General features: G+C 63.9%; 52 protein-coding genes and 1 other RNA gene (1 of these 53 running past the window's edge). 10 read left to right on the top strand and 43 right to left on the bottom strand.

What is annotated here, in order from left to right:
* The 6 genes from purH to V6657_RS02210 all read left to right on the top strand — a co-directional run.
* On the top strand, nt 1–957 hold the 3' portion of the coding sequence (purH, locus tag V6657_RS02235) for a bifunctional phosphoribosylaminoimidazolecarboxamide formyltransferase/IMP cyclohydrolase (RefSeq protein WP_048934021.1). The gene continues 618 nt to the left of window position 1, outside the view; 957 of the gene's 1,575 nt are visible here — the last part of the coding sequence; its start codon lies off the left edge, out of view; its stop codon occupies nt 955–957.
* 88 nt (nt 958–1,045) lie between these two features.
* On the top strand, nt 1,046–1,591 hold the full coding sequence (gene ruvC / locus V6657_RS02230) for a crossover junction endodeoxyribonuclease RuvC (protein ID WP_048934020.1): 546 nt from the start codon (nt 1,046–1,048) through the stop codon (nt 1,589–1,591).
* A 79-nt stretch (nt 1,592–1,670) separates the two neighbouring features.
* Entirely contained in the window at nt 1,671–2,819 is a 1,149-nt protein-coding gene (locus tag V6657_RS02225; RefSeq protein ID WP_048934019.1) for a glycerophosphodiester phosphodiesterase, read from the top strand.
* Between the two features lie 54 nt (nt 2,820–2,873).
* Nucleotides 2,874–3,455, top strand: coding sequence for a Holliday junction branch migration protein RuvA (ruvA, locus tag V6657_RS02220; protein WP_048934018.1), 582 nt, complete (start codon nt 2,874–2,876; stop codon nt 3,453–3,455).
* A 64-nt stretch (nt 3,456–3,519) separates the two neighbouring features.
* Complete coding sequence (gene ruvB, locus V6657_RS02215) at nt 3,520–4,581, top strand: Holliday junction branch migration DNA helicase RuvB (RefSeq protein WP_048934017.1); 1,062 nt, start codon at nt 3,520–3,522, stop codon at nt 4,579–4,581.
* A 20-nt stretch (nt 4,582–4,601) separates the two neighbouring features.
* A complete protein-coding gene (locus tag V6657_RS02210; protein WP_048934016.1) occupies nt 4,602–5,312 on the top strand; it encodes a queuosine precursor transporter in 711 nt (236 codons plus the stop codon).
* Nucleotides 5,313–5,318: 6 nt separating this feature from the next.
* Here V6657_RS02210 and V6657_RS02205 read toward each other — a convergent pair whose 3' ends face one another.
* Genes V6657_RS02205 through tyrS form a run of 3 tightly spaced genes read right to left on the bottom strand, consistent with a single transcriptional unit; the run spans nt 5,319 to nt 7,693 of the window.
* Nucleotides 5,319–5,999 (bottom strand): histidine phosphatase family protein, encoded by a 681-nt coding sequence (locus V6657_RS02205; RefSeq protein ID WP_048934015.1) that lies wholly within the window; start codon nt 5,997–5,999, stop codon nt 5,319–5,321.
* A gap of 18 nt (nt 6,000–6,017) precedes the next feature.
* A complete protein-coding gene (gene dtd / locus V6657_RS02200; protein ID WP_048934014.1) occupies nt 6,018–6,518 on the bottom strand; it encodes a D-aminoacyl-tRNA deacylase in 501 nt (166 codons plus the stop codon).
* Nucleotides 6,515–7,693 carry a tyrosine--tRNA ligase gene (tyrS, locus tag V6657_RS02195; RefSeq protein ID WP_338755142.1) on the bottom strand — a complete coding sequence of 393 codons (1,179 nt, stop codon included), beginning with the start codon at nt 7,691–7,693 and terminating at the stop codon, nt 6,515–6,517. Before tyrS ends, dtd begins: the two co-directional genes overlap by 4 nt.
* 310 nt (nt 7,694–8,003) lie before the next feature.
* Here tyrS and V6657_RS02190 point away from each other — a divergent pair, with 310 nt between their 5' ends.
* Nucleotides 8,004–9,164, top strand: coding sequence for an anhydro-N-acetylmuramic acid kinase (locus tag V6657_RS02190; RefSeq protein ID WP_048934012.1), 1,161 nt, complete (start codon nt 8,004–8,006; stop codon nt 9,162–9,164).
* A 69-nt stretch (nt 9,165–9,233) separates the two neighbouring features.
* Here the strand turns inward: V6657_RS02190 and erpA are convergent, their stop codons facing one another.
* The 5 genes from erpA to rplM form a co-directional block, all read right to left on the bottom strand.
* The gene (gene erpA / locus V6657_RS02185; RefSeq protein WP_021196519.1) at nt 9,234–9,608 is read right to left on the bottom strand and encodes an iron-sulfur cluster insertion protein ErpA; all 375 of its coding nucleotides are present in this window, start codon (nt 9,606–9,608) and stop codon (nt 9,234–9,236) included.
* Nucleotides 9,609–9,747: 139 nt separating this feature from the next.
* The gene (locus tag V6657_RS02180; RefSeq protein WP_021196518.1) at nt 9,748–10,152 is read right to left on the bottom strand and encodes a polymer-forming cytoskeletal protein; all 405 of its coding nucleotides are present in this window, start codon (nt 10,150–10,152) and stop codon (nt 9,748–9,750) included.
* A 41-nt stretch (nt 10,153–10,193) separates the two neighbouring features.
* The gene (locus tag V6657_RS02175) at nt 10,194–10,964 is read right to left on the bottom strand and encodes a DUF6776 family protein (protein ID WP_048934011.1); all 771 of its coding nucleotides are present in this window, start codon (nt 10,962–10,964) and stop codon (nt 10,194–10,196) included.
* Nucleotides 10,965–11,194: 230 nt separating this feature from the next.
* Nucleotides 11,195–11,587 (bottom strand): 30S ribosomal protein S9, encoded by a 393-nt coding sequence (gene rpsI / locus V6657_RS02170; RefSeq protein ID WP_021196516.1) that lies wholly within the window; start codon nt 11,585–11,587, stop codon nt 11,195–11,197.
* Nucleotides 11,588–11,599: 12 nt separating this feature from the next.
* Nucleotides 11,600–12,028 carry a 50S ribosomal protein L13 gene (rplM, locus tag V6657_RS02165; protein ID WP_009239122.1) on the bottom strand — a complete coding sequence of 143 codons (429 nt, stop codon included), beginning with the start codon at nt 12,026–12,028 and terminating at the stop codon, nt 11,600–11,602.
* Between the two features lie 618 nt (nt 12,029–12,646).
* Between rplM and V6657_RS02160 the strand changes: the two genes are divergently transcribed.
* The gene (locus tag V6657_RS02160; protein ID WP_048934010.1) at nt 12,647–13,072 is read left to right on the top strand and encodes an OsmC family protein; all 426 of its coding nucleotides are present in this window, start codon (nt 12,647–12,649) and stop codon (nt 13,070–13,072) included.
* 26 nt (nt 13,073–13,098) lie between these two features.
* Here the strand turns inward: V6657_RS02160 and rnpB are convergent.
* The 4 genes from rnpB to V6657_RS02140 form a co-directional block, all read right to left on the bottom strand.
* Nucleotides 13,099–13,441, bottom strand: an RNA gene (gene rnpB, locus V6657_RS02155) — RNase P RNA component class A.
* Nucleotides 13,442–13,460: 19 nt separating this feature from the next.
* A complete protein-coding gene (locus tag V6657_RS02150) occupies nt 13,461–14,270 on the bottom strand; it encodes a DUF3025 domain-containing protein (protein WP_171017955.1) in 810 nt (269 codons plus the stop codon).
* Between the two features lie 10 nt (nt 14,271–14,280).
* Nucleotides 14,281–15,315: a dihydroorotase gene (gene pyrC / locus V6657_RS02145; protein ID WP_048934009.1), complete on the bottom strand. Its 1,035-nt coding sequence runs from the start codon at nt 15,313–15,315 to the stop codon at nt 14,281–14,283.
* Nucleotides 15,316–15,383: 68 nt separating this feature from the next.
* Entirely contained in the window at nt 15,384–16,475 is a 1,092-nt protein-coding gene (locus V6657_RS02140; RefSeq protein ID WP_048934008.1) for a tartrate dehydrogenase, read from the bottom strand.
* Nucleotides 16,476–16,658: 183 nt separating this feature from the next.
* On the opposite strand from V6657_RS02140, the gene V6657_RS02135 reads away from it, so the two are divergent.
* Nucleotides 16,659–17,489, top strand: coding sequence for a class II glutamine amidotransferase (locus V6657_RS02135; RefSeq protein WP_048934007.1), 831 nt, complete (start codon nt 16,659–16,661; stop codon nt 17,487–17,489).
* Between the two features lie 67 nt (nt 17,490–17,556).
* Here the strand turns inward: V6657_RS02135 and V6657_RS02130 are convergent, their stop codons facing one another.
* From V6657_RS02130 to V6657_RS02100, 7 genes are all read right to left on the bottom strand, one after another.
* The gene (locus V6657_RS02130) at nt 17,557–18,291 is read right to left on the bottom strand and encodes an amino acid ABC transporter ATP-binding protein (protein WP_048934006.1); all 735 of its coding nucleotides are present in this window, start codon (nt 18,289–18,291) and stop codon (nt 17,557–17,559) included.
* Nucleotides 18,288–18,971, bottom strand: coding sequence for a glutamate/aspartate ABC transporter permease GltK (gltK, locus tag V6657_RS02125; protein WP_048934005.1), 684 nt, complete (start codon nt 18,969–18,971; stop codon nt 18,288–18,290). Before gltK ends, V6657_RS02130 begins: the two co-directional genes overlap by 4 nt.
* A gap of 18 nt (nt 18,972–18,989) precedes the next feature.
* Nucleotides 18,990–19,718, bottom strand: a complete 729-nt coding sequence (locus V6657_RS02120) for an amino acid ABC transporter permease (protein ID WP_021196508.1) — start codon at nt 19,716–19,718, stop codon at nt 18,990–18,992.
* 99 nt (nt 19,719–19,817) lie between these two features.
* Nucleotides 19,818–20,726, bottom strand: a complete 909-nt coding sequence (locus V6657_RS02115; protein WP_048934004.1) for a glutamate/aspartate ABC transporter substrate-binding protein — start codon at nt 20,724–20,726, stop codon at nt 19,818–19,820.
* 519 nt (nt 20,727–21,245) lie between these two features.
* Nucleotides 21,246–22,547, bottom strand: coding sequence for a Glu/Leu/Phe/Val dehydrogenase (locus V6657_RS02110; protein ID WP_048934003.1), 1,302 nt, complete (start codon nt 22,545–22,547; stop codon nt 21,246–21,248).
* Nucleotides 22,548–22,712: 165 nt separating this feature from the next.
* Nucleotides 22,713–23,657 (bottom strand): LysR substrate-binding domain-containing protein, encoded by a 945-nt coding sequence (locus V6657_RS02105; RefSeq protein WP_048934002.1) that lies wholly within the window; start codon nt 23,655–23,657, stop codon nt 22,713–22,715.
* Nucleotides 23,658–23,681: 24 nt separating this feature from the next.
* Nucleotides 23,682–25,520, bottom strand: coding sequence for an ABC transporter ATP-binding protein/permease (locus V6657_RS02100; RefSeq protein WP_048934001.1), 1,839 nt, complete (start codon nt 25,518–25,520; stop codon nt 23,682–23,684).
* 99 nt (nt 25,521–25,619) lie between these two features.
* Here V6657_RS02100 and V6657_RS02095 point away from each other — a divergent pair, with 99 nt between their 5' ends.
* Nucleotides 25,620–26,039 carry an acyl-CoA thioesterase gene (locus tag V6657_RS02095; RefSeq protein ID WP_171017954.1) on the top strand — a complete coding sequence of 140 codons (420 nt, stop codon included), beginning with the start codon at nt 25,620–25,622 and terminating at the stop codon, nt 26,037–26,039.
* A 64-nt stretch (nt 26,040–26,103) separates the two neighbouring features.
* Here the strand turns inward: V6657_RS02095 and V6657_RS02090 are convergent, their stop codons facing one another.
* The 24 genes from V6657_RS02090 to V6657_RS01975 form a co-directional block, all read right to left on the bottom strand.
* Nucleotides 26,104–26,868, bottom strand: coding sequence for an enoyl-CoA hydratase (locus V6657_RS02090; protein WP_048933999.1), 765 nt, complete (start codon nt 26,866–26,868; stop codon nt 26,104–26,106).
* 31 nt (nt 26,869–26,899) lie between these two features.
* Nucleotides 26,900–27,865: a DegV family protein gene (locus V6657_RS02085; RefSeq protein WP_048933998.1), complete on the bottom strand. Its 966-nt coding sequence runs from the start codon at nt 27,863–27,865 to the stop codon at nt 26,900–26,902.
* A 212-nt stretch (nt 27,866–28,077) separates the two neighbouring features.
* Nucleotides 28,078–29,277 (bottom strand): acetyl-CoA C-acyltransferase, encoded by a 1,200-nt coding sequence (locus V6657_RS02080; protein WP_048933997.1) that lies wholly within the window; start codon nt 29,275–29,277, stop codon nt 28,078–28,080.
* A 31-nt stretch (nt 29,278–29,308) separates the two neighbouring features.
* Entirely contained in the window at nt 29,309–31,786 is a 2,478-nt protein-coding gene (locus V6657_RS02075; RefSeq protein ID WP_048933996.1) for a 3-hydroxyacyl-CoA dehydrogenase/enoyl-CoA hydratase family protein, read from the bottom strand.
* A gap of 83 nt (nt 31,787–31,869) precedes the next feature.
* Complete coding sequence (locus V6657_RS02070) at nt 31,870–33,657, bottom strand: acyl-CoA dehydrogenase C-terminal domain-containing protein (RefSeq protein ID WP_048933995.1); 1,788 nt, start codon at nt 33,655–33,657, stop codon at nt 31,870–31,872.
* A 51-nt stretch (nt 33,658–33,708) separates the two neighbouring features.
* Nucleotides 33,709–34,299 (bottom strand): TetR/AcrR family transcriptional regulator, encoded by a 591-nt coding sequence (locus tag V6657_RS02065; protein WP_021196492.1) that lies wholly within the window; start codon nt 34,297–34,299, stop codon nt 33,709–33,711.
* 416 nt (nt 34,300–34,715) lie between these two features.
* On the bottom strand, nt 34,716–36,380 hold the full coding sequence (locus V6657_RS02060) for a CoA-transferase (protein WP_048933994.1): 1,665 nt from the start codon (nt 36,378–36,380) through the stop codon (nt 34,716–34,718).
* 54 nt (nt 36,381–36,434) lie between these two features.
* Nucleotides 36,435–37,715, bottom strand: coding sequence for a cardiolipin synthase ClsB (clsB, locus tag V6657_RS02055; protein ID WP_048933993.1), 1,281 nt, complete (start codon nt 37,713–37,715; stop codon nt 36,435–36,437).
* Complete coding sequence (locus V6657_RS02050; protein ID WP_048933992.1) at nt 37,712–38,458, bottom strand: endonuclease/exonuclease/phosphatase family protein; 747 nt, start codon at nt 38,456–38,458, stop codon at nt 37,712–37,714. Before V6657_RS02050 ends, clsB begins: the two co-directional genes overlap by 4 nt.
* A 1-nt stretch (nt 38,459) precedes the next feature.
* Nucleotides 38,460–38,945, bottom strand: coding sequence for a dihydroneopterin triphosphate diphosphatase (nudB, locus tag V6657_RS02045; RefSeq protein WP_048933991.1), 486 nt, complete (start codon nt 38,943–38,945; stop codon nt 38,460–38,462).
* A 79-nt stretch (nt 38,946–39,024) separates the two neighbouring features.
* A complete protein-coding gene (locus tag V6657_RS02040) occupies nt 39,025–39,891 on the bottom strand; it encodes a hypothetical protein (protein ID WP_048933990.1) in 867 nt (288 codons plus the stop codon).
* 150 nt (nt 39,892–40,041) lie between these two features.
* Nucleotides 40,042–41,868: an aspartate--tRNA ligase gene (gene aspS / locus V6657_RS02035; protein WP_048934175.1), complete on the bottom strand. Its 1,827-nt coding sequence runs from the start codon at nt 41,866–41,868 to the stop codon at nt 40,042–40,044.
* Between the two features lie 103 nt (nt 41,869–41,971).
* Nucleotides 41,972–42,709, bottom strand: coding sequence for a DUF502 domain-containing protein (locus V6657_RS02030; RefSeq protein WP_048933989.1), 738 nt, complete (start codon nt 42,707–42,709; stop codon nt 41,972–41,974).
* Nucleotides 42,710–42,740: 31 nt separating this feature from the next.
* Nucleotides 42,741–43,085 (bottom strand): FmdB family zinc ribbon protein, encoded by a 345-nt coding sequence (locus V6657_RS02025; RefSeq protein ID WP_048934174.1) that lies wholly within the window; start codon nt 43,083–43,085, stop codon nt 42,741–42,743.
* Between the two features lie 280 nt (nt 43,086–43,365).
* Nucleotides 43,366–44,805, bottom strand: a complete 1,440-nt coding sequence (locus V6657_RS02020; RefSeq protein ID WP_048933988.1) for a sodium:solute symporter family protein — start codon at nt 44,803–44,805, stop codon at nt 43,366–43,368.
* Nucleotides 44,806–45,026: 221 nt separating this feature from the next.
* On the bottom strand, nt 45,027–45,656 hold the full coding sequence (locus V6657_RS02015; RefSeq protein WP_048933987.1) for an SAM-dependent methyltransferase: 630 nt from the start codon (nt 45,654–45,656) through the stop codon (nt 45,027–45,029).
* A gap of 23 nt (nt 45,657–45,679) precedes the next feature.
* On the bottom strand, nt 45,680–47,257 hold the full coding sequence (ubiB, locus tag V6657_RS02010) for a ubiquinone biosynthesis regulatory protein kinase UbiB (RefSeq protein WP_048933986.1): 1,578 nt from the start codon (nt 47,255–47,257) through the stop codon (nt 45,680–45,682).
* Complete coding sequence (locus V6657_RS02005; protein WP_048933985.1) at nt 47,254–47,910, bottom strand: SCP2 domain-containing protein; 657 nt, start codon at nt 47,908–47,910, stop codon at nt 47,254–47,256. Before V6657_RS02005 ends, ubiB begins: the two co-directional genes overlap by 4 nt.
* Before the next feature lie 135 nt (nt 47,911–48,045).
* On the bottom strand, nt 48,046–49,092 hold the full coding sequence (locus tag V6657_RS02000; protein WP_248694713.1) for a TIM44-like domain-containing protein: 1,047 nt from the start codon (nt 49,090–49,092) through the stop codon (nt 48,046–48,048).
* 130 nt (nt 49,093–49,222) lie between these two features.
* Nucleotides 49,223–49,954 carry a bifunctional demethylmenaquinone methyltransferase/2-methoxy-6-polyprenyl-1,4-benzoquinol methylase UbiE gene (gene ubiE, locus V6657_RS01995; RefSeq protein ID WP_039599093.1) on the bottom strand — a complete coding sequence of 244 codons (732 nt, stop codon included), beginning with the start codon at nt 49,952–49,954 and terminating at the stop codon, nt 49,223–49,225.
* Between the two features lie 51 nt (nt 49,955–50,005).
* A complete protein-coding gene (locus V6657_RS01990; RefSeq protein WP_048933983.1) occupies nt 50,006–50,422 on the bottom strand; it encodes a DUF971 domain-containing protein in 417 nt (138 codons plus the stop codon).
* 24 nt (nt 50,423–50,446) lie between these two features.
* A complete protein-coding gene (locus V6657_RS01985; protein ID WP_048933982.1) occupies nt 50,447–52,291 on the bottom strand; it encodes an ABC transporter ATP-binding protein/permease in 1,845 nt (614 codons plus the stop codon).
* Between the two features lie 103 nt (nt 52,292–52,394).
* On the bottom strand, nt 52,395–52,841 hold the full coding sequence (locus tag V6657_RS01980; protein WP_137884646.1) for an HIT family protein: 447 nt from the start codon (nt 52,839–52,841) through the stop codon (nt 52,395–52,397).
* A gap of 2 nt (nt 52,842–52,843) precedes the next feature.
* Nucleotides 52,844–56,866 (bottom strand): FAD/FMN-binding oxidoreductase, encoded by a 4,023-nt coding sequence (locus V6657_RS01975; RefSeq protein WP_048933980.1) that lies wholly within the window; start codon nt 56,864–56,866, stop codon nt 52,844–52,846.
* Nucleotides 56,867–56,904 lie beyond the last annotated feature (38 nt).

Here is a 56,904-nt window from a genome sequence, read left to right as displayed (position 1 = left end):
CCGCAGACGCTGAACCTGGCCTTCGACAAGGTGCAGGAAATGCGCTACGGCGAGAACCCGCACCAGTCTGCCGCCTTCTACCGTGACCTGAAGGCCGTGAACGGCGCACTCGCCAACTACACGCAGCTGCAGGGCAAGGAGCTGTCGTACAACAACATCGCCGACGCCGATGCCGCGTGGGAATGCGTGAAGTCGTTCGACCCGGCCAAGGGCGCCGCATGCGTCATCATCAAGCACGCCAACCCGTGCGGCGTGGCCATCGGCGGCACCGCACAGGAAGCGTATGAGAAGGCTTTCAAGACCGATTCGACCTCGGCCTTCGGCGGCATCATCGCCTTCAACGTGCCGCTGGATGAAGCGGCCGCGCAGATCGTCGCCAAGCAGTTCGTGGAAGTGCTGATCGCCCCGGGCTTTACGGAAGGCGCGCGTGCCGTGTTCGCGGCCAAGCAGAATGTGCGCGTGCTGGAAATCCCGCTCGGCAACGGCGTGAACGCGTACGACTTCAAGCGCGTTGGCGGCGGCCTGCTGGTGCAGAGCCCGGACGCCAAGAACGTGCAGCCGAGCGAGCTGCGCGTGGTCACCAAGCGCCACCCGACCCCGAAGGAAATGGACGACCTGATGTTCGCCTGGCGCGTCGCCAAGTTCGTCAAGTCGAACGCCATCGTGTTCTGCGGCGGCGGCATGACGCTGGGCGTGGGCGCCGGCCAGATGAGCCGTGTGGACTCGGCCCGTATCGCCAGCATCAAGGCGCAGAACGCTGGTCTGACGCTGGCCGGTTCGGCCGTGGCGTCGGATGCGTTCTTCCCGTTCCGCGATGGCCTGGACGTGGTGGTCGATGCCGGCGCCTCGTGCGTGATCCAGCCGGGCGGCTCGGTGCGCGACGATGAAGTGATCGCCGCCGCCGATGAGCGCAACGTGGCGATGATCTTCACGGGCACGCGTCACTTCCGCCACTAAGCAACACGGTCTTCGACCGATCAAACGGGGCAAGGCGTAAACTGGCGCCTTGCCCCGTTTTTCTTTGGCACCTCACCTCGCTTCCTTCATGCGCATCCTCGGCATCGACCCCGGCCTTCGCACAACCGGTTTCGGCGTGCTCGAACGGCACGGCCACAAGCTCGTCTACGTGGCCTCGGGCACGATCAAGAGCAACGGCAATGCCGATCTGCCCAGCCGGCTGAAAACGCTGTACGACGGCGTGTCGGAACTGGTGAGCACGTACCGGCCCGACTGCGCGTCCATCGAAAAAGTCTTCGTCAACGTCAACCCGCAATCGACACTGCTGCTGGGCCAGGCCCGCGGCGCGGTGATCTGCGGGCTGATGAGCGGCCACCTGCCGGTGTTCGAATACACCGCGCTGCAACTGAAGCAGGCCGTGGTCGGCTACGGCCGTGCCAACAAGGACCAGGTGCAGGAGATGGTCGTGCGCCTGCTCAATCTCGAAGGCAAACCCGGCTCCGATGCCTCCGACGCACTCGGCGTGGCGATCTGCCACGCACACGGCGGCGAGACGCTGGCCGCCATGGCCGGGCTGGCGCCACAGCTTGCGCAAAAGGGCCTGCGCGTGCGGCGCGGCCGTCTGGTCGGCTGACAGGATTCTCAAAGCCTGCAGGTAGCTCCCTCACGGCACGGCGACTACCATGCGGGGAGTCCGTTTCCGGGAGCCCCCGATGTCGCGCCGCCTTGCCCTGCTGAGCCCGCTTGCCCTGACTGCAGTTGTCGCACTGTCCGCCTGCCGGATGGAATACAACCACGGCGGCACCAACGGCAGTGGCGGTGGTGGCACCACACCCATCACCACCATCCAGGTGATCGGCCACCGGGGCGCCTCGGCATTGCGGCCCGAGCACACGCTGGCGTCGTATCAAAAGGCCATCGACGATGGCGCCGACGTCATCGAACCGGATCTCGTTTCCACCAAGGACGGCGTGCTGGTGGCGCGGCATGAGAACGAGATCTCCGGCACCACCAACGTGGCCGACGTCGCCGCGTTTGCCGGCCGCAAGACCACCAAGACGATAGACGGCCAGAGCATTACCGGCTGGTTCACGGAAGACTTCACCCTCGTTGAGCTCAAGACGCTGCGCGCCCGCGAGCGCATCCCGAGCATCCGTCCCAACAACGTCGTCTACAACGACCAGTTCCAGATCCCCACGCTCGACGAGATCGTGGCGCTGGCGCGGGACCAATCCGCCAGGCTCGGCCGCAATATCGCCATCTATCCGGAAACCAAGCACCCGACGTACTTCCAGTCGATCGGCCTGCCGCTCGAAGACAAACTGATCGACGGCCTGCGCCGCGATGCCTTCACGGCCAGCCGCACCACGGTCTACATCCAGTCGTTTGAAGTCGCCAACCTCAAGACCATCCGCAACAAGATCGGCAGCAGCCAACCGAACTGGAAGCTCGTGCAATTGATGGGCACGTCCAGCCGGCAGCCGTTTGACTTCGTGGTCGCCAAGGACAGTCGCACCTTCGGCGACATGATGACCAGCCGCGGCATGCGCGACATCGCCGCCTATGCCAACGGCGTCGGCCCGGACAAGAGCAGCATCATGGGGCTGGATGCCAACGGCAAGCTGACCGACCCGACCGACCTGGTCCGCAACGCGCATAACGCTGGTTTGGTCGTTCACCCCTACACCTTCCGGCCAGAGAACACCTTCCTGCCGCCCTCCCTGCGCAGTGGTGCGGACAACACGCGCAACGTCAACGGCTCGATCCAGGAAATCCAGGCCTTTCTGCGCGCAGGCATCGACGGTTTCTTCACTGACGATCCGGCCATCGGGCGACAGGCCGTGTCGACGTTCAAGCGCTGAGGCATTTTCGCGGCCCGGCATCAGCTACACTGCGTCCCGTTTTGGAGGAATCACATGATCGGACGCATCGCCGGGACGCTGGTCGAAAAGAACCCGCCGCACCTGCTGGTCGATTGCCACGGCGTCGGCTATGAGATCGACGTGCCGATGAGCACGTTCTACAACCTGCCCGCCACCGGCGCGCCGATCGTGCTGCTCATCCAGCAGATCGTGCGCGAGGATGCGCACCTGCTCTACGGTTTCGGCACCGCAGCTGAACGCGAAACCTTCCGTCAGCTCATCAAGATTTCGGGCATCGGCGCGCGGATTGCGCTGGCGGTGCTGTCGGGCATGTCGGTGGCGGAACTTGCGCAGGCAGTCACGCTGCAGGAAGCCGGGCGGCTGACGCGCATTCCCGGTATCGGCAAAAAGACCGCCGAGCGCCTGCTGCTCGAACTCAAGGGCAAGCTCGGCGCCGACCTGGGTGCGGTTCCTGGTGGTCCGGCCGTGTCGGACGACGCCGTCGACGTGCTCAACGCCCTGCTCGCGCTGGGCTATTCCGACAAGGAAGCCGCGCTCGCCATCAAACAGGTGCCGGCCGGCACGGGCGTGTCGGACGGCATCAAGCTGGCGCTCAAGGCGCTCTCAAAAGGCTGAAGCCCAGGCGGTGGCGAGGCGGTAAAATGGCCCGTTCGCGGCCATCCTGGGCCGTCTGCCCCTCATGATCGAAACCGACAAGCTCGCCGCCAAGGCCGTCTCCGCTGAGCGCATCATCTCAGCGTCCCCCGCCTCCCCCAACGAGGAGGCCTTCGAGCGCGCGCTGCGCCCCAAGCTGCTCGACGAATACGTCGGCCAGGAAAAGGTGCGCGGCCAGCTCGACATCTTCATGACGGCGGCCAAGAACCGCAGCGAAGCGCTCGACCACGTGCTGCTGTTCGGCCCGCCGGGCCTGGGCAAGACGACGCTGGCGCACATCATCGCGCGCGAGATGGGGGTCAACCTGCGCCAGACCTCCGGCCCCGTGCTGGAGCGCCCGGGCGACCTGGCCGCGCTGCTCACCAACCTCGAAGCCAACGACGTCCTCTTCATCGACGAGATCCACCGGCTCTCGCCCGTGGTGGAGGAAATCCTGTATCCGGCGCTGGAGGACTACCAGATCGACATCATGATCGGCGAGGGCCCGGCGGCGCGCTCGGTCAAGCTCGATCTGCAGCCGTTCACACTGGTGGGCGCCACCACGCGCGCCGGCATGCTGACCAACCCGCTGCGCGACCGCTTCGGCATCGTCGCGCGGCTGGAGTTCTACACGCCCGCCGAGCTGGCGAAGATCGTCACGCGCTCGGCTGGCCTGCTCAACGCCAAGATCGCCGAAGACGGCGCACTGGAGATCGCCAAGCGCTCGCGCGGCACACCGCGTATCGCCAACCGCCTGCTGCGCCGCGTGCGCGATTACGCCGAGGTCAAGGCCGATGGCGTCATCACGCGCAAAGTGGCTGACGCCGCGCTGGCGATGCTCGATGTCGATGCGGTCGGCTTCGACCTGATGGACCGCAAGCTGCTCGAAGCGATCCTGCATAAGTTCAACGGCGGGCCGGTCGGTATCGACAACCTGGCCGCCGCCATCGGCGAAGAGCGCGACACGATTGAAGACGTGCTCGAGCCGTACCTGATCCAGCAGGGCTACCTGCAGCGCACGCCGCGCGGGCGCGTGGCCACGGCCTCGGCGTATCAGCACTTTGGCCTAGGCGCCCCCAAGGGCGACCTCTGGGACGGCAACAACTAACGGTCTGCATAACGCCTGCCATGACTACCCCGAGTCCTCAGCGCACCTTCCGCTACTACGACTTCGTCATGGCCGCCTTCGTGACGGTGCTGCTGTGCTCGAACCTGATCGGTGCGGCCAAGGCGGCGCAGGTCACGTTGCCGATCATCGGGCCAGTCACGTTTGGCGCGGGCGTACTGTTCTTCCCCATCTCGTACATCTTCGGCGACATCCTCACCGAGGTGTACGGCTATGGGCGCGATCGGCGCGTGGTGTGGGCGGGCTTTGGCGCGCTGATCTTCGCGTCATTCATGTCGCTGGTGGTGCTGGCGCTGCCGGTGGCGCCGTTCATGGCCGGCTACCAGAACAGCCTGAACGACGTATTCGGCAACACGCCGCGCATCGTCGCCGGGTCGCTAATTGCGTTCTGGTGTGGCAGCTTCGCCAACAGCTACACGCTGGCGAAGATGAAGATCGCTACGGAAGGGAAATGGCTGTGGACGCGCATCGTCGGGTCCACGGTGGTGGGCGAGGCAGTGGATTCGTCGCTGTTCTACGTGATCGCCTTCTATGGCATCTGGCCGCACGAACAGGTGCTGCGCGTGGCCATCGCGCAATACATCCTCAAGACCGGTTGGGAGATCGTCGCCACGCCGCTCACCTACCGCGTCGTCGCCTTCCTCAAGCGCGCCGAGAACGAGGATTACTACGACCGCGATACCGACTTCACGCCGTTCCGGCTGCGGGTGTAACGCGTTTTAGGGAACGCGGCGGTCCACTTCGTCGAGCACCAGCAGATCCAGGTGCGCGACATCCCCCCACTGCAGCACGGTCAGTTGATGACCATCGGACGAGAGCCGGTTGATGCTCGCGTTGCGCAGTTCATGCTGGCGCGGCTCGGTGAGCGTCATGGCGTTGGCGTGGCGGTACAGACAATCGAGCACGCCGCCGTGGCTGACCAGCGCGATGCGCTCGCCGGGGTGGCGGCGGATCAGGCGCAGGGCGGTTTCCACCGCACGCTCGTGGAACCCGGTGAGCGTCTCGCCGCCAGGAGGCGCAAAGTCGGGCACGCGTTCTTGCCAGGCAGCAAACTCGGCGGGATGCTTTTCGGCAACCTCGGCGTAAGTCAGGCCTTCGAACTGGCCGTAGTGGCGCTCGCGCAGACCCGCATCGTCGCGCACGGTGGCGCCTACCCGATCTGCCAGCGCCTGCGCCGTTTGCTTGGCACGCGACAGATCGCTTGCGTACACCGCATCAAACCGCTCACCCGCAAGCGCCTTGCCCAGCTGCGCGGCCTGCTCCAGCCCTTGCACGTTCAGTGGCACGTCGAGTTGGCCTTGCAGGCGGCGCTCACGGTTCCAGTCGGTCTCGCCATGGCGGACGAGCACGATGTGGGTAATCTGCGGCATCAGCAGGGGGATGGCGGCGGCGCGTGGCATCACGGGTTCCTGAGCGAGTCAGACAGATTTGGCCGGTTCCGGCGCAGCAGCGCGCACAACCTGCGGCGCCACCTGCAACCAGAACGTGACCGGGCCATCGTTGACGAGCGACACCTTCATGTCGGCGCCAAACTCGCCGGTCGCGACGATGGGGTGCTGCGCCCGGGCGCGCGCCACGAAATGCTCATACAAGCGGCGGCCGTCTTCCGGTGCCGCCGCTGGCGTGAAGCTCGGACGCGTACCGGACTTGGTATCGGCCGCCAGCGTGAACTGCGACACCACTAGCAAGCCGCCTGCCTGACCGTTGCCGTCGATGTTGCGGACGGGCAGGTTCATCTTGCCCTGCGCGTCCGAAAACACGCGGTAGTTCAGCAGCTTCTCCAGCAGGCGGTCGGCTTCGGCGGGGGTATCACCGCGTTCAGCACACACGAGTGCGAGCAGGCCCGGGCCGATCTCGCCGACCACGCGGCCGTCTACGCGCACGGCCGCTTCTGACACGCGCTGGATCAGTCCAATCACGAGAGCACCACGCGTGCGAAGCGGCGCTTGCCGACTTGCATGACAAACGTGCCGGCTTCGATCTTCAAGCCCTTGTCGCTGATGACGGTGCCGTCGATCTTCACGCCACCTTGTTCGATGTTGCGGTTGGCATCCGACGTGGACGGGCACAGACCGGCCTGCTTAAGCAGTTGCGCGATACCCAGCGGCGCGCCCGACAGCTCGATCTGCGGAATGTCGTCCGGCACACCACCGCGTGCGCGGTGGTTGAAGTCTTCCAATGCGCGCTCGGCATCGGCTTGGCTGTGGAAGCGTGCAACGATCTCCTGCGCGAGCAGCACCTTGCAATCGCGCGGGTTGCGGCCCAGCGCGATCTCCTGCTTCATCAGGTCGATCTCTGCCAGCGGGCGGAACGACAGCAGCGTGAAGTACGTCCACATCAGGTCGTCGGAGATGCTCATCAGCTTGCCGAACATGTCGCTCGGCGCCTCGCTGATGCCGACGTAGTTGCCCTTGGACTTGGACATCTTCTCCACGCCGTCCAGGCCCACCAGCAGCGGCATCGTCAAGATGCACTGGGGCTCCTGGCCGTATTCCTTCTGCAGTTCGCGGCCGACCAGCAGGTTGAACTTCTGGTCGGTGCCGCCCAGCTCCAGGTCCGACTTGAGCGCGACCGAGTCGTAGCCCTGCATCAGCGGGTAGAGGAATTCATGCACCGAGATCGGCACGCCGGCCTTGAAGCGCTTGGTGAAATCATCGCGCTCCATCATGCGGGCGACGGTGTAGCGCGAGGCCAGCTGGATCATGCCGCGCGCGCCCAGCGGGTCGCTCCACTCGCTGTTGTAGCGGATCTCGGTCTTGCTCGGGTCCAGCACCATGCTGGCCTGGCGGTAGTAGGTCTGCGCGTTGGCTTCGATCTGCTCGCGCGTGAGCGGCGGGCGTGTGGCGTTGCGGCCGGACGGATCCCCAATCGTCGAGGTGAAATCGCCGATCAGGAAGATCACCTGATGCCCCAGGTCCTGCAGTTGGCGCATCTTGTTGAGCACCACCGTATGGCCGATGTGGATGTCGGGCGCGGTCGGGTCCAGGCCCAGCTTGATGCGCAGCGGCACACCGGTCGCGGCGCTCTTGGCCAGCTTCTGCTCCCATTCGGCAGCGACCAGCAGTTCGTCGCAGCCGCGCAGCGACACTTCCATCGCGTGCGCCACTTCCGGGGTGATCGGATACTTCGGCGTGGCCGTTGCGGCGCGTTCAGAGGCGGCGGAAGTGGGTGCAGTAGAAGCGTCAGAAACGGTCATGGCAGAAAGAGAGGTCACCGCGCCGACCGAGAAAGTCAGCAGCGCGGACGAGAAACAACAATCGGGAAACCAGTGCGTGCGCGATGACCGACATCCGTGCAAGACGTTCCGGCCGCGCAATCCCGCGATTTTACCGTGATGCGCCTTCCTGCCCAATGGACGCCATTCGACCTCCCTCCTGCGCCCCCTGCGTAGCGGCCCCGCTGGTATGCTCACGCGCATGACGACCGCCCCCCATTCCCACAGCGAGCTCTACATCGGCCTGATGTCCGGCACCAGCCTGGACGGCGTCGATGGTGTGCTGGTTGATTTCTCCGGTGCCCATCCGGTACTGGTGGCCGATGCTTACGCGCCCTTCCCTCCGGAACTGCGCCACGCCTTTCTCAACCTACAGCAAGCCGGCCACGACGAGATCCATCGCGAAGCCCTGGCCGCCAACGCACTCGCCAGCCTGTATGCCGAATGCGTCGAGCAACTGCTGAAGAAGAGCGGCTGCATCCGCCGTGAAATCCGCGCCATCGGCGCGCACGGCCAGACCATTCGCCATCAGCCAGGTGCCCACGATGGCCTCGGCTACACGCGCCAGACACAGCACGCAGCCGTGCTGGCCGAGCACACCGGCATCGATGTCATCGCCGATTTCCGCAGCCGTGATGTGGCGGCCGGTGGCCAGGGTGCACCGTTGGTGCCCGCCGTTCACCGCGCACTGTTTGGCCTGCAAGACGGATGGCGCGTGGTCTGCAACATTGGTGGCATCGCCAACCTGACGGTGCTGCCGCCGCAAGCATCAGATGCGCGCGACACCGTGCTTGGCTTCGATTGCGGCCCCGGCAACGCCCTGCTTGATCACTGGGTCCACACGCACCACGGGCATACCTTTGACCGTGACGGCGCCTGGGCGCGCACCGGCCATGTCGATGAAGCCCTGCTCGCCCGACTGCGCGCCGAGCCTTTCTTCGACTTGCCGCCGCCCAAGAGCACCGGCCGCGATCTGTTCAACCCCACTTGGCTGAAACACCGCGCCGGCGATGCACTGGACCGCCTGCGCCCCCAGGTCGTGCAAGCGACCCTGCTCGCCCTCACCACCGACACCATCGCCGATGCAGTTCGCCGCTATGCGCCCCAGGCAACCTCCCTGGTGGTGTGTGGTGGTGGCGCGCGCAACGGCGCCTTGATGGAGCGGCTTGGCGCGCAGCTGCCCGGCGTCGAGATTGCGCCGAGCGATCAGTTCGGCGTTCCGGCCAACCAGGTCGAGGCGCTGGCCTTCGCCTGGCTGGCCCGCCAGTGCGTGCGCCGCGAGCCGGGCAACCTGCACCATGCGACCGGCGCTTCGGGGCCGCGCGTGCTTGGCACGATCTACCCCGCCTGAAGCTACGCAATTCCTGCGGGCAACAAAAAAGCGCACCGGGGTGCGCTTTTTCTTTACAGCGATGCCGCGTCAGACCGAGAACGACGAGCCGCAACCGCAAGTGGTCGAGGCATTCGGGTTCTTGATGACGAATTGCGCACCGTTGATGTCTTCCTTGTAGTCGATCTCGGCGCCCACCAGGTACTGGTAGCTCATCGAGTCGATCAACAGCGTCACGCCATTCTTGACCATGGCGGTGTCGTCTTCGTTGGTGTCTTCGTCAAAGGTGAAGCCGTACTGGAAGCCCGAGCACCCGCCGCCTTGCACGAATACGCGCAGCTTCAGCTCCGGGTTGCCTTCTTCTTCGATCAGTTGCTTGACCTTGTCCGCAGCGCTGTCGGTAAAGACCAGCGGAGCCGGAACCTCATTCACATCGGGCGTGGCTGCCTGCGCGACTGCGTTCATGAAAATCTCCTGTGGGATGCGTCTCAAACTTGCCTGTATTTTAAGCGCAAGCTGCAAATCGTGCCGAAGCCCCGGGTTTCAAGAGGATATTTGTGCGGTGCGCCAGCAACGGCAGGACAGCCAATACCCCACCAAGTGATCAGTCCTGATTGGACGCGAGCTTGAGATTGGGCAGGAGCTTCACATCGCCGGGCGCCGAGTGCGCCAGCGTGCCCATAACGACGGCACCCTGATGCATTTCCAGCGCCGCGTATTGCACGTTGCCCTCGATGCGTGCCTTGGGCTGCAGCTCCAGCAGCTCCGCCACATGCACCGGACCGACCACCGTGCCGTTCAAGATCAGGTGACCGACGTGCACCTCGCCCTCGATGCGTGCGGTGTCCGTGATGACCAGCATGCTGGGCTTGTCCGGATCACCGTAGACATTGCCCTTGATCTGGCCATCGATCCGCAGGCCGCCCGAAAAGCGCAGATCCCCCTCCAGCTTGGTGTGGGCGCCCAGCAGCGTTTCGATTGCCAGCCCCTTTTTCTTGCCAAACAGCATCGTCGACTCCTCTTTGTACGGATCCGACAGGCCCCCGCCCGTCAGATGGAAAAACTCTGGCTCGCCTTGATCTTGCCGTTCTGCAACACCTTCACCATCACCGACTTCACCGTAGTGCCGGGCGGGACGTCCACCCAACCTTCCAGGCGCTGATAGTGCGTGAGCTTGACGCGCGTGGCCGCTGTGGACACAGGTGCCGAAGCCGCCGTAGCGGCCGCCGCGCCAGGGAAATCGATCGTAGCAGGTTTGCCCGCCTGCACCACGTTCAGCGTGAGTGCCAGTTGCCCCTCGAACTCGGAGACCGGTGCGAACGCCTTGCCGCCGCCCTGCATCAACAGAACGCGAAAGTGCATGCGCGTCGGCTGCGCTTCGTCCGGGGCGATCCGGAAGCTGCGCACGTAGATGCCAGCCGAGTTGGTGGGTGCGGGCAGCAGGCTATCGAAGAAGGCCAGATCCTCTTTCAACTGGGCGTTCTCGGCTTCCAGTGCCTTGAGCTGCTCCGCCATTTGCGTCTGCGCACCTTCGGCCATGCCGACGCGCGACTCCGCCGTGCCCGCCGCCGCGGCAAGCTTGTCACGCTCGGCCTGCACCGCTGTCAGCTTGGCAGTCAGCTCGCGGTTCATGGCGCGCAGGTCGCTGTCATGCGGGCCAGTCAGGCGGCGACCTTCTTCGAAGGCCCATAGCGCCGCAGCGGCAGCCAAACCGATCACCACCGCAATCAGCAACATCGTTACTGGCCACGGCAGGCGCGAGCGCACCGTGACATTCGGGGCGAGCACGGAGGCACGACGCAACAGGCGACGCGCCTTCATGCGATCACCCCTCGACTCGCGCCGCAAATCAGAATCGGCTTAGAGCAAATTGCGGATTGCATCATACGGGTCAAACGCAAACGAAACGTGAATTGTAGTCTCGGCGACATGTCGGAGCTGTTGCAAAGGGTAAGCGAGGCGTCCGACAGATCACACCGTTTGATTGGAGCGCTCAAAACAAAAAACCACACCCAAGGGTGTGGTTTTTTGCTGAAGCAGTGAGAAGCGGATTAACGCTTCGAGAACTGCTTGGCGCGGCGGGCCTTGCGCAGACCGACCTTCTTACGCTCGACTTCACGTGCATCGCGCGTCACCAGACCTGCCTTCGACAGGGTCGGCTTGAGCGTTGCATCATAGTCGATCAGGGCGCGGGTGATGCCGTGACGCACGGCACCGGCTTGGCCGGTTTCACCGCCGCCGACCACGTTGACCTTGATGTCGAACGTAGCTGCGTGGTTGGTCAGTTCCAGCGGCTGACGCACGATCATCAGCGAGGTTTCACGAGCAAAGTACTCGTTGATGGCCTTGCCGTTGACGATGATGTCGCCCTTGCCGGACTTGATGAAGACACGTGCCACAGCGCTCTTGCGGCGGCCGGTGCCATAGTTCCAGTTACCGATCATGGATGTGGCCCCTTAGATTTCCAGCGCTTTCGGCTGTTGAGCTTCGTGCGGATGCGAGCCTTCGGCGTAAACCTTCAGCTTCTTGATCATCGCGTAGCCCAGCGGACCCTTCGGCAGCATGCCCTTCACAGCCTTTTCCAGGGCACGGCCCGGGAAACGCTGCTGCATCTTGCCAAACGTCGTTTCGTAGATACCGCCCGGGTAACCCGAGTGGCGATAGTACTTCTTGTCGGTCGTCTTGGCGCCCGTCACGCGCAGCTTGGCTGCGTTGATGACGATGATGAAATCGCCCGTGTCGACGTGCGGAGTGAATTCAGGCTTGTGCTTGCCGCGCAGTCGGTGTGCCACTTCGCTGGCGACACGCCCGAGGACCTTGTCCGTCGCGTCAATCACGTACCAATCGCGCTTCACCTCATGGGGCTTTGCGGAAAAGGTCTTCATGATTTTTCCAAAATTTGAGTCAGTGCCCGAGTGGACCCGTATCGTGCGCAACTACTCATGAACGGATCGTCTTGTGCTGCCTGTTTTTCCGCGGACAATCCGGAAAAGATTTCGATTGTACCCCGCAAGCAGCCCTTGACACAAGGAAAAAGGTGCGCTCCGACTGCAGGGACGAAAAAAAACCCAAGCTATTGAGCTTGGGTTTGAATCCACCAAAGGAGGAGGGTGGAGGAGACACCTGCTGATCGTTGACTTGGAGGGTTGCACCGCATCAGCCGATCCAATGGGAGCAATTATACCCACTTCTGGGGCACGCGCAAGATAATTTGCACTACGAAATTGCATTTCGTAATGCAAAATGCACCATGATGCGCACGCGTATAGATGACGTCTTTAAAAATCAATTACTTACAAGAGATTGACTGCCAAAGCGCTGTTGTCTACTAGAAACTTTCTTCCAATTTGGGCCCAATTCGGGTGCAAGCGCAACGGGTTGCACCTTTTCATATGGGTGTCACTGTCAAGGGGAGATCACCCTAACCTGCCCACGCGGGTTCACCACGATGGCTACAATGTGGCTTTTCGGCGGCACTCGCCGACACGCCACAAGGATTGGACATGGAATGCACAGTGAGCTGGGCCGGCCAGGACGGCATGGCCTTTTTGGCGGAAACCGGCAGCGGCCATCTCGTCACAATGGATGGCGCGCCGGATGGCGGCGGCCGCAACCTGGCACCGCGCCCGATGGAAATGGTGCTGCTGGGCACCGGCGGCTGCACCGCCTATGACGTGGTGCTGATCCTCAAGCGCGGCCGCGTGGATGTGCAAGGTTGCAGCGTGAAGCTGCACGCCGACCGCGCCGAAGCCGACCCGAAGGTCTTCACCCGCATCCACTTCACCTTTACGGTGACGGGGCGCAACCTCAAACGGGAAACCGTGGAACGCGCGGTCCAGCTGTCGCACGAGAAGTACTGCTCGGCGTCGATCATGCTGGCTAAGACGGCCGAGATCACGCACTCGCTGGAGTTGATTGAACTGGCCTGATTGATGGCCAATCCGGCTGAAAGGAAAAGCGAAGCGAACCGATAAGCCGGATTCTGTGCGCCGCGCGGCCGAAACCGCGCGGCGTGACAACCATTCCTCTAGACCGGCTGTTGCCAGCCGGCTCAAGCTCCCTACCCGCAGACTCAGCGAGCCGCTTCATCGCCTGCTTACTTGGGATTGCTCCGGGTGGAGGTTACCGCGTTTCACCCTTCGCCCTGGCCGAAGCCGGGGCGAAGACTCGTCTCTGTGGCCCTATTCCGCACGTCACCGTGGATGGTCGTTAGCCATCACCCTGCTCTATGGAGTCCGGACTTTCCTCCCCTTGCGCTCGCACGAGGCGGCGCAAGCAGCGGTTGTCTGGTCCGCTTCGCGAGGCGCGAGTCTAGCATCATTCAGCACTGTCGGATTTGGCCGTCGCCCGGCGGCCTGGGCGGAACACCGTCGTATCTGCGTAGAAGCTGGCATCTTCATTGGCTTCGCACCAGCTGGGGATGCCCATGACCGGCAGCGGGCGGAAATCGCGTGGCTTCAATTCGGTGCTCAGCAGCATGTCCGCCAGCGCGGCATCGAGCGACGCCCAATCCTCCGGCAGTGTGGCCACGCGCACCGGCCTCGCATGGGCGGTGATCGACTTGTAGGGCGTGACCAGCTTTTCCAACAGCGCGTGCCCAAATGGCAGCACGGCGCAGGTTGCGCCCCACGCTGCCCTGCCCTGCACGAACAAACCCTGCCAGTCGAAACCGGTCAGGCTGCGCTCGGACCCATCGTCGGTATGCAGAAAAATAAGAGCGTTCTCGTCGAACAAGGTGGCGGCATCACGCACCGTGCCACGCGCCGCGCTGATGCCGTCTCGCGCGATGGCCCGCGCCTGGCGCGCATTGAGAGCAGCCTTTGTGCGCGGCCAGTGCAACCAGATCAGCGCGTTGAAGAAGTCGTGGAGGTTGTCCCGCGTGGGCACACAACCCGTGGCGGCGATGTGTGCCTCGTAGGCAGCACCCGGCGGCAGTGCCTCTTGCGGGATGAAGCGCAGCGCGTGACCGCCTGACGTACGGATTACATGTGCAGCCGGATGCGCATTCAGTGCAGTGCGTAGATCAGCGCCGTGTTCGACTGCACGTGCAATCGGGGCGCCAATCTGCGCGAGTGGCGCGAACGCGGGATGCGCCCAGTCGATCGCGCCCAGACCTTCTATCAGCAACGCAGACCGCTCAGACCGACTTCCAGCGCAGCATCTCGCCACCACGCAGCGGCACCAGCGTCTGCTCGCCGAACGGCACTTCGGCGGGGAGCTGCCATTGCGAGCGCGTGAGCGTGAGGGTGCCGGCGTTGCGCGGCAGGCCGTAGAAGTCCGGGCCGTGCAGGCTGGCGAAGCCTTCGAGCTTGTCGAGTGCGTTGGCGTCTTCAAACGCTTCGGCGTACAGCTCCATGGCATGCAGCGCGGTGTAGCAGCCGGCGCAACCGCAGGCATGTTCCTTCACGCCCTTCGCGTGCGGCGCGCTATCGGTGCCGAGGAAGAAGCGCGGGTGGCCCGAGGTGGCAGCCGCCACCAGCGCCAGGCGGTGCGTCTCGCGCTTGAGCACGGGCAGGCAGTAGTAGTGCGGGCGGATGCCGCCAACAAACAGCGCGTTGCGGTTGTACAGCAGGTGGTGTGCCGTGATAGTCGCGCCGACGGGGCCCTCAGCATCGCGCACGTATTCAGCGGCCTGCTTGGTGGTGATGTGTTCGAACACAACCTTCAGCGCAGGGAAGTCACGGCGCAGCGGCAGCATCACGGTGTCGATGAAGACGGCTTCGCGGTCGAAGATGTCGACGGTGGGGTCGGTCACCTCGCCGTGCACCAGCAGCGGCATGCCGACTTCCTGCATCGCCTCAAGCGTCTTGGCGCAGCGGCGCAGGTCGGTCACGCCGGCGTCGCTGTTGGTGGTGGCGCCAGCCGGGTACAGCTTCACACCGTGGATGAAGCCGCTGGCGCGGGCCTCACGAATCACCTCGGGCGAGGTGTTGTCGGTCAGGTACAGCGTCATCAGCGGCTCGAACTGCGTGCCTGCGGGCAGCGCTGCAAGGATGCGGTCACGGTAAGCACGCGCTTGGGCGGTGGTGGTCACCGGCGGCTTGAGGTTCGGCATGATGATCGCCCGGCCGAACTGGCGCGCGGTGTCGCCCACCACGTCGGCGAGCGCATCGCCGTCGCGCAGGTGCAGGTGCCAGTCATCGGGGCGGACGATAGTGAGAGTGTCGGTCATGATGCGTAGGAAAACGGTCAGCGGAAAACGAAAGCGAAAATCAGAGAGTAAATCAGGGCAACCGGGCCCTATGCCAGCGCCTCGGCAATCGCGCGGCCCAGATCAGCCGTGCTTGCCGTGCCGCCAATGTCGCGGGTGAGCGGCGCGTGGCCTGGGCCGGCCGCCAGCACGCGCTCGATGGCGGCCAGTACCGCCGCGCCCGCCTCGGGCTGGCCGAGGTGCTCGAGCATCATCGCTGCGCACCAGATCTGGCCGATCGGGTTGGCGATGCCCTTGCCCGCAATGTCCGGCGCAGAACCGTGCACCGGTTCGAACAGGCTCGGATACGTGCGGTCCGGGTTGATGTTGCCCGACGGGGCAATCGCAATGGTGCCGGTGCAGGCGGGCCCAAGGTCCGAGAGGATGTCGCCGAACAGGTTGCTGGCGACCACCACATCGAACATCTCCGGCTTCTGCACGAAGTGCGCGGTCAGGATGTCGATGTGGAACTTGTCGACGTTGACCTCGGGGTACACCTTGGCCATCGCTTCCACGCGTTCATCCCAGTACGGCATGGTGATGGAGATGCCGTTGGATTTGGTGGCGGACGTCAAGTGCTTGGCCGGGCGTCGCTGGGCCAGATCGAAAGCGAACTTGAGGATGCGGTCGACGCCGGTGCGGCTCATGACCGTTTCCTGGATCACGATCTCGCGCTCGGTGCCGCCGTACATGCGGCCGCCGACGCTGGAGTATTCGCCTTCGGTGTTCTCTCGCACCACGTAAAAGTCGATCTCGCCGGGTGCGCGGGGCTGGCCGTTGCGATCAACCAGCGGACTGCGGATACCGGGCATCAGGCGCACCGGGCGCAGGTTCACATACTGGTCGAAGCCGCGCCGGAACTGCAGGAGGGAACCCCACAGCGAGATGTGGTCGGGCACCGTATCGGGCCAGCCCACCGCGCCAAAAAAGATGGCGTCATAGCCGCGCAGGGTGTCGAACCAGTCATCGGGCAGCATCTTGCCGTGGCGAGCGTAGTAGTCGCAGCTGGCAAAGTCGAAGTGATCGGTCTGCAACGCAAAGCCGAATTTGCGCGCCGCCGCATCCAGCACGCGCAGGCCCTCGGGGACGACTTCCTTGCCGATGCCGTCTCCGGGGATCACGGCAATGCGATATGAATTCATGGGAATAAGATCCGGTTGTGGCGGCAGTCGGGATGCAACGTTTGGTGGCGAACCTGTCGGCGTGCGGCGTGAGCGCAACGGCCGGCACGCTCAGCGGGGTGCCGCGCGTGCCAAGGCGCTTGGCACCCCCGGCAGCCGGCAGGATAATGGCTATTTTATTGCATCCGACTTTTCTCCCCCACCATGTGCCAGCTGCTAGGCATGAACTGCGCCGAACCGACCGATGTGACGTTCTCGTTCACCGGGTTCGCCGCGCGCGGTGGCGTGACTGATCACCATGCCGACGGTTTCGGCGTCGCCTTCTTCGAAGACAAGGCCTGCCGCCTCTTCATCGACAACCAGTCGGCCGGCACCTCGCCGGTGGCCGAACTGGTCAAGCGCTACCCGATCAAGTCCAAGAACGTCATCTCGCACATCCGCAAGGCGACGCAGGGCACAGTGCGGCTGGAAAACTGCCATCCGTTCATGCGCGAGCTGTGGGGCCGGCACTGGATCTTTGCCCACAACGGCGACCTGAAGAACTTCTCGCCATTTCTCTCGGGCGTGTACCAGCCAGTGGGCGATACCGATAGCGAGCTCGCCTTCTGCTACATCATGCAGTCGTTGCGCAAACGGTTTCCGGGGTCGCAACCGCCGCTCAACGAGTTGTTCTACGCGTTGTCGGACATCACCAAGGAAATCACGCGCCACGGCGTGTTCAACTTCCTGCTGTGCAATGGGCAAGCGCAGTTCGCGCATTGCTCGACACGGCTGTACTACATCGTACGGCAGTGGCCGTTCTCGACGGCGCACCTGATTGACGCCGATATGACGATCGACTTCGCCAAGTACACCACGCCCGCCGACCGCGTGGCCGTGATCGCCACCGCACCGCTCACTGACAACGAGGTCTGGACCCAGTTCGTGCCCGGTGAGCTGCTGATGTTCGAAAATGGCCAGGCGACCATGGCCACCAAGGTGCCGATTCCGGAAGCGGTCCAGATCGCCAACGCAGCCAACACGGCCTGCACCTGACACGATCCGTCGCCCAACAAAAAGCCGCTCCCGAGAGAGCGGCTTTTCTTTGCCTCAAACCCCGCGCTTAGTGCGACAGGATCTTCGACAGGAACTGCTTGGCGCGGTCCGAACGTGCATCGATGTTGCCGAAGAACTCTTCCTTCTCGCAGTCTTCAACGATGCGGCCCTGGTCCATGAAGATCACGCGGTTGGCGACCTTGCGGGCGAAACCCATTTCGTGGGTCACGCACATCATGGTCATACCTTCCTTGGCCAGCTCCACCATCACGTCGAGCACTTCGTTGACCATTTCCGGGTCCAGCGCGGAGGTCGGCTCGTCGAACAGCATGCAGATCGGGTCCATCGACAGCGCGCGGGCGATGGCCACGCGCTGCTGCTGACCGCCCGACAGCTGGCCCGGGTACTTGGCAGCGTGCGCCTTCAAACCCACGCGATCCAGGTACTTCAGGCCCTTTGCCATCGCCTCTTCCTTGGAACGGCCCAGCACCTTCTGCTGTGCGATCGTCAGGTTTTCGGTAATCGACAGGTGCGGGAACAGCTCAAAGTTCTGGAACACCATGCCCACGCGCGAACGCAGCTTCGGCAGGTTGGTGCCCTTGGCGCCGACGGATGTGCCATCAACCAGGATCTCGCCCTTCTGGAACGGCTCCAGCGCGTTGACGGTCTTGATGAGCGTGGACTTGCCCGAACCCGACGGGCCGCACACCACCACCACCTCGCTCTTCTTCACGCTGGTGGTGCAGTCGGTCAGCACCTGGAAGGCGCCATACCACTTGGAAACGTTCTTGATCTCGATCATTGGGTCACCTTCTTCTGAAGTCGCTTCACCAGCACGGAGGCGCCGAAGCAGATCACGAAATAGCACAAGCCGGCAAACAGCAGCAGCTCGACGATACGGCCGTCGCGCTCACCGATGTTGTATGCCTGGGTAAAGAAGTCCGACAGCGCGCTCACATACACCAGCGACGTATCCTGGAACAGGACGATCGCCTGGGTGAGCAGCAGCGGAATCATGTTGCGGAAGGCCTGCGGCAGGATCACCAGGCGCATAGCCTGGCCGTACGTCATGCCCATCGCATACGCCGCGAACATCTGCCCGCGCGACACACTCTGGATACCGGCGCGGATGATCTCCGAGTAGTACGCCGCCTCGAACAGCGCAAAGGCGACCAGCGCGGACGTCATGCGCATGTCGGTGGCCGGCGACAGGTTGAAGATCTTCTGCAGCACCTGCGGCACGATCAGGAAGAACCACAGCAGCACCATCACCAGCGGGATGGAGCGGAAGAGGTTCACGTACGCCTGCCCGAACCACTGCAGCGGTTTGATGCCCGACAGACGCATCATCGCCAGCAGCGTGCCCCAGACGATGCCGACCAGGATGGCCGTGCCCGTGATTTCCAGCGAGAGGAGCATCCCCTCGCCGAGCACGCGCATGTTGTCGGCGTTGACGGATGAGAAATCGAAGTGATAAGCCATGAAGTGTCCTCGCCTCGATTACTTGCCGCCGATGAAGCCAGGCAGCCGGGAACGTGCTTCCACCCAGCGCATCAGGCCCATGACAGTCAGGTTGATCAGCATGTACATCAGCGTCACGGCGATGAACGATTCGTACGGCTGCGCGGTGTAGTCCACCAGTTGGCGGCCTTGCGCGGCAAGCTCCAGCAAACCGATGGTCGACGCCACAGCCGAGTTCTTGAAGATATTCAGAAACTCCGACGTGAGCGGCGGCACGATGATGCGGAACGACATCGGCAGCATCACGTAGCGATAGGTCTGCGCGAGCGTGAAGCCCATCGCCAGACCTGCGTTGCGTTGACCACGCGGCAGCGAGTTGATACCCGAGCGTACCTGTTCGCAAACACGCGCTGCGGTAAAGGTACCGAGGCACAGCGTCGCGCACAGGAACATCGCCGTGGCGGGGTTCATCTGCTTGATGTAGTCGCCGCCCGGCAGCAGTTCCGGCATGACGAAGTACCAGATGAACAGCTGCACGATCAGCGGAATGTTGCGGAACAGCTCCACGTAAGCGGCAGCAATGCCCGACAACAACTTGTTCGGCACGGTACGCAGCACGCCCAGCACGGAGCCGAGGGCAAGCGCGATGATCCAGGAGGTGAGACCGAGTACGACGGTGGTCTTCAGACCGGACAGCAGCCAGTCTAGATAGGTCTGATTCTGGGCGGCTTCCGTAAAGAAGACGCCCCAGTTCCAGTGGTAATTCATGATGGTTCCCTCAAAAGAAAACGGAAGGGAGAGGACCTGTTAGTCGGCCTTTGCCTTCCGTTTCGATGATGCTTGAGTCAGGCCCGTTGAGGGAGCCGATCAGTCAAGAGCCTTGTCGTTCGGGTTCTTGATCAGCGCCTTCATGTCATCCGACAGCGGGAAGTCCAGGTTCAGGCCCTTCGGCGGAACCGGGCTTTCGAACCACTTCTTGTACGCAGCGGTGATCGAACCGTCCTTCATCATGCCGACGATGGTCTTGTCGGCCAGGGCCTTGAACGGAGCATCGTCCTTGCGAACCATACAGCCATACGATTCACGCGATTGCGGCTTGGCCACGACCACCCAGTCGTTCGGGTTGCGGGCCTTGGCGCGCTCGCCGTACAGCAGGGCGTCGTCCATCATGAACGCAACGGCACGGCCCGATTCCAGCGTCAGGAACGACTGACCGTGGTCCTTCGTGCTGATGATGTTCATGCCCATCTGCTTGTCGTCGTTCATTTTGCGCAGCAGACGTTCCGAGGTCGTGCCAGCGGTGGTCACGACGTTCTTGCCCTTCAGGTCGGCCCAGTCCTTGATGCCCGAATCCTTCTTCACCATGATGCGGGTGCCGATGATGAAGATGGTGTCGGTGAACGATGCCTGCTTCTGACGCTCGAGGTTGTTCGTCGTGGAGCCGCACTCCAGATCGATGGTGCCGTTCTGCAGAAGCGTGATGCGGTTCTGCGAAGTCACCGGAATTTCGTTGATCTTCAGGTCCTTCAGGCCGAGTTGCTTCTTCACGTCCTCAGCGATCTTGGTGGCAACGTCGTACGAGTAGCCAATCGTGCGGACACCGCCGACGTTGTAGCTGAACGGAATCGACGAATCGCGCACGCCCAGCGTGATGGTGCCGGTGTCCTTGATCTTCTTGAGCGTACCCGTCAGCTCTTGTGCGTGGGCAGCGCCGCCGAATGTACCAGCGATGACACCAACGGCTGCAAGCACAGTTGCCAGCTTGGCGAGGTTCATGAAAGTCTCCTTTTGACCATGAAAGAGAAAGACGGGACTGTACCAAAAAACGTTTGGCGACAGTATTGGTGTTGCCACTACATCGTTGAATCGAACGGAGTTTTTCCTCCGGCGCGGACCTTGCCGCAACCACGCTTTCCGAGCAACCGGACACCTTACGTTGTGCTTTTCCGGAAAACCGGAAACACCGCGCAGCGCCCAACACGGAAACGCTCTGCACAATCGGCAGGCAGGCACGATCGCTTGAGCGGATGACCGCCAGTTGCTAAGGAAAACAAGGGGAAATGAAGCCCGCCCGATGTGCGCTCTCTGTCGCTTACACGAACCCGACTTGAGGATGGGAAGGGCGACGATGTCATCGCCCTTCTCATGGTGCGGTGCTTCGGAGCGTTATGGTTCGCCCTGTGAGCACCGGCTTTCTTCAACCGTCGCGCATAGCTGCCTGATCGGCAGCGACGCGATAGACCGGAGCAGCACCCTGTTGGAGCACCGCGCCGGTATTGATCAGCGCGTCGCCGATCAGGGGTACAGACCGCGCTCTTGGCGGGCCTGCAGAATCCGCGTACAAGCGATGATGAATGCCGCCGTACGCAGAGTGACCTTGTTGTCCTGCGAAACTTGCCAGACACCACGGAAGGCGTCTTGCATGATCCGTACCAGGCGCTGGTTGATCTCATCTTCGGTCCAGAAGAAGCTCGAGAAATCCTGCACCCACTCGAAATAGCTGACCGTCACGCCGCCGGCGTTGGCGATCACGTCCGGGCAGACCAGCGTGCCCTTGTCGCGCAGGATGTCGTCAGCCTCGGGCGTCGTGGGGCCGTTTGCACCTTCCACGACAATCTTTGCCTTGATATGGGGCGCGTTCTTGGCGGTGATCTGGCCTTCCAGCGCAGCCGGGATCAGGAATTCGCAGTCCAGTGCCCAGAAATCGTCTTGCGAGACGGTCTCGGCGGCAAAGCCAGCCACGCTGCCGTTGTGGTCAACGTGCTTGATCAGCGCATCGACATCCAGGCCGTTGCCGTTGAACACGATGCCCTTGTGATCCTGCACGGCGATGACCTTCGCGCCAGCGTCATGGAACAGCTTGGCAGCCACGCTACCCACGTTGCCGAAGCCCTGCACCACCACGCGCGAACCCTTGACGTCGATGCCCAGGTTGCGTGCGGCTTCGCTGCCGACCACGAACACGCCGCGGCCGGTGGCTTCACGACGGCCCAGGCTGCCGCCCAGTGCGATCGGCTTGCCGGTCACCACGCCGGTGGCGGTGGAGCCTTCGTTCATGGAGTACGTGTCCATCATCCACGCCATGATCTGCGCGTTGGTGTTCACGTCCGGTGCCGGGATGTCCTTGTTCGGGCCGATGATGATGCCGATCTCGCTGGTGTAGCGGCGGGTCAGGCGTTCGAGTTCACCGGAAGACAGCTTGCGCGGGTCGACACGAATGCCACCCTTGGCGCCGCCGTACGGCACGTTCACGGCAGCGTTCTTCACCGACATCCATGCGGACAGCGCCATCACTTCCGACAGCGTCACGTCCTGGTGGAAACGCACGCCGCCCTTGCCCGGGCCGCGCGAGGTGTTGTGCTGCACGCGATAACCCTCGAAGTGGGCGATGCTGCCGTCATCCATCTGGATGGGCACATCGACGATCAGGGCGCGCTTGGGGCGCTTGAGGGTTTCAACCCAGCGTGCCAGCGAGCCGAGGTAGGGGGTGACCCGGTCGACCTGCTGCAGATAGATGCCCCACGGGCCGAGGTTGTCGGCCGGCAGATAGGACGGGATGGCGTGCTGAAGTGTCGTCGGAGAAGCGACATTGGACATGGTTGTCTTCCTGTTTTGGACCTCGGTAAGGTCCCTAGTTCGGGAATATGCGGTCCCACAAAATGCCCGCCAGCTTAGGGACCGCCCAGAACGAAATCCAATGCCGTTTTTACATCGGGTTATGCGTCTAGCGCATAACCTTGCCTCCCTGCCATGCGTTTGCCTTCAGCCTCCCAGCGCTGCCCACAAGGTGTCGATCAGCTCGCGCTTGCGCTTGGATTGCGGGTGGCGGCGGTCGTGTCCGCCGTTCTGCGGGTGCTCGCGGTACAACCGGATTTCCATTTCGATCGACAACGTGCCGCCGCCCTTGCCTTCGGCGCGTACCAGCCGCCCGGCGGCCACCTCATCACGCACCGCGCTCTCCGGCAGGAAAGCGACGCCATGACCCGCCAGCGCCATCACCTTGAGCGCTTCGGCCATGTCGGTCTCGTAGCATTTGTCGAGCAGCGGCGCCACCGGCGAGTTCTCCAGCAGCACATCGACCATGCGGCCCAGGAAAGCGTTGGGCGTGTAGCTCAGGTAAGCGATCGGCTTGCGCGCGGCAGGCGCCAACCGATAGATCGGGCGGCCATTCGCATCCGGCTTGGAGAACGGCGACAACCGCTCGGTGCCCAGCACCAGCATGTCGTAACGCGTCGGGTCGAGCTGGATCATCTGGCGCGCATGGTGATAGACCATGACGAGATCGCAGCCGCCTTCCACCAGCGTCATCACCGCATCGTGCACGTTGAGCGCGCGCAGGCGGCATTGCAGCTTGCCGATCTTCTCCTCTACCTGCGCAAGCCAGCCCGGAAAGAACGTGAGCGACAGCGTGTGCGGCACGGCAAAGTCGATGGTCGATGCGCTGGCCGGCCGCTGGCCGCGCATCAACGCACGCGTCTCACTCACCTGCGCGAGCATCGCCAGGGCCTGCTCGTAGAAGACCTCGCCCGCAGGCGTGAGGCGCGTGGGGTAGCTGGATCGATCGATCAGCTCATTGCCCAGCCATGCCTCAAGCGACTGGATGCGGCGCGAAAACGCCGGCTGTGTCACGTGCCGCAATTCTGCCGAGCGCGAAAAACTGCGCGTCTCGGCCAGGCTGATGAAGTCTTCCAGCCATTTGAGTTCCATCGCTTCTCCCTTCCCCTGCCCGTCTTATGCGTCTTCGGCCTGTTCCGTCTCGCTGGCAACCCGCTCGGGCTCGCGTGCCTGCATGCGCCACATTTGCGCGTAGCGACCTTCTGCGCGCAGCAGCTGTTCGTGCGTGCCGCGCTCGATGATGTGTCCGTGTTCCATTACCAGGATCTGATGCGCCCGCACGATGGTGGACAGCCGATGGGCAATCACCAGCGTGGTGTGGTTTTGCGCCAGGCTCATCAGTTCTTCCTGGATGGCGTGTTCAGTGCGTGAGTCCAGCGCGGAGGTGGCTTCATCAAACACCAGAATCGGCGGACGCTTGAGCAACGTGCGCGCGATCGCCACGCGCTGCTTCTCTCCGCCGGAGAGCTTCAGCCCGCGCTCGCCAACCTGCGTGTCGTAGCCGTCGGGCAGTGATTCGACAAAGTGGTGGATCTGCGCGGCACGGGCGGCTTCGATCACCTCTTCGCGCGTGGCCTCAGGCCGGCCGTAGGCGATGTTGTAGTAGATGCTGTCGTTGAAGAGCACCGTGTCTTGCGGAACGATGCCGATGGCCGCGCGCACGCTGGCCTGCGTCACGTCACGCAGGTCCTGACCATCGATCTGGATGGCGCCGGACTTCACGTCATAGAAGCGGAACAGCAGGCGCGCCAATGTCGACTTGCCCGAGCCGCTCTGCCCCACCACCGCCGTGGTCGTGCCGGCCGGAATCGTGAAGTCGACATCGAACAGGATCTGGCGCTTGGCCTCGTAGCTGAAGTCCACATGCGCGAAACGGACTTCACCGGCGTGCACGGCCAGCGGCTGCGCGTCCGGCTTGTCGGCCACTTCACGGTTGGTGCTCAGCAGGTTGAACATGCGATCCATGTCGGTCACGGCCTGCTTGAGCTCGCGGTAGATCACGCCAAGGAAGTTGAGCGGGATGTAGATCTGCAGCATCAGCGTGTTGACCAGCACGAGGTCGCCCAGCGTCATGTGCCCGGCCGCCACACCTTGCGTGGCGCGATACAAGATCAGGATGAGCGCCGTGGCTACGATGACCTGCTGACCGAAGTTCAGCACCGACAGCGAATTCTGCGAGCGGATGGCGGCCGAGCGGTACTTCTGCAGGTTCTCGTCGTAGCGGCGTGCTTCGTATTCTTCGTTGCCGAAGTACTTGACGGTCTCGAAGTTGAGCAGCGAGTCGATCGCCTTCTGATTGGCGCGCGAATCCAGCTCGTTCATCTTGCGGCGGAAGTGCGTGCGCCAGTTCGTCACCGTCACCGTAAAGACGATGTAGCTCACGAGCGCGCAGAACGTGATGAGCGCAAACCACACGTCGTACTTCACGAAGAAATACGTGATGACAAGGCCCACTTCCACCAGCGTTGGCAGGATGCTGTACAGCGAGTACGAGATCAGCGACTGGATGCCGCGCGTGCCGCGTTCAATGTCGCGGCTCATGCCGCCGGTCTGGCGCTCCAGATGAAAGCGCAGCGACAACGCATGCAAATGCCGGAACACCTGCAGCGCGAGCGTGCGCACCGAGCTCTCCGTCACCTTGGAGAAGAGGATTTCCCGCAACTCCGAGAACAACGACGTCGACAGCCGCAACAGCCCATACCCGATGATGATGCCCACCGGCACGACCAGCAGCGCACGGGGGTCGCTGGGCGACACGTTCATCGAATCGATCAGCCGCTTCATGACCATCGGCACACCCAGGTTGGCCACCTTAGCCGCGATCAGGAACGACAGTGCCAGCCCCACGCGCCACTTGTACGCCATGAGGTACGGCAGCAGGCTCTTGATGGTGCGCCAGTCACCGCGGTTACCCCCGGGCGGAGGCGGTTCGGAAGAGGCGGGGAAGCGGCGCATGTGCGGTGCAATAAAATGGCGGATTGTGTATTCTCCCACCGATCACCTGTGTGCGCCCCGCACCCCGGTCCCTCCGCTTCAATGCTGCCCTGCATCATCATGTCCGACACCCAAGCCTCCACTGAGATCGTCAAGCTGCCCGCCGGCAAGCAACCCGCCGTGCGCGTCATGCCGATGCCGTCCGACGCCAACGTGCACGGCGACGTGTTCGGCGGCTGGATCATGTCGCAGGTCGACATTGCCGGGTCGATTCCGGCGGTGGTGCGCGCCAATGGGCGCGTGGCCACGATTGCGGTCAACTCGTTCGTCTTCAAGCAGCCCGTGTACGTGGGTGACCTGGTGAGCTTCTATGCCGAGGTGGTCAAGACCGGCCGCACCTCCATCACCGTCGATGTGGAGGTCTATGCGCAGCGCATGGGCACCAACGGCCGCCACGCCACCGTCAAGGTCACGGAAGCGACCCTGACCTACGTGGCCACGGACGAGACCCGCAAGCCGCGCGTGCTGCCAGAGCAGTGATTCGGCATCGCCCAATGAAAAACCCGGCCTAGGCCGGGTTTTCTTTTGCGCAGAAGTTGCGTGCTCAATTGAACTTGGAAAAGTCCGGGCGGCGCTTCTCGAAGAACGCCGTGAACGCTTCACGCGCTTCCGGCGCACGCAGCATCTCGCCAAACTGCTTGCCTTCGATCGACATACGCTCGGCGATCTGCGGCGTGGCACCCTCCTTCATCAGCCGCTTGGTCGCGCGCAGCGAAGCGGGCGGCAGCAGCGTCAGCTTACGCGCCTGGGTGCGAACGAAGGCGTCCAGTTCGCCTGCCGGCAGCACGCGGTTGACGAGGCCCAACTCGCGCGCCTCATTCGCATCGAACGGCTCACCAAACAGCAGCTTATCGGCCGCGCGGTGGTAGCCGGCCAGTTGCGGCAGCAGCAGGCTCGATGCGGCCTCCGGGCACAGGCCCAGTTGCGCGAACGGCATCGACAGCTTGGCCGTCTCCGACGCGTACACGAGGTCACAATGCAGCAGCATGGTCGTGCCCACGCCCACGGCCGCGCCGCTCACCGAGGCAATCAGCGGCTTGGTTGCCGTGCTGATCGCCCTCAGGAACTGGTGCACCGGAGCGCTCTCATCCTTGGGTGGGTTCTTCATGAAGTCTTCGAGATCGTTGCCGGCCGTGAAGACGCTCTCGTGGCCTGCCAGCACGATCACGCGGATAGCGGGGTCGGTCTCGGCGGCCACCAGAGCATCCGCCAGCGTCTGGTACATCGCGGCGGTGATGGCGTTCTTGCGGTCCAGACGGTCAAAGGTGAGCGTGAGGACGCCGTCTGCGGTCTCGGTACGAATCGACATGAAAACTCCAGGGATAAGAGCCCGTGCGCGACTAAATCGGCACGGGTGAATCAGATAGATAGCCGACGGAGAACGCGTTGGCCCCCACGTTCAACGCCACGGTCAGGCTCATCGGCGCGAGCAGCACTTCCACGCCGTGGTCCTGCGCGGTCCGCATCAACGCTTGCACCGGCTCCATGCGGCGCACGGTGTCGAGTGAACCGGAATACGTGATCGCCACCACGGGCGTGGCCAACCGCTCCTCGGCGATCATGGTTTCGACATGCGCGAGCAGGCGGCGGATGCCCTCATCGGAGCCGCGCACCTTGGCGATGGCTTCGGTCTCTCCGCGGTGCATGTGGATGAGCGGGCGCACGTTGAACGCCGTGCCCATCATGTAGCGGCCCCAGGTGATGCTCTTCTCGCCCTTTTGCTTGGCGCGCGTGTACATGTATAGCAGTTCGTCGGGCACGAGGTAGACGTGCGAGGCATCGCGCAGGCGGTTCTCGATCACGTTGACCACGTCACGCACCTCCGCGCCTTCGCGCAGCATGCGCGCGGCCTCGTGCACCATCAGCGCTTGGCCTGGGCCGATGGCGCCGGTGTCCACCACCGTCAACTCAAACAAACCGGAGCGGCCGGCATCCTTGCGCGGCTTGAAGCTCTTGGCCGTAGTGCCCACCACCGCGCCGGTGGCGTGGCTGTAGAAGTGGCTACGTGAGCTGGCAATCGTCAGCAGCAAAGCGCGATCATGCTGCGTGACCACGTGCTTGAGCAGAAAGTCTTCGATCTCGCGTTCGAGCAGCGGGATCGACTCAGCATAGTGGTCCTGCTTGTCGACGAGGTACTTGCGATAGAGCTGCGGAAGCGCTTCCTCATCACGGCGGTCTTCCACAAACTGCTCGCCCGCACGAATGCGGAACGGCACCACGCCCAAACCCAGTTGATCGATCATCGAGCGCGGCATATCGCATGCCGCGTCGGTCAACACGATGGTGTCGCCGATTGTCTTGCCCATTGCGCCCTCCTCTTTGGCACCGCCGGTGACCCGGTGGTGTGTCTCCTCTTATGCGGAGTCGCGGCTCCGCTTCTGTGGCGTGCCCACTGGCGTGGGCCGCATTCTTCGGCGCGCTTGTTTTGTAGTGCTGTGCGCGCCTGCGCAATCATGCGTTGTGAGACGGGCGATTTACAAGCAGGGGGAAGAACTTAATCCTTCCCCCTGACGTGGGGTCACATGCGTTCGAAAATGCCTGCAGCGCCCATGCCGGTGCCGACGCACATCGTCACCATGCCGTACTTCAGGTTGCGACGGCGCAGGCCGTGCACGACGGTGGCCGCACGAACGGCACCCGTGGCGCCTAGCGGGTGGCCCAGCGCGATCGCACCGCCCAGGGGGTTGATCTTGCTGGTGTCCAGCCCCAGGTCCTGAATCACGGCCAGCGACTGTGCAGCAAACGCTTCGTTCAGCTCGATCCAGTCAAGCTGATCTTGCGTGAGACCACCCGCCTTCAGCGCCGCAGGAATCGCTTCCTTCGGGCCGATGCCCATGATCTCCGGTGGCACACCGCGCACGGCAAACGACACGAAGCGCGCCAGCGGCACCAGGTTGAACTGCTTGAGGATCTTTTCCGACACCAGGATCAGCGCGCCCGAACCATCCGACGTCTGCGAGCTGTTGCCTGCCGTCACGCTGCCCTTGTTGGCGAACACGGCGCGCAGCTTGCCCAGCCCTTCGAGCGACGTATCGGCACGCGGACCTTCGTCCAGCGACAGCGTGCGCGTCTTCAGGTCGATCGCCCCCGTACCCAAGTTCGGGAACTTCTCGATGATCTCGATCGGGGTGATCTCGTCCTTGAACTCGCCGGCTTGTTGCGCGGCCAGCGCCTTCTGGTGCGACAGCAGCGAGAAGGCATCCTGCGCCTCGCGCGAGATCTTCCATTGCTGGGCGACCTTCTCAGCCGTCAGGCCCATGCCGTAAGCGATACCGATGTTTTCGTCACGCGTGAAGATGTCCGGCGACATCGACGGCGAGTTGCCCATCATCGGCACCATGCTCATCGATTCGACACCGGCGGCAATCATCACGTCGGATTCGCCCACGCGGATGCGGTCAGCGGCCATGGCCACGGCGGTCAGGCCCGAAGCGCAGAAGCGGTTGACGGTCACGCCACCCACCGTGTTCGGCAGGCCGGCCAGCAGCGCGCCGATACGCGCCACGTTCAGGCCCTGCTGCGCTTCGGGAATCGCGCAGCCGACGATGGCGTCTTCGATCAGCGCCGGGTCCAGGTTGGGCACCTGGGCGACAGCACTCTTGAGGATGGTCGCCAGCAAATCGTCCGGGCGCAGGTTCTTGAGCGTGCCCTTGGGCGCCTTGCCGATCGGGGAACGGGTCGCGGCGACGATGTAGGCGTCTTGCAGTTGCTTGGTCATGATGAAATTCCTTTCTCTGTCGTCGCGGCAATCAGTTGCGGACCGGCTTGCCCGTTTGGAGCATGCCCATGATGCGTTCCTGGGTCTTGGCGCTGCTGAGCAGATCGACGAAGGCCTTGCGCTCCAGCGCCAGCAGCCATTCTTCGTCCACCAGCGCGCCGGCTTCCACGTCGCCGCCGCACACGGCTTCGGCGATGCGCGAGGCGATCGTGAAGTCGTGCTGCGAAATGAAGCCGCCGTCACGCATGTTCACCAGCGACGCCTTGATGGTGGCGACGCCCGAACGGCCCGCCACCGGAATGGCCACCGGACGCAGCGGCGCGCGGTAGCCCGAATCGGACAGCGCACGCACTTCGTTGCGTGCCACATGCAGCAGCTCGTGCACGTTGAAGACGATGGTGTCGGTCGGTTGCAGGTAGCCGATCTTCTGCGCATCCAGCGCGGAAGACGACACCTTGGCCATGGCCGCAGCCTGGAAGCGGTTGGTCAGGAATTGCAGGATGTTGGTGCTACCTGCTGCCTGCGCCGCCTTGGCAGCGGCCAATGCGGCTTCCTTCAGACCGCCGCCAGCCGGCACCAGGCCCACGCCCACTTCCACCAGACCCATGTAGGTTTCCAGCGCAGCCACACGCTTGGCCGAGTGCAGCATCAGCTCGCAGCCACCGCCCAGCGCGATGCCCGACGCAGCCGACACGACCGGCACGCCGGCGTACTTCACGCGCATCATGCCGTCCTGGAATTTCTTGACGAACGGCTCGATGCCCTTGGCACCGCCCATCATGAAGGCCGGCATCGCCTCTTCCAGATTCGCACCCGCGGAGAACGGACCACCCGGCGCACCCAGCTTGAGCGATGTTGGCTGCCACACCACCAGACCCTTGTAGCCGGCTTCGGCCAGATCCACCGCACGCGTCAGACCGTCGATGACGCTCGGTCCGATGGTGTTCATCTTGCTCTTGAACGAGATGATCAGCACATCGTCCTGACCCTCCGCATCGTCCACCCAGATGCGCACGGCATCGGTCTCTTCGATGGTCTTGCCATACGTGAGCGGGTTGACGGTGGTCGCACCCTTGATCGGTGCGCGGAACACTTGGCGGCCATACACCGGCAGCGTGCTGCGCGACAGGAAAGCGTTTTGGTTAGCCGACCACGAACCCTGTGCCGAATGCACACCGCCGTTGTCTGCCACCGGGCCGGAGAACACCCACTGCGGCAGCGCTGCGTTCGACAGCGCCTTGCCGGCTTCGATGTCTTCCTTCACCCACTCGGCCACTTGCTTCCAACCGGCTTCTTGCCAGTCTTCGAACGGGCCGCTGTTCCAGCCGAAGCCCCAACGGATTGCCAGATCGACTTCTGCTGCGGAGTCGGCAATCTGTTCGAGGTAGACAGCGATGTAATGGAACACGTCGCGGAAGACGGCCCACAGGAACTGCGCCTGCGGGTTGGTCGATTCACGCAGCAGCTTCAGGCGCTCGGCCGGATCCTTCTTCAGGATGCGAACGACCAGTTCGTCGGCCTTCTTGCCGCTCGGGCCGTACTGGCCGCTTTGCGGGTCCAGCACCTTGATGTCCTTGCCTTCCTTCTTGTAGAAGCCGGCGCCGGTTTTCTGGCCCAGGGCACCGGCTTCCACCAGCTTGGCCAGCACGGGCGGCGTGGCATAGACCGGGGCAAACGGATCGTCCTTCAGATTGTCCTGCATCGTCTTGATGACGTGCGCCATGGTGTCCAGGCCCACCACGTCCGCCGTGCGGAACGTCGCCGACTTGGCACGGCCCAGCTTCGAGCCCGTCAGGTCATCCACCACGTCGAACGGAATGCCGTACTTGGCCGATTCCGCAAACACCGCCAGGATCGAGAAGATGCCAACGCGGTTGGCGATGAAGTTGGGCGTGTCCTTCGCACGCACCACGCCCTTGCCGAGCGCGGAGGTCAGGAACGTTTCCAGCTTGTCGAGGATGTCGCCACGCGTGTGCGCGGTCGGGATCAGCTCGACCAGATGCATGTAGCGCGGCGGGTTGAAGAAGTGCACGCCGCAGAAGCGCGACTTCAGTTCCGCGTCAAAGCCATCCGACAGTTCGGTGATCGACAGGCCCGAGGTGTTCGACGCGAAGATCGCGTGCGGAGCAATGTGCGGCGCGACCTTCTTGTACAGGTCGTGCTTCCAGTCCATGCGCTCGGCAATGGCTTCGATGACGAGGTCGCAATCGCGCAGCTTCTCGATGTCGTCTTCGTAGTTGGCGGCCTGGATCAGATTGGCATCGTCCTTGATGCCCAGCGGTGCCGGCGACAGCTTCTTCAGGTTCTCAATCGCCTTGAGCGCGATGCCGCTCTTCGGGCCTTCCTTGGCCGGAAGATCGAACAGCGTGACGGGAACCTTGGCGTTGATCAGGTGCGCGGCAATCTGCGCGCCCATCACGCCGGCGCCCAACACAGCGACGCGTCGGACGAGGAAGTTGGAACGCGCGCCAGCTTGCGGCTGGGCGACGGGGAGTTCGGTACGGGTCATGACATCCTCAACTGAAAAGAGGAAAGAGACGAGCGGGGCGACGGTCTGTGTGCGTCGCCCCGAGGGGGAGTGCCGCTGTTTGCTTAGAACAGATCGGCTTCGAGTGCCATCAGCGTCGCGCCGCCGGCACGCGCCATGCGGATCTGCGAAGCCGTTTCGGGCAGCAGCTTGGCGAAGTAGAAACGCGCCGTCGCCAGCTTGACCTTGTAGAAGGTGTCGCCGCTGTTTTGCTTCTCCAGCGCGATCTTGGCCATGCGGGCCCAGAAGTACGAGAACACCAGGTGGCCGACCACACGCAGGTACGGCACAGCTGCCGCGCCCACTTCGTCCGGGTTGGCCATGGCCTTCATGCCGATTTCCATGGTCAGCTTCTGGACCTTGTCACCGATGTCGGCCAGCGGGTTGATGAACTCCTGCATGGCTTCGTTGGTGCCTTCGGCTTCGACGAAGTCCTGGACCAGCTTGCCGAACTTCTTCATCTTGGCGCCCATGTCGCCCAGGATCTTGCGGCCCAGCAGGTCCAGCGACTGCACGGTGTTCGTGCCTTCGTAGATCATGTTGATGCGGGCGTCGCGCACGTACTGCTCCATGCCCCACTCGGCGATGTAGCCGTGGCCGCCGAAGACTTGCATGCCTTCGTTGGTGGAGATGAATGCGTTGTCGCTCAGGAAAGCCTTGGCGATCGGGGTCAGCAGCGCGACGAGGTCGGCGGCATCCTTGCGCACGGATTCGTCCTCGTGCGACAGCTCGCGGTCGATCTGCAGGGCGATCCAGTAGCTGAACGCGCGGCCACCTTCGGCGAAGGCGCGCTGCGTCAGCAGCATGCGGCGCACGTCCGGGTGCACGATGATCGGGTCGGCCGGCTTGTCCGGTGCCTTCGGGCCCGACAGGCTGCGCATCTGCAGGCGTTCCTTGGCGTAGGCGGCCGAGTTCTGGTACGCGACTTCGGTCAGGCCCAGGCTCTGCATGCCGACGCCCAGGCGGGCGGCGTTCATCATCACGAACATGGCGTTCAGGCCCTTGTTCGGCTCGCCGACCATCCAGCCGCGGGCGCCGTCCAGGTTGATCACGCAGGTGGCGTTGCCGTGGATGCCCATCTTGTGTTCGATGGAGCCGCACTTCACGGTGTTGCGCTCGCCCGGGTTGCCGCTGGCATCGGGGATGAACTTCGGCACCACGAACAGCGAGATGCCCTTGGTGCCGCCGGGTGCGTCCGGCAAGCGAGCCAGCACCAGGTGGATGATGTTCTCAGCCAAGTCGTGCTCGCCTGCCGAGATGAAGATCTTCGTGCCGGTGATGGCGTATGAGCCGTCGGCCAGCGGTTCAGCCTTGGTGCGCAGGATGCCGAGGTCTGTGCCACAGTGCGGCTCGGTCAGACACATCGTGCCGGTCCACACGCCCGACACCAGCTTCGGCAGGTAACGCTGCTTGAGCTCATCCGTGCCGTGGGCGTGCAGGGCTTCATACGCGCCGTGCGACAGGCCGGGGTACATCGTCCACGCCTGGTTAGCCGAGTTCAGCATCTCGTACACGGCGTTGTTGATCAGGATGGGCAGGCCCTGGCCGCCGTACTCCGGATCACAGCCCAGTGCGGGCCAACCGCCTTCAACATACTGTTGGTACGCTTCCTTGAAGCCCTTGGGTGCGGTCACCACGCCGTCGCCGTGGTACGTGCAGCCCTCGCGATCGCCGGACTGGTTGATCGGGAAGATGACTTCCGAGCAGAACTTGCCGGCTTCCTCGATCACCTGGTTGATGGTGTCGGCATCGATCTCCGCGTGCTGCGGCATCTGCTTCAGGTGGTCCTCCACGCCGAGAAGCTCGTGGAGAACAAACTGCATGTCACGCAGCGGTGCGGTGTATTGACCCATCTTGCAACTCCTTGGTGTGTACTGCGCGACCGCTAGGTGTGCGATGCCGCGTCAGGTTCGGTAAGACTGAATGAGTTTGTTAAGCGCCACCATGGCCAGCTCGGCGCTGTTCGGCAACCGCAGGAAACGCGCATCGTGGTGCAAGCCCAGTTCCAGGCTGTACATCTCGAAGAGCATCAACTGCGGGTCCGCTTCTGCACGCAGGTGGCCTTCTTCCTTTGCCTGTGCGATCGCGCGGGCCAGTGCCGCCCGCCAGATCGTCACGCTCTTGACGAGTTCGTCACGCACCGGGCTCTCCGCTCGGTCGTCGTACTCCACCGCGCCGCTGATGTAGATGCAGCCCGTGGTCACTTCCTGAATGCGGCGTTCCATCCAGCGGCGCACCATGCTCCACAGGCGCGGCAGACCGCGCGGTTCCGTCAAGCTCGGGTAGAAGACTTCCTGCTCGAACCGTTTGTGATACTCGCGGACCACTTCCACCTGCAGATCCTCACGCGAGCCGAAGTGCGCGAACACCCCGCTCTTGCTCATCTGCATGCGCTCCGCGAGCACACCGATCGTCAACCCTTCCAGTCCGTCGCGCGAGGCCAGTTCCAGCGCGGCATCGAGAATCGCTGCACGCGTCAGCTCGCCCTTGCGCATCGGCGTGGCTGCTGCGTGATTCGATTCAAGACGAGCGGTCGGGTGACGCATGATGATTTCTCTCCGTTCTTTTCTGGGGCATGGCGCGCGACAAAAGCGGCTTAAAACCCAGCGCTTTGCAAGGCGCCTTTCGCGTGCCGGGCAGGACTGTAAACCAGCCTGCGGAAACACTCTAGCCCAAAATCGAACGGTCGTTCAATTATTTACAGGGCCCTGTATAGCGGCAAGTGTTTTATTAGAAAGCCGCATCTAAATGAAGGCGCCACAAAGGCGCCCTCTGCGGTGCAGCAAAATTCCAGCAAACCCTTTTAATAGAAGCATTTGCAGGGTGTGCGCCGCACCCAGACAACCAGTGCGGCGCAGCATTCTCGACCGATTTTCTAGTGCTACCCGTCAGTAAATAAAACGGGGCGAAATCAGGCCGGTGCGGTGCCCGCACACATGCGGCCGCGCCGGAAGATGCGGGCGTCCATTTCGCGTAGATCCGGTGCCACGGCAACCTCTGCGGCACATTGGTCGAGCACGTCGCGCTGCAGGTCGATACCGGGGGCAATTTCGGTCAGCGTGAGGCGGCGGCCGCCTTGGCCATCGTCGCGCATCTCGAAGACGGCGCGTTCGGTCACATAGCGCACAGGAATGCCCGAGCGCGCCGCGTAGTCGCCATTGAAGGTGAGGTGCGAGACAGCCGGCACGATCTTCTTGAGGCGCCCTTCGCGCACGATGCGCAGTTTGCCGCCGTCGGCTTCGACCTGAAGGCCGCCAGCCGTAAGCGTGCCCATGAACACAACCGAGCGCGCGCTCTGCGTGATGTTGATGAAACCGCCCACGCCCGCAACGATGGTGTCGCCGCCCTCGCCGAACAGGCTCACGTTGACGTTGCCGGCGCCGTCCAGTTCCGCCAGGCCAAGGATGGCGAGATCGATGCCGCCGCCTTCGTAGAAGTCGAACTGTGCGGGCTGGTCGACCACCGCTTCCGGATAGGCGGAGGCGCCGAAGCTCAACCCGTCTGCCGGCGTACCGCCAATCGGGCCGGCCTCCACCGTGAGCGTGAAGCCACGTGCGCCCTCCTGCTCGGCCAGCGCGCCCACGGCAGCCGGCATCCCCACGCCCAGGTTCACCACGCGCGGTTGCTGTGCCATCAGTTCGAGCACGGCACGGCGCTGCACCAGCGTGCGGGCATCCAGCGCACCGTGCAGATTGGCTTCCAACGCCTCGCTCGCCTCCTGTGCGTCTTCCTTCAACTGAATCGCCTCGCCTTGCCACGGGCGGATGTAGGTCGGGTTGAACGCCTCGCCAAAGGTCATCTGATGCTCCGCTTCCTCCTCAGCGACGACCACGTAGTCGACGAGGATGCCGGGCACATGAATCGCCTGCAGGTTGTCGTGCCGATCCACCAGGCGCCGCACCTGGGCGATGACGATGCCGCCCGATGCGCGCGCAGCCTGCGCCATGGCCAGCAGTTCGTGATGGAAGGCCTCCTCGTGCGTGCTGATGTTGCCGCGCGGGTCGGCGGCCGTGCCGCGCAGGAACACGCAGTGCAGCGGGAAGCTCGGATAGAAGAGGTAGTCTTCTCCGCGAAAGCGCTCATACTCGACCCACGATGCCGTGCCCGCCGCCCGCGCCGCCTTGGCACGCGCATTGATGGCGCCGCCGTGGTAGCGCGCGTCGAGTTCGGTACGCGGGTCGACGAAGGTGTGCAGACCGATCTTGGTCAGCACACCCGGCTTGCCGCCCGCGATGGCGCGATACAGATGCGTCAGTACCCCTTGCGGCAGGTTGAATGCATCGCACTGCTCGGCGAGCACCAGATCTGCCAAGCGCGTTGCCGAGCGCCAATGCCCGCCCACCACGCAGCGTGTCATGCCGGGATTGCCGAAGTGGTTGACGCCGCGCGTGGCGCGATCACCCTGCCCCGCCGAGTAGACCAGCGTGAGATCGCGCGGCTCGCCAGTCGCCAGAAAACGGCGCTCCAGCGCGTGTGTGACGGCCTCCGCGTGACCCGCGCCAACAAACCCGGCACACGCCACCGTCCATCCGGGCTGCACCAACCGAGCGGCTTCGTCTGCTGTGATGACCTGCATGTCTCCTCCGTCTTTGTTTTGTTTTCTACGCGCGGCTTCTCAATGACCGTGCCGCTAATACTGTGCCGCCTGTCCGCTGATGACCACGCCCAGACGCACGACCCGGTATGCGCACCAGTCTGCCAAGCGCCACCACCAGCGGCGCGCGGCGTGGGTGTCTGCGAGCACCGGGCGCGCGTGATGCGTGATGGCATCTTCCAGCACGGTGCGCAACTCGCTGGCGACCTCTGCATCCCATGCGACAACGTTGGCCTCGCGCGCGAGCAGGAAGCTGAACGGGTCGATGTTGCTCGAGCCAACCGTGGCCCAGCGCTCGTCCACGACCGCCACTTTTGCGTGCAGGAAGCTCGCGGTGTACTCGTGGATCTCCACGCCGTCGCGCAGCAGCATGTGGTACAGCGAGCGCGTTGCGAAATGCTGCAACGGATACTCAACACGCCCCTGCAACAACATGCGCACGCGCACGCCACGCCGCCGGCATGCCGCCAGCGCACGCATGAAGCGCACGCCCGGCAGGAAATACGCATTGGCGATGATCACCTCATGCCGTGCCGTACCGAGCGCCCGCAGATATTCGCGCTCGATCGCACGCCGGTTCCGCACGTTGTCGCGCAACACCAACGAGGCCAAAACGTTGCCGGGTGCGCTGCCCGGCGCGCGCGTACTTTCGGCACCGGACTCTCCGCGATGGCGCGGACGGGGCGTATCGGTCATCACCGGAAACTCGGCCGCCACGCCAGTCACACCCACCTCGCGCACGCCAGAGCGCACCCCCATTTGCCACCAGAGCCGATCGACCGTGAGCACGATCTGCGCAACCAGCGGCCCGCGCACGCGTACCGCAAAGTCGTAGCGCGCGCCCAGCGTGGCGTCATGCAGCGGTGCGTGATTCAGGTCATCGATGATGTTGATGCCGCCGACGAAGGCGATCTCATCGTCGATGACGGCGATCTTGCGGTGCAGGCGGCGCAGGTAGCGGCGCTGCAATGCGAAGCCGCGCACGGGGCGATACACGCGCCAGTCCACGCCGGCGGTGTCGAGCATCGTGGCGATGTCGGCGGGCAATGCGCCGGTGCCGAAACCGTCGACCGTCAGGTGAACCTCCACGCCACGCTGTGCGGCGCGCGCCAGAGCTTCGGTCACGCGGCGTGCGACGTCATCGTTGGTGTAGATGTAGGTTTCGAGCGCGACGCGATGTTGCGCACCATCAATGGCGGCGATCAGCGCGGGGAAGAATTCTTCTCCGCCGCACAGCAGGTCGACGTCGTTGCCCGGCAGGGGCTTGCCCCGCCGCCACTCAGAACGCAGCGGACCCGCATCGCGCACGACCCTCATGGGCGCGCCAGTTCCGCCAGTAGGGGCACGTGGTCGGAGCGCTGCGCCCACTCACGCCCCGTCAGCGCATGTGCGCGTTCAATATCGAACCCACGCACGTAGATGCGATCGAGCCGCAGCCACGGCAGATGGCTCGGGAAGGTGCGCACGGGGCGCGCATCGGCCGCCTTGTCGGCGACTTCCGTGGCGCCCAACGACTGACAGATGATGCGGTCGAGGCGGTTGTTCCAGTCGTTGAAATCACCGGCCACCACGAGCGGCGCGTCTTTTGGCACCACGGCGCGCACGCGGTCGATCAGTGCTTCAGCCTGCCGCTGCCGGCTGCGCGCAAACAGGCCGAAGTGTGCGCACAACAGGTGCACCTCACCGAAGCCGAGATCGGTCACGGCATGCAGCAAGCCACGCTGCTCAAAGCGGTGATCGGAAATGTCCAGATTCTCCGACAGCAGGATCGGAAACCGCGAGAGGATGGCGTTGCCGTGGTGCCCGTGGTCGTACACGGCGTTGCGGCCGTAGACCGTATGCGGATACACGTCGGTCGCCAGATAGCGCAGTTGCGTATAGCTCGGGGCGAACAGTTCGGAGGCAACCAGCCGGTCGTTGCGATCCTGTACTTCCTGCAGGAAGACGATGTCGGCGTCCATGGTGTGCAAGCCCTGCCGCACGTCGTGCACGCGCACGCGACGCGCAATCCCCGTCACGCCCTTGTGGATGTTGTAGGTGGCGACGCGCAAGCGGAGCATGTCAGGCCTGATCCTTTGCGATGGCGGCCTGGCGGGCCGTGTAGGCCGCCAGACGCTCGGGCAGTTGCAGGATGGCCTCGCCGTTGCTGCGTGAGAAGCAGCGCGCAGCGGCGTCTTCATAGGGTAGCCATTCGGCCTGGAGATGCTCGCGTGGCGACAATCGCACCGGCACCTTGCCGCTCACCAGCAGGCCGAACCAGTGCTCGGTGTTGCGTGTGACGCCCGGTGCGTAGCGGTGGCGCCAGCGCGGGTAGATCTCGTATTCGATCTGGTGGCCCCAGTCGATCAGGTGATGCCGGCCCGTATCAATGCCAGTTTCCTCCTGCACCTCGCGGCGGGCGGTTTCGGCCAGGGGCTCATCAAGGGCATCGCAACTGCCAGTGACGGATTGCCAGAAGCCCGGGTGATCCGCCCGCTCCATCACCAGCACATGAAGATCAGGCGTGTGGATGACGACGAGAACGGAAACGGGAATCTTGTGCGGCATGACGGTTTGGCAGCGGATAACGGCGGGCGGCACGAGCGCACCGCAGTTCGATAGCTTACCGCAGCCGGATGCCGCTGATTCAAGCCGCGCGCAATGGGCCCTGACCGGTGCGCGTGCGCGCGAGCCACAACACGGTCTCGTCGGTGGCAGTCTCGTGGCCAAGTTCGCGGCGCGCGAGTGCCAGCAGTGGGTCGAGCATTGCGGCGTAATCTGCTGCCGCCAAGTCCGATCGGGCCCATAGGGCCTCGGTTCGCTCACCGAGTTGCTGGCGCAGTGCACTGACTTGCGCGGTCAGCTCGCGCTCACGCGTGCCCAGCGCGTTGAATTTCTGGATCAGGAACCGCTGTACCTCGGTCTGCTCGGATTGCGCGTTCGCCTGCTCGAAGCGCACCACAATGGCGGACGTCTCACGCTCGATGCGCTGCAACTCTTCACGGCCCTCGCGCTCGGCGGCCTCCAGTGTCTGCAGGGCACGGCGGGCGGCCACCAGCGCGTGGGCGTGCTCGGCAAAACAGCGCTCCGCGGCAAGGTGCTTTTCTGCCAGCGAACGTGGCGTGTCGTACAGCAGCGGATGGACCGGCGCTTCCGGTGCGGCTGGCGGTAAAACGGCATCGGGCACACGCAGATTGGCGACACCGCGCAGCCAATGCATGCGGTCTGCGGCCAGGCGCCCCAGATCGCGCAGCGCATCATCCAGGCGTGAGGTCGGCGCTGAAGTTGTGGTGGTGGGCGGATGTGCGCTCTGCGCCGCGGCGGCAATCTCGGGCACGCAAGCCGCTACGGTGGTTGCCACGGCCTCGGTCATAGCGATGGCGGCACGGCGGGTGGCACGTCGGATTTCGATCCACGCCAAGGTCATGATGATCAGCGCGACGATCAGCCAGGTCAGCAGGAATTCTGCGTGCGCCACCACCCAGGTGCGCACGAAATCGATGGGGTCGTTCAAGGTGGTCCTCCTTCGCTGTCACCCAGCGTGACAACTCCAAGGGACCCTGTGCAGCAAGTTGCGTTCCAACGCGAAGCGAATGCTCAAAAACAAACCGCGCCGCCCTTGCGGGTCGGCGCGGTTTGTTGTGCAGCCTTAAGCGGCGGGGTATCAGGTCGTCGTTGCAGCGTTCGGTGCAGCCACCTTTGCCTCGGCAGCGCGCAGACGAATGTGCAATTCGCGCAATTGTTTCTCGTCGACCGGGCTCGGGGCCTGCGTGAGCAGATCCTGCGCACGCTGCGTCTTCGGGAAGGCGATCACGTCGCGGATCGAATCGGCACCGGCCATCATCGTGACAACACGGTCCAGGCCGAACGCGATGCCGCCATGCGGGGGCGCGCCGTACTGCAGTGCGTCCAGCAGGAAGCCGAACTTGGCACGCGCCTCTTCATCGTTGATCTTCAGGGCGCGGAACACCTTGCTCTGCACTTCCTCGCGATAGATCCGCACCGAGCCGCCGCCGATTTCCCAACCGTTGAGCACCATGTCGTAGGCCTTGGCGATGCACTTGCCCGGATCGGTTTCCAGGTATTCCAGGTGCTCGTCCTTCGGGCTCGTGAACGGGTGGTGCATGGCCACCCAGCGGGCGTCTTCCTCGTCGTACTCGAACATCGGGAAGTCCACCACCCACAGCGGTTTCCAGACGTCTTCAAACAGGCCAGCGCTCTTGGCGAAGTCGGAATGACCGATCTTCAGGCGCAGCGCGCCCATCGCGTCGTTCACCACCTTGGCGCGGTCGGCGCCGAAGAACAGGATGTCGCCATCCTGCGCGCCGCTGCGCTTCAGAATCTCGGCGATGGCCGCGTCGTGCAGGTTCTTCACGATCGGCGATTGCAGGCCGTCGCGGCCCTTGGCCACTTCGTTGACCTTGATCCAGGCCAGGCCCTTGGCGCCGTAGATTTCGACGAACTTGCCGTAGGCATCGATATCGCCACGCGACAGGGCAGCACCGCCCGGCACGCGCAGGGCCACCACGCGGCCGCCTTCAGCATTGGCTGCGGCGGAGAACACCTTGAAGTCGACGTCCTTCATGGCGTCGGTCAGTTCGGTGAATTCCAGCTTCACGCGCAGGTCCGGCTTGTCCGAACCGAAGCGGGCCATCGCCTCGCGGAACTCCATCACCGGGAATTTGGCATCCAGCTCGACCGACATGGTGTTCTTGAACACCGTGCGGATCATCTCTTCAAACAGGTCGCGGATTTCCTGCTCGGTCAGGAACGACGTTTCGCAGTCGATCTGGGTGAATTCAGGCTGGCGGTCAGCGCGCAGGTCTTCGTCGCGGAAGCACTTGGTGATCTGGTAGTAGCGGTCGAAGCCCGACACCATCAGCATCTGCTTGAAGAGCTGCGGCGATTGCGGCAGCGCGAAGAACTGGCCGGCGTTCACACGCGAGGGGACGAGGTAGTCGCGCGCGCCTTCGGGCGTGCTCTTGGTCAGCATCGGCGTTTCGATGTCGATGAAGCCCTTGTCGTCTAGGTACTTGCGCACTTCCATCGCCACCTTGTAGCGCAGGCGCAGGTTGTACTGCATCTGCGGGCGACGCAGATCCAGCACGCGGTGCGTCAGGCGCGTGGTTTCCGACAGGTTGTCGTCGTCCAGCTGGAACGGCGGCGTGACGGAGGCGTTGAGCACCGTCAGTTCCTGGCACAGCACTTCAACCTTGCCGCTGGCGAGGTTGGCGTTGGTGGTGCCTTCCGGGCGGGCGCGCACGAGGCCCTTCACTTGCAGGCAGAACTCGTTGCGCACGCCTTCTGCCACCTTGAACATCTCTGGGCGGTCCGGGTCGCACACGACCTGCACCAGGCCTTCACGGTCGCGCAGGTCGATAAAGATCACGCCGCCATGGTCACGACGGCGATGCGCCCAGCCCGACAGCGTGACGCTCTGGCCGAGCAGTTGTTCGGTGACCTGACCGCAGTATTGAGTACGCATTTGCATGTTGTGGTTTTCCGCGAAGCGCGCCGCCAACAGGGCGTCGCGCGAGAAAGTTGATCGAGAGGGCCGGAGGGATCAGTTCGCGCTACCGGCCAATTGCATTGACTTAAGGGGCTGATACGGCGCCGCCAGCATCGGGCAGCGCGTTCGGATTCGAAGGGTCGCGCGGCAAATTGGCCGGCGACCGGTCCTCCGTATGTGGCGTGCCATCGGGCGGGTCCATGCGGCGCGGCAGCGTTTCGGGCGCCACCACCCCCATCGATACGATGTACTTGAGCGCCGCATCCACCGTCATGTCCAGCTCGATGGTGTCGGCCTTGGGCATCATCAGGAAGAAGCCCGACGTCGGGTTGGGCGTGGTCGGCACGTACACGCTGACGTACTCGCCCTGCAGGTGGTTTTCCACATCCCCGCCGGGGCGGCCAGTCAGGAAGGCGATCGTCCACGAGCCCTCACGCGGGTACTGCACCAGCAGCGCCTTGCGGAACGCATTGCCGCTGGACGACAGCAGCGTGTCCGACACCTGCTTGACGCTCGTGTAGATCGGGCCGACCACGGGAATGCGGCCCAGCAGCGCTTCCCACCACAGCACCAGCTTCTGGCCGATGAAGTTGTGCGCCAGCACGCCCACGATCAGGATGAACGCCAGCGTCAGAATTGCGCCCAGGCCAGGGATCTTCACGCCGAACAAGCGCTCGGGCTGCCAAGCTTCCGGAAGCAGCGCCAAGCTCTGGTCCATCGTGCCGAGGACAAGCGACAGCACCCACAGCGTGATCGCAAGCGGGACGAGCACCAGAAGACCGGTCAGGAACCATGTCTTGAGCGCGCTGGTTTTCTGTTTCATGGGACGGTGGGCCAAGAAGTCTAGGACGCGATCAGTGGCACGCGCACGACGTGCCGCAACCGCCCGAAGCCGCCGGTGCAGCGCTGGCGGTGGACGACGTGCTGTCGGACGCAGGGGCCGAAGCTGCCGGCGTAGCAGCCGGTGCAGCGGCATCCGTCTTGGTCGCCGTGCCGGCGGCGGACGTACCGCCCGAGCCACCGCGGAAGTCCGTCACATACCAGCCCGAACCCTTGAGCTGGAAGCCGGCAGCAGTGAGCTGCTTCTTGAACGCCGGCGCGCCGCACTCCGGGCAATCCGTCAGCGGCGCGTCGCTCATCTTCTGCAGCACATCTTTGGCGTGGCCGCAGGCGTCGCATCGATAAGCATAGATCGGCATGGTGTCCTCACCCTGGAACAAACGAAATTCGAGAAAACGATTGAAATGCCCACGCCCACCGCAATTCCAGCGCAGAAAAGCGCACAGGCTCGCGAAATATTGGGGCAACTGCGCCGGTTGCAAGTCCATCAGACAAGCATGGGCGCGCAAAGCCTTGAATTATAAACCCTTTCAGTGGGATTCCTGACCGCGGTTGCGCGAGGTTGCAGCATGGGCGATGGCGGCACGCCACAATGTGGCACACCACGCATTTCATCGCCCCTTGCCCTGCAGCGCTGGGTCAGGCTTGCGTGGCGGCTTTGGTGGTTGGCGCGCGATTCTCGATCCACTGCGGCCCGAGCGAGCCCAGGATCATCGCGCCCAGGCTGGCCAGCAGGCCAACCAATTGTGGCGGAAGCGCCGCATCTGGCAAGAACACTTCGCACCAGATCCACGCCGCCAAGCCCAAGATGATGGCCAGCAGACCGCCCTGCTTGGTCGCGCGTTTCCAGAACAGGCCGAAGGCCAGCGGCACGAAAGCCGCCACCAGCGTCACCTTGTAGGCGCTCTCGACCATGTGGAAGATCGACAGGTGCGAGTTCAGCGCAAACAGCGTCACCAGCACCGTGAAGGTCAGCACCACCGCCTGCATCACGCGCAGGAAGCGCTTGTCGTCCATGTTCGGCAGCAGCGGACGCAGCACGTTTTCAGCAAAGGTCACGGACGGTGCCAACAGCGTCGCGCTGGCGCAGCTCTTGATGGCCGACAGCAGCGCGCCGAAGAACATCACCTGCGCGAAGACCGGCGCATGCTGCAGCACCAGATTGGGCAGGATCATCTGCGAGTCGCTATCGATGTACTTGGCGACCATCTCCGGGTCGATCAGCGTGGCGGAATACGCCAGGAACATCGGCACGAACGCGAACATGAAGTACAGCACACCGCCCAGCACCGAAGCCGTGCCAGCGATGCGTTCGGTACGCGATGAGGTCACGCGCTGGAACACGTCCTGCTGCGGAATCGAGCCAAGCATCATGGTGATCCAGGCGGTCACAAAGCCGATGATCTCGATCGGGTTGAACGCCGGCCAGAACGAGAACTTGCCCGAAGCCGCCGCGTGCGCCACCACCGTACCCACGCCGCCGGCCTGGCCCGAGACTTCCCAGCCGATGTACAGCATGCCGATCACGATGATGATCATCTGGATGAAGTCCGTCACCGCCACCGACCACATGCCGCCGAACAGCGTGTAGACCAGCACGCTGCCCGCGCCGATCATCATGCCCATGTCTTGCGAGACGGCGCCGTCCGACACGGTGTAGAACACCAGCCCAAGTGCCTTGATCTGCGCCGCCACCCAGCCCAGGTACGACACGACGATGCACAGGGTGGTCAGCGTTTCGGCCACGCGGCCAAAGCGGTTGCGGTAGAAGTCACCAATGGTGAGCAGGTTCATCCGGTACAGCGGCTTGGCGAAGAACAAGCCCACCAGAATCAGGCACAGGGACGAACCGAACGGATCGGCCACCACGCCATGCAGGCCGCCCTTGAGAAATTCTGCGGGAATGCCCAGCACCGCCTCGGAGCCGAACCAGGTGGCAAACACCGTGGCGGTCACGACGTAGAACGGCAGGCTGCGGCCGGCCACCGCAAAGTCGGCCGCGTCGCGCACACGCAGTGCAGCCCAGAGGCCGATCCCGACCGAAATCACCCAGTAAACAATGACAAACCAGATCAGCATGGCAGCGCGGAAGAATTGCAGGAAATCCCGTTGGCGGCCAAGCCGGGCGCCGGGCGAAGTGGCGGGATTATAGCGATGGGACTGCGCGACGGGGCATCGGTGCGACCACGAATACGACCCCGTTTGCCACTTTTTTGTGCGGCGGCCCACAACGGGCGTCCGTAGGCTTTTTGTTGACTGCCACCAATGTTGCTTCGCACCAACACTGGCCGCAGTCAGGATCAATCGGCCCTGCGGCGCCAGATTTGCCAGCGCTCGCGGCCGGCAAACACCGGGATCGAATCGGCCTCGGCGATCGGCGTGTCGCTGACGCGCTCGAAAGCCGGCAATAGCAGCGCGTCCAGCTCGGCCTGAGTTGTCTCGAACGGCGGGCCCTTGGGCACGGCGTCCCGGCCCTCCACCACGGCAAAGAAGCCTGCCAGCAGTCCGCCCGGCGGCAACAGCTTCGCAACCTGCGTGGCGTAATCCGGCCACAGCCGGCGCGGCATCGCGCACAGGAATGCGCGCTCGTAGATCCATTGCACCGGCCGATGCGGCACAAAACGGAAGAAATCCGCCAGCTCCACCACATCGGCATACGGGCCCAGCACGGCCTTGGCCGACGTCACCGCGCTCGGCGCAAAGTCGATGGCCGTGACAGGCCAGCCGCGCTCGGCCAGCCAACCAGCCTCATAGGCGTTGCCGCAACCCGGGATCAGCGTAGAAAGTGGCGCAGGCTGCGCTTCAAGGAATTGCCGGAAGGCAGCCGGCACACCGTGTGCATCCCAGGGCGTGTGCTCGCGGCTGAAGCGCTCGTCCCAGAAAGCAGGATCGGCGGCGTCACGGGATTGGAAGACGGGGGGCTCGGCCATGGCAGCAATGGGCAATCAAGAGGTCAATGACGGGCCAGCCATGCCAGCACATGGGTGGCGATGATGCCGACCGCAAACCCGCCGATGAACAGCAGTGCAGCGGAAAGCAGCCGGTTGGTGCGCCGCTGCTCGGCAAGCAACGCGGTCAGCGCTTCGGTTTGGGCGTTGCCGTTGTTGCTCGCGTGGCGATCCAGGATCTGGTGCACCAAACGCGGCAGGTCCGGCAACTTGTTGGCCCATTGCGGGGCCTCGACCTTCAGGCGCTCGACAAAGCCGCGCCAGCCGATCTGCTCATGCATCCAGCGCTCGAGGAACGGCTTGGCGGTCTTCCACAGATCCAGATCCGGATCGAGCTGGCGGCCCAGGCCTTCCACGTTCAGCAGCGTCTTCTGCAGCAGCACCAGTTGCGGCTGCACTTCCACGTTGAAACGGCGCGATGTCTGGAACAGGCGCATCAGCACCAGCCCCAGCGAGATCTCGCCCAGCGGCCGGTCGAAATACGGCTCGCAACAGGCGCGAATGGCGCCTTCGAGTTCTTCCACGCGCGTCTCTTCGGGCGCCCAGCCAGACTCGATATGGAGCACCGCCACGCGGTGGTAGTCGCGCTGGAAGAACGCCAGGAAGTTCTGCGCGAGGTAGTTCTTGTCGAACTCCGACAGCGCCCCGACGATGCCGAAATCCAGCGCAATGTAGCGGCCCAGCGTCTCGGGCGCCACGCTCACGAGGATGTTGCCGGGGTGCATGTCGGCATGGAAAAAGCCGTCGCGGAAGACCTGCGTGAAGAAGATCTCCACGCCGTCGCGCGCGAGCTTGTGCATGTCGACACCCGCGGCGCGCAGCTCTTCGGTGTGCGAAATGCGCATGCCGTGCATGCGTTCCATGACGAACACGTCAGAGGTGCACCAGTCCCAGAACACCTCAGGCACCAGCAGCAAATCCGACTTGGCGAAGTTGCGGCGCAACTGGCTGGCGTTGGCCGCCTCGCGCATCAGATCGAGTTCATCGTGCAGGTACTTGTCGAACTCGGCGACCACCTCGCGCGGCTTCAGGCGCTTGGCGTCGGCCCAGAGCTTTTCCATCCACGTGGCGAGATCACGCATGAGCGCGAGGTCGCTGTCGATCACGGGCAGCATGCCCGGGCGCAGCACCTTGACCGCCACCTCGCGGCCGTCGTCCGGACCACCGCGCAGCGTCGCGAAATGCACCTGCGCAATCGACGCGCTCGCCACCGGATGATGATCAAAGCGATGGAACAGCGCCGACAGCGGCTTGCCCAACGACTTCTCGACAATCGTTGCCGCCACCTTCGGGTCAAACGGGGGCACACGGTCCTGCAGTTTGGCGAGTTCATCCGCCACATCAGGCGGCAGCAGATCACGCCGCGTCGACAACACCTGACCGAACTTCACGAAGATGGGCCCAAGCTGCTCGAGCGCCAGGCGCAAGCGCTCGCCGCGTGGGCGCTTGGGCTTGCGGCCCAGCGTCAACAGCCACACCAGCGCACGGATGCGCCGGCTCTTGAAACCCGACAGCGCGAGCTGATCCAGCCCGTAGTACAGGATGACGAAGACGATCTTGCCCAGCCGGAAGAAACGCGTCATGCCGATTCACCCGTGCGTGCTGTGGAGGTTGCCGGGCGAGGGAGCTTCTCGAGCCGCTCCAGGCGTTTGGCGAGCCGCGCCTCCGCATCGCGCAGCGCGGCCACATCGGCAGCAAACTGCGCGAGGCGTGCGTGGCGCACCAGCGTGGGTTGTTCATCGGTCAGGTAGGAGGCCACCGCCTCCGCCAGCGAGCGGCTGACGCGCGTCGCTTCCGTGCGCGCAGCCTGGGCGCCGCTCACCAGGCGCTGCGCGATCACGTCGCCGAATACGCGCGAGAGGTCTTCCGCTGCATCCCAGCGCAGGTTGCGCAGCAACGTCGACAGTACGTTGGCGAACTCGGCCTCGCCCTCGATACGCACGTGTTTGAGCACGGCGGCCTGTCCGCCCGTAGCGTAGTCGCTGGCAGCCGCGGCGAGCGGCACGACTACGGTTACGGCCGGTTCCACATCTGCCTCAGGCACCGTCACAAGACCCGCCGTATCCACCTGCAGCGTCACCGAGACAGGGGCCAGATCAAAGCGCGCGACGCGGCCCGCGAAAGGTCGCAGCGTCTCCTGCGCCCAGGGTTCCTGGCGCAGTAGATGATTGATCGCGAGCAGCAATGGCTGCATCAGCATGAAGGGAAACGAGGACGAGGTGGCTGTCGAAGACATGCGGCAAAGGTGCGCAAAAGCGGCCAGAAGCGGGCTAGCCGGCGGGCAACAAAAAGGGCCCGAACCGGACGGTCGGGCCCTATTTTACGGGGAATGTTGAAACGGCCGTTTTGCGCCGCTTCAACTGTTACCGCATCACTGCAATTGTTGGATACCAGCCAGCACCCAGCCACCGCTGCCTTGCGTCGGCTTGGACAGGTTCCACACCTCGGCAAACGGCTGGGCCGGCGCGTTGGCTTCTTCGCGGATCATGCCCGAGAAGCGCACGCTCGCCAGGTACTCGCTGGCCTGCGTTTCGATGCCGAGCATCTCCGCCTCGACCGACACCACATCGGTCTTGTTGGGCGTGGCGCCACGATCGGCCAGGTCCATCTTGATCTCGGCGAACATCTCCGGCGTGGTGAACTCGCGGATGTCGTTCAGGTTGCCGGCATCCCATGCGGCCTGCAGGCGGATGAAGTAGACCTTGGCGTTGCGCAGGAAGGCTTGCGTATCGAAATCGGCCGGCACGCCCCACGGCTGTTGCGGTACAGCTGCAGCAGGTTGTGCGTTGACAGCAGACGCAGCGGCCGGGCCACCCAAGCTCCACGCTTGTGCGGCCGTCGGCGCACCCGCGCCCAAGCCCGACGTATTGGTGCTGCCGGTGTTGAACGACGAAGCTGCCGGTGCGGAAGCCTGCGGCGCAGGCGCAGCCGGTTGCGGCACGTACGGCTCGCGGTCACCGCCAAACGACGGGCCACCCGTAGCGTAGGCCGGACCTTGCGGACGGCTGCCGCGCACCTTGCGGATGATCCACATCACCACGAAAGCGACGATGGCGATCAGGATCAGGTTCGACAGCAGCGAGGCAAGGCCTGCGCCCAGACCGAACTTGGACAGCAGGTAGCCGATGCCCAGACCGGCGGCCAAACCACCCAGCATACCGCCCCAGTTACGACCAGGCTTTGCGGCCGGTGCGCCCGGAGCCGGTGCTGCCGGCGACGGCTGCGCAGCCGGTGCTGCCTGCTGCGTGGGCGACGGCGTGGTCGGCGGCGTTTGCTGACGCTGCGTCACGGTCGACGACTGCTTGCCGAAGCTACGGCTGCCGCCCATGCGCTTGGCGTTGGCGTCCAGTGCCGTCCCGAATGCGAGCGTCGCGACCAGCGCGCCCGCCATCAATTTTCCACCCCAGTGCAAACTCATCGCTGTCTTCTCTCCAATGGCAGTGACGCCATTAGATGAAGACGTCAACGCCGAAATTCAATGTGAACCATCGTGGCATATCGTCGCAGTGCGCTGCATCGCCCATCCGGTGGATCGGATAAACCGCCAATCAGAGGCGACGACCGACGTGCAGGGCCACGACACCCGCCGTCAGGTTGAAGTATTCGACCGAGTCCAACCCGGCCTGTTCCATCATCTGCTTGAGCGTTTCCTGATCGGGGTGCATGCGGATGGACTCGGCCAGGTAGCGGTAGCTCTCAGGATCGCCGGCCACCTTGCTGCCCAACCACGGCAGCACCTTGAACGAATACACGTCGTAGGCCTTCTCCAGCGGCTGCCACACCTTGGAGAACTCCAGCACCATCACCTTGCCGCCCGGTTTGACGACACGGCGCATCTCAGCGAGCGCGCGATCCTTGTGCGTCATGTTGCGCAAGCCGAATGCCACTGTCACGACGTCGAAGTAAGCATCTGGAAAGGGAATGTGCTCGGCGTCGCACAGGCAATTGGGCGTGAGCACACCCGCATCGAGCAGGCGGTCGCGGCCGACGCGCAGCATCGACTCGTTGATGTCGGTCAGCCACACTTCGCCGGTGGGGCCGGCCTGGCGTGCGAAGGCCTTGGCCAGATCACCCGTGCCGCCCGCGATGTCGAGCACCTTGTAGCCCGGACGCACGGCTGCCTGGGCGATGGTGAACATCTTCCAGACGCGGTGCAGTCCACCGGACATCAGGTCGTTCATCACGTCGTACTTGCTGGCGACGGAATGGAACACGCCGGCGACCTTGCCGGCCTTCTCGCGCTCGTCGACCTTCTCGAATCCGAAGTGGGTTTGGCTCATGACAAAAAGGAATGCGTTACAGCGCGTATGCGCCGCGATGTGAATCGGGAGTCAGTGGCTGTGGCCGCAGGCATGGCCGGCATTGGCGGCCATCGGGGCGTCGCGGTCGAGGCCGGCGGCGGCCAGCCGATCGAGATAGGCTTGCCACAGCGCGTCGTGCTCAACGCCCAGGCGGTACAGGTAGGCCCAATCGAAGATGCCGGAATCGTGGCCATCGGAGAACAACGGACGGATCGCGTAGTTGCCGACCGGCTCCACGCCGGTGATGCCCACCTCGCGCTTGCCGGTCTGCAGCACTTCCTGCCCCGGCCCATGCCCCTGCACTTCAGCCGACGGCGACAGCACGCGCAGGTATTCGAACGGCAGGCGGAACTGTTTGCCATCGGCAAAGGCGATCTCCAGCACGCGCGATTGCGTGTGCACGGTAATGCCGGTCGGGTGCGGGGTGTCGGCGGAAAGTCCTGCCATGAAAAACGTCTCTGTGATTGTGTTTCAGGAAGCCGCCAACGCCATGTGCGCAGGCTCTTCCACCACCCGATAGCTTACCGCAGTCAACGGATCGCCCTCGGGGATGTAGCGCAGTCGGCGATGGTGGAATCGTGCCACGGTGCTGCGGTGCGCCACGCTGACGATGGTCACATCCGGCATCGATTCGAGCATCAGGCTGTACATGAACGCCTCGGTATCTTCATCGAGTGCGCTGGTGGCCTCGTCAAGGAAGAGGTAGTCGGGGCGCTGCAACAAGGCGCGCGCAAAGGCCAGGCGTTGTTGCTCGCCGGGGGACAGACGCAGGCTCCAGTTGCTGACCTCATCAAGCAGATCTACCAGTGCCGGTAGGCGGCAGGCGATCAGCACCTGCGAGAGGCGCTCGGCGGTGTACTCGGTGGCGAGCTTGGGGTACGACAGCGCATCCGCGAGCGTGCCGGACGGCAGGTAACTGCGCTGCGGGAGGAACAGCACGCTGGCATCTTCCGGAATCTTGATCTGGCCATTGCCGTACGGCCAGATGCCGGCTACGGCGCGTACCAGCGTGCTCTTGCCGCAACCCGACGGTCCGTTCACGAGCACGCGCTCACCACGCACGAGCGTCATATCGAAGGGTTCGACCAGCATGTCTTCAGGCTGGTGGTTGGGCAGGTTCAGCGCCAGACCGCGTGCCTCGATGGCAGGCACGGCCGCGGTCTCGACTTCGATGTCCTGGATGCCGGCGCGGTGTTCTTCTTCGCGCTCGGCGGCGCGCATGGCACGCTGGAATTCGATCAGACGGTTGGTGGAGGCCTTCCAGCTCACCAGCGTGCTGTAGTTGTCGACGAACCACGACATCGCACCCTGCACCTGCCCGAACGCGGTCGCCACCTGCATCATGCCGCCCAGCGTAAGCGTGCCGCCAAAGTAGCGCGGCGCAGAAACCAGGAACGGAAAGATGATGGCGAACTGCCCATAGCCGGAGCTCGCGAAATTCAGGCGTCGCGTGTAGTCCATCAACTGGTTCCAGTTGGCGCGGATGCGCTCGAAGCGGCCGCGCAGGATGGCTTTTTCGCTGGGCTCGCCGCGGTACAGGGCGATGCTCTCACTGTTCTCGCGCACGCGCACGAGCAGGAAACGGAAGTACGCCTCGTAACGCTCCTGCTGGAACGACAGGCCAATCAGCGGCCGGCCCACGAAGTGGATGATGACCGAGCCCAGCACCGAATACAGCAGCGCAAACCACACCATATAGCCGGGGATGACGAAGTCGTGCCCGCTCAGCGTGAACGCGAGCGGCCCTGACACTGCCCACAGGATGCCGAAGAACGACACCAGCGTGACCGCTGAATTGAAGAAGCCGAACCCGAGGTTGACGGTCGCATCCGTGAAGTTGCGCAGGTCATCAGAGATCCGCTGGTCGGGGTTGTCCGCCGTGTGTGTCTGTTCGAGGCGGTAGAAGGCCTGCTTGCCCAGCCAGTCATCGAGAAAGCTGCCGGTGATCCATGTCCGCCAGCGGATGCGCAGCAGCATCGTGTAGTACTGCCGCAGCACCGAGGCGATGATGATGCAGGCCGCAATCCATGAGAAGCGCCCCAACTGATGCCAGAACTCGGCCTGGTTTTTCTGCTCGAGCGCGTTGTAGAAGAACTTGTACCACTCGGTGTACAGCACGGTCATGTAGACCGTGAACAGGCTCAGCGCGATGACCAGCGCCAGCAGGCCCCAGGCCTTGTAGCGGTCCTCAGAGAACCAGTAGGGCTTGATGAGCTGCCACGTCTCGGACAGGTTCAGCCGGCCGTGATGAACATTCAGCTCGGCAATGGAGTCTTTGTGGGAATCGGGCGTGGCGGCAGTGCGCGGTGTCGTCATGGCGATGGCGGTGACGCGTCAGAAAGAGAATGAGACGGACGACGCGCCACGGGGGTTCCGCGCAGGGCGTGCCGATGCGTTACAAGCGGTTGGCGCCGATGACTCAAACGTCGGCGAGCGCCGATTGCAGTGCGTAGGATAGCGCCGCCAGTTTGGCCGTCACCTCAGCCATGCGCACGGCATCCGGCTCACGCTGGGCCGGTCCCCAGACGGCTTCGGGGAAATGCGTGTCCCAGCGGTAGCGCGGAATGACATGCCAATGCAGATGCGGGACAAAGTTGCCGAAGCTGGCGAGGTTGATCTTGTCCGGCGCCAGCTCAGCGCGCAGCACGCGCTCCACGCGCGTGACGACTTCCATCAGCCAGTGGCGATCAGCGTCCGACAGATCAGTCTGCTCGACCACGTGGTCGTTCCAGATCACGCGGCAGAATCCCGGGAAGCGCGCGTGCTCAACCAGCACGACACGCGCCCGGGCATTGCGCCAGACAGGCTCGCCGCCGTCGGTCTCGCACAGCGCGCAGCCTGGCGCCCGATCGACGGTCGCGCCCATTGTCACACCAGCACCCGCTCGATACCGCCGGCGTTGGCGTGGGCGACATAGTCTTCCAGCCAGGTCTCGCCGAGCACGTGGCGCGCCATCTCGACCACGATGTAGTCGGCCTGCACCGAGACATCTTCGGTGTAGCGCGACAGGCCTTGCAGGCAGGCCGGGCAGCTCGTGAGGATCTTCACGTCGCCGTCAAACGCCTGGCCGCTCTGGCCATCGGCGCGGAGCTTGTCGGCGCCCTTCTTCATCTCCTCTTCCTTGCGGAAGCGGACCTGCGTGGAAATGTCCGGACGCGAGACCGCCAGCGTGCCCGATTCACCGCAGCAGCGATCGTTCTTCTCGATCGCGCGGGTCTGGCCGTCAGCGCCCAGGTTGCCGCCCATGAGCTGGTTGACCAGCTTGGTCGGGTCCATGGTCTTGATCGGGGTGTGGCAGGGGTCGTGGTACATGTAGCGCGTACCCTGCACGCCGTCGATCTTCACGCCCTTTTCCAGCAGGAACTCGTGGATGTCGATGATGCGGCAGCCCGGGAAGATCTTGTCGAATTCATAGCCGGCAAGCTGGTCGTAGCACGTGCCGCAGCTCACCACCACCGTCTTGATGTCGAGGTAGTTGAGCGTGTTGGCCACGCGGTGGAACAGCACGCGGTTGTCGGTGACGATCTTCTCGGCCTTGTCGTACTGACCCGAGCCACGCTGGGGATAACCGCAGCACAGGTAGCCCGGCGGCAGCACGGTCTGCACACCGGCGTGCCACAGCATCGCCTGCGTGGCCAGGCCCACCTGCGAGAACAGCCGCTCCGAGCCGCAGCCCGGGAAGTAGAACACCGCTTCGCTGTCGGGCGTGGTCGCCTTCGGGTTGCGGATGATCGGGACGATCTCGTTGTCTTCGATGTCCAGCAGCGCGCGCGCCGTCTTCTTGGGCAGGTTGCCCGGCATCTTCTTGTTGATGAAGTGGATCACCTGCTCGCGCACCGGCGGCTTGCCCACCGTGGCAGGCGGATGCGCGGTCTGCTTCTTGGCGAACTTCTTCAGGATGTCGTGACCCAGGCGCTGCGCCTTGAAGCCCCAGTCGATCATCACCTTGCGTGTCAGGTTGATGGTCTCGGGGTTGGTAGCGTTCAGGAAGAGCATCGACGCGGCCGTGCCGGGGTTGAACTTCTTCTGCCCCATCTTGCGCAGCAAGTTGCGCATGTTCATCGACACATCGCCAAAGTCGATCTTGACCGGGCACGGCGTTACGCACTTGTGGCAGACCGTGCAGTGGTCGCCCACATCGGCAAACTCTTCCCAGTGCTTGACCGATACGCCGCGGCGCGTCTGCTCTTCGTATAGGAAGGCTTCGATCAGCAGCGAAGTGGCGAGAATCTTGTTGCGCGGGCTGTACAGCAAGTTGGCACGCGGCACATGCGTGGCACACACCGGCTTGCACTTGCCGCAACGCAGGCAGTCCTTGATCGACTCCGAGATGGCGCCGATGTCGCTCTGCTGCATGATGATCGACTCGTGCCCCATCAGGCCAAACGACGGCGTGTAGGCATTACGCAGGTCGGCAGCCAACCCTTGCGGGTCGTTGATGTCGCGCAGCAGCTTGCCCTTGTTGAAGCGACCGTTCGGATCGACGCGGCGCTTGTAGGCAGCGAAGTCGGCGATCTCGTCGTCGGTCAGGAATTCCAGCTTGGTGATGCCGATGCCGTGCTCGCCCGAGATCACGCCGTCGAGCGAACGCGCCAGCGTCATGATGCGGGCCACCGCCTTATGGGCGTCCTGCAGCATGTCGTAGTCGTCCGAGTTGACCGGCAGGTTGGTGTGCACGTTGCCGTCGCCGGCGTGCATGTGCAGCGCCACGAAAACGCGGCCGCGCAGCACCTTCTTGTGGATCGCCTGCGCCTCGTCGAGGATCGGCTTGAACTCGCCGCCGTTGAAGATCTTGCGCAGCTCGGCGCGAATCTCCGCCTTCCACGACACGCGGATCGTGCGGTCCTGCAACAGGTGGAACAGGTTGGCGTCCGGCTGGTTCACCAGACGATCGTCGATGGTCTGCGCGAGGTAGCCCAGACCCAGGCCGATCAGGCTGGCGCGTGCCGTATTCACCGGCGTGTCGAGGTGGTCCAGCAGATACTGCCAGCGGGCGCGCGTGCTGCGCACCAGCTGCTGCGCCTGCTGTACGCGGTCTTCGAGCAGCTCGGCGCTGGGGATCTCGTTGGCGTCGTCGGTGCGGCCCAGCGGCAGGTCGTTGCGCGCGAAGAAGTCTTGCAACGCGTCAGCCAGCTTGAGCTTGTTCTTGATCGACAGCTCGATGTTGATGCGCTCGATGCCGTCGGTGTACTCGCCCATGCGGTTGAGCGGGATCACCACGTCTTCGTTGATCTTGAAGGCGTTGGTGTGCTTGGAAATCGCTGCCGTACGCGAGCGATCCAGCCAGAATTTCTTGCGCGCCTCGGGGCTCACGGCCACGAAGCCTTCACCGCTCTTGCCGTTGGCCAGGCGGATCACTTCCGAGGTGGCGCGCGCCACGGCGTCATCGTCATCGCCGACGATGTCACCGATCAGCACCATCTTCGGAAACGCATTGCGCTTGCTCTTGGTGGCGTAGCCGACCGCGCGCAGGTAGCGCTCGTCCAGGTGCTCCAGGCCAGCCAGGATGGCACCGCCCTTCTTGGTCTCGGCGTCGAGGTAGTCCTTGATCTCGACGATGCTCGGCACCGAGTCTCGCGCCTGGCCGAAGAACTCCAGGCACACAGTGCGGATCGACTTGGGCATGCGGTGCAGAATCCAGCGCGCGCTGGTGATGATGCCGTCGCAGCCTTCCTTCTGCACACCGGGCAGGCCCGACAGGAACTTGTCCGTCACGTCCTTGCCCAGGCCTTCCTTGCGGAACTTGCGGCCTTCGATGGCGAGCGTTTCCGTGCGCAGCAGCTTGCTGCCCATCGGCGCATTGCCGTCGAACCACTTCAGTTCGAACGTGGCGACCGGCGCATCGTGGATCTTGCCGAGGTTGTGATCGAGGCGCGTGACTTCGAGCCAGTTGCCGTCCGGATCGACCATGCGCCACCAGGCGAGGTTGTCCAGCGCGGTGCCCCACAGCACGGCCTTCTTGCCGCCCGCGTTCATGGCGACGTTGCCGCCAATGCACGAAGCGTCGATCGAGGTCGGGTCCACGGCGAAGACGAGACCAGCCTTTTCCGCCGCTTCCGCAACGCGGCGCGTCACCACGCCTGCGCCCGAATAGATGGTCGCCACGGGGTGGTCGACGCCCGGCAGGTCGGTCTGCTCGACCGCATCCAAACGTTCCAGCTTTTCGGTATTGATGACGGCCGAGAACGGCGTGAGCGGCACGGCGCCGCCGGTGTAGCCGGTGCCGCCCCCGCGCGGGATGATGGTCAGACCCAGCTCGAAGCAGCCTTTGACGATGCCGGCGATTTCTTCCTCGGTATCGGGCGTGAGCACCACGAACGGATATTCGACGCGCCAGTCGGTGGCGTCCGTCACGTGCGAGACGCGCGACAGGCCGTCGAACTTGATGTTGTCCTTGGCCGTGACGCGGCCAAGGACCTTCTGGGCGCGGCGGCGCAGGTCATACACCTGGGCAAATTCTTCCTGGAACGCCTTGACGGCGCGGCGGGCATGCACGACCAGTTGCTCGACCTTGCTGGCGCGCTCGTCGCCTTCCGGGTCGTGGTGCGAATCGTGGTCGGCCACGCGGCGCTTCTCGATCTCCGTCAACCGGTGATTGAGCGCGTCGATCAGCATCTGCCGGCGCTTGGGCGTCTCGAGCAGGTCGTCCTGCAGGTACGGGTTGCGGCGCACCACCCAGATGTCACCCAGCACTTCGTAGAGCATGCGTGCCGATCGGCCGGTGCGGCGCTCAGCGCGCAGCCCGTCCAGGATCTGCCACGCAGACTCGCCCAGCAGGCGGATGACGATTTCCCGATCCGAGAACGAGGTGTAGTTGTAGGGAATCTCGCGCAGCCGGGGCGCAGCGTCCTGCGCCGCGAGTTTGGCGTCGATCAGAAGTGGGGCATTCATGGCGTGCCGCTGGGGAGGGAGCGCGGCAAGGAGGGCTC

The sequence above is a fragment of the Ralstonia sp. RRA genome (genome assembly GCF_037023145.1).
Taxonomy (GTDB): Bacteria; Pseudomonadota; Gammaproteobacteria; order Burkholderiales; family Burkholderiaceae; genus Ralstonia.
Note: the sequence above shows the minus strand (reverse complement) of the source record. Positions and strands in the feature narration are given on the sequence as shown.

Coding starts and splice junctions, on each gene's coding strand:
- rplM (WP_009239122.1), bottom strand. CDS start 12,028: ATGAAGACCTTTTCCGCAAAGCCCCATGAGGTGAAGCGCGATTGGTAC.
- V6657_RS02015 (WP_048933987.1), bottom strand. CDS start 45,656: ATGGCCGAGCCCCCCGTCTTCCAATCCCGTGACGCCGCCGATCCTGCT.
- V6657_RS02135 (WP_048934007.1), top strand. CDS start 16,659: ATGTGCCAGCTGCTAGGCATGAACTGCGCCGAACCGACCGATGTGACG.
- V6657_RS02080 (WP_048933997.1), bottom strand. CDS start 29,277: ATGACCAAGCAACTGCAAGACGCCTACATCGTCGCCGCGACCCGTTCC.
- V6657_RS02005 (WP_048933985.1), bottom strand. CDS start 47,910: ATGTCTTCGACAGCCACCTCGTCCTCGTTTCCCTTCATGCTGATGCAG.
- V6657_RS02110 (WP_048934003.1), bottom strand. CDS start 22,547: ATGTCCAATGTCGCTTCTCCGACGACACTTCAGCACGCCATCCCGTCC.
- rpsI (WP_021196516.1), bottom strand. CDS start 11,587: ATGATCGGTAACTGGAACTATGGCACCGGCCGCCGCAAGAGCGCTGTG.
- V6657_RS02075 (WP_048933996.1), bottom strand. CDS start 31,786: ATGACCCGTACCGAACTCCCCGTCGCCCAGCCGCAAGCTGGCGCGCGT.
- V6657_RS02180 (WP_021196518.1), bottom strand. CDS start 10,152: ATGCTGTTTGGCAAGAAAAAGGGGCTGGCAATCGAAACGCTGCTGGGC.
- V6657_RS02105 (WP_048934002.1), bottom strand. CDS start 23,657: ATGGAACTCAAATGGCTGGAAGACTTCATCAGCCTGGCCGAGACGCGC.
- V6657_RS02050 (WP_048933992.1), bottom strand. CDS start 38,458: ATGCTCCGCTTGCGCGTCGCCACCTACAACATCCACAAGGGCGTGACG.
- V6657_RS02225 (WP_048934019.1), top strand. CDS start 1,671: ATGTCGCGCCGCCTTGCCCTGCTGAGCCCGCTTGCCCTGACTGCAGTT.
- V6657_RS02065 (WP_021196492.1), bottom strand. CDS start 34,299: ATGCGCAAGGGCGAGCTGACGCGTGCAGCGATTCTCGATGCCGCGCTG.
- erpA (WP_021196519.1), bottom strand. CDS start 9,608: ATGAACGCAGTCGCGCAGGCAGCCACGCCCGATGTGAATGAGGTTCCG.
- tyrS (WP_338755142.1), bottom strand. CDS start 7,693: ATGGAAGTGTCGCTGCGCGGCTGCGACGAACTGCTGGTCGCTGCCGAA.
- V6657_RS02070 (WP_048933995.1), bottom strand. CDS start 33,657: ATGGGTCAATACACCGCACCGCTGCGTGACATGCAGTTTGTTCTCCAC.
- gltK (WP_048934005.1), bottom strand. CDS start 18,971: ATGGCTTATCACTTCGATTTCTCATCCGTCAACGCCGACAACATGCGC.
- V6657_RS02175 (WP_048934011.1), bottom strand. CDS start 10,964: ATGAAGGCGCGTCGCCTGTTGCGTCGTGCCTCCGTGCTCGCCCCGAAT.
- clsB (WP_048933993.1), bottom strand. CDS start 37,715: ATGAGGGTCGTGCGCGATGCGGGTCCGCTGCGTTCTGAGTGGCGGCGG.
- V6657_RS02085 (WP_048933998.1), bottom strand. CDS start 27,865: ATGGGCAAGACAATCGGCGACACCATCGTGTTGACCGACGCGGCATGC.
- V6657_RS01985 (WP_048933982.1), bottom strand. CDS start 52,291: ATGACGACACCGCGCACTGCCGCCACGCCCGATTCCCACAAAGACTCC.
- V6657_RS02130 (WP_048934006.1), bottom strand. CDS start 18,291: ATGATCGAGATCAAGAACGTTTCCAAGTGGTATGGCGCCTTCCAGGTG.
- V6657_RS02120 (WP_021196508.1), bottom strand. CDS start 19,718: ATGAATTACCACTGGAACTGGGGCGTCTTCTTTACGGAAGCCGCCCAG.
- ubiE (WP_039599093.1), bottom strand. CDS start 49,954: ATGAGCCAAACCCACTTCGGATTCGAGAAGGTCGACGAGCGCGAGAAG.
- V6657_RS02115 (WP_048934004.1), bottom strand. CDS start 20,726: ATGAACCTCGCCAAGCTGGCAACTGTGCTTGCAGCCGTTGGTGTCATC.
- V6657_RS02000 (WP_248694713.1), bottom strand. CDS start 49,092: ATGAGTTTGCACTGGGGTGGAAAATTGATGGCGGGCGCGCTGGTCGCG.
- ruvC (WP_048934020.1), top strand. CDS start 1,046: ATGCGCATCCTCGGCATCGACCCCGGCCTTCGCACAACCGGTTTCGGC.
- nudB (WP_048933991.1), bottom strand. CDS start 38,945: ATGCCGCACAAGATTCCCGTTTCCGTTCTCGTCGTCATCCACACGCCT.
- V6657_RS02140 (WP_048934008.1), bottom strand. CDS start 16,475: ATGAATTCATATCGCATTGCCGTGATCCCCGGAGACGGCATCGGCAAG.
- V6657_RS01975 (WP_048933980.1), bottom strand. CDS start 56,866: ATGAATGCCCCACTTCTGATCGACGCCAAACTCGCGGCGCAGGACGCT.
- V6657_RS01990 (WP_048933983.1), bottom strand. CDS start 50,422: ATGGCAGGACTTTCCGCCGACACCCCGCACCCGACCGGCATTACCGTG.
- V6657_RS02100 (WP_048934001.1), bottom strand. CDS start 25,520: ATGCGCCGCTTCCCCGCCTCTTCCGAACCGCCTCCGCCCGGGGGTAAC.
- ruvB (WP_048934017.1), top strand. CDS start 3,520: ATGATCGAAACCGACAAGCTCGCCGCCAAGGCCGTCTCCGCTGAGCGC.
- V6657_RS02160 (WP_048934010.1), top strand. CDS start 12,647: ATGGAATGCACAGTGAGCTGGGCCGGCCAGGACGGCATGGCCTTTTTG.
- V6657_RS02020 (WP_048933988.1), bottom strand. CDS start 44,805: ATGCTGATCTGGTTTGTCATTGTTTACTGGGTGATTTCGGTCGGGATC.
- aspS (WP_048934175.1), bottom strand. CDS start 41,868: ATGCAAATGCGTACTCAATACTGCGGTCAGGTCACCGAACAACTGCTC.
- V6657_RS01980 (WP_137884646.1), bottom strand. CDS start 52,841: ATGGGCGCGACCGTCGATCGGGCGCCAGGCTGCGCGCTGTGCGAGACC.
- ubiB (WP_048933986.1), bottom strand. CDS start 47,257: ATGACGCGTTTCTTCCGGCTGGGCAAGATCGTCTTCGTCATCCTGTAC.
- V6657_RS02090 (WP_048933999.1), bottom strand. CDS start 26,868: ATGTCGATTCGTACCGAGACCGCAGACGGCGTCCTCACGCTCACCTTT.
- V6657_RS02210 (WP_048934016.1), top strand. CDS start 4,602: ATGACTACCCCGAGTCCTCAGCGCACCTTCCGCTACTACGACTTCGTC.
- V6657_RS02060 (WP_048933994.1), bottom strand. CDS start 36,380: ATGCAGGTCATCACAGCAGACGAAGCCGCTCGGTTGGTGCAGCCCGGA.
- ruvA (WP_048934018.1), top strand. CDS start 2,874: ATGATCGGACGCATCGCCGGGACGCTGGTCGAAAAGAACCCGCCGCAC.
- V6657_RS02095 (WP_171017954.1), top strand. CDS start 25,620: ATGTCCGACACCCAAGCCTCCACTGAGATCGTCAAGCTGCCCGCCGGC.
- V6657_RS02030 (WP_048933989.1), bottom strand. CDS start 42,709: ATGAAACAGAAAACCAGCGCGCTCAAGACATGGTTCCTGACCGGTCTT.
- pyrC (WP_048934009.1), bottom strand. CDS start 15,315: ATGACCGACACTCTCACTATCGTCCGCCCCGATGACTGGCACCTGCAC.
- V6657_RS02205 (WP_048934015.1), bottom strand. CDS start 5,999: ATGCCACGCGCCGCCGCCATCCCCCTGCTGATGCCGCAGATTACCCAC.
- V6657_RS02025 (WP_048934174.1), bottom strand. CDS start 43,085: ATGCCGATCTATGCTTATCGATGCGACGCCTGCGGCCACGCCAAAGAT.
- V6657_RS02190 (WP_048934012.1), top strand. CDS start 8,004: ATGCTCACGCGCATGACGACCGCCCCCCATTCCCACAGCGAGCTCTAC.